The 57671-nt window shown below is 28.9% G+C and carries 51 protein-coding genes, 1 tRNA gene and 1 riboswitch; of the genes, 10 read left to right on the top strand and 42 right to left on the bottom strand.

The features are described 5' to 3' along the window. Positions 1 to 274 precede the first annotated feature (274 nt). Entirely contained in the window at positions 275 to 1570 is a 1296-nt protein-coding gene (locus FAY47_RS14230) for an Nramp family divalent metal transporter (RefSeq protein WP_143317572.1), read from the bottom strand. A gap of 191 nt (positions 1571 to 1761) precedes the next feature. On the opposite strand from FAY47_RS14230, the gene mntR reads away from it, so the two are divergent. Continuing rightward, positions 1762 to 2232 carry a transcriptional regulator MntR gene (gene mntR, locus FAY47_RS14235; RefSeq protein WP_143317573.1) on the top strand — a complete coding sequence of 157 codons (471 nt, stop codon included), beginning with the start codon at positions 1762 to 1764 and terminating at the stop codon, positions 2230 to 2232. Between the two features lie 238 nt (positions 2233 to 2470). Here mntR and FAY47_RS14240 read toward each other — a convergent pair whose 3' ends face one another. Next, positions 2471 to 3019, bottom strand: coding sequence for a GNAT family protein (locus tag FAY47_RS14240; protein ID WP_143317574.1), 549 nt, complete (start codon positions 3017 to 3019; stop codon positions 2471 to 2473). 423 nt (positions 3020 to 3442) lie between these two features. Here FAY47_RS14240 and FAY47_RS14245 point away from each other — a divergent pair, with 423 nt between their 5' ends. Further along, on the top strand, positions 3443 to 4348 hold the full coding sequence (locus FAY47_RS14245; protein ID WP_143317575.1) for a DUF2225 domain-containing protein: 906 nt from the start codon (positions 3443 to 3445) through the stop codon (positions 4346 to 4348). Between the two features lie 138 nt (positions 4349 to 4486). Here FAY47_RS14245 and thiM read toward each other — a convergent pair whose 3' ends face one another. The 3 genes from thiM to FAY47_RS14260 all read right to left on the bottom strand — a co-directional run bounded on the left by thiM (position 4487) and on the right by FAY47_RS14260 (position 7554). After that, positions 4487 to 5326 carry a hydroxyethylthiazole kinase gene (gene thiM, locus FAY47_RS14250; protein WP_143317576.1) on the bottom strand — a complete coding sequence of 280 codons (840 nt, stop codon included), beginning with the start codon at positions 5324 to 5326 and terminating at the stop codon, positions 4487 to 4489. 132 nt (positions 5327 to 5458) lie between these two features. Further along, positions 5459 to 5568: riboswitch (TPP riboswitch) on the bottom strand. A 53-nt stretch (positions 5569 to 5621) separates the two neighbouring features. Next, on the bottom strand, positions 5622 to 7073 hold the full coding sequence (locus FAY47_RS14255) for a PH domain-containing protein (protein ID WP_143317577.1): 1452 nt from the start codon (positions 7071 to 7073) through the stop codon (positions 5622 to 5624). Next, on the bottom strand, positions 7063 to 7554 hold the full coding sequence (locus tag FAY47_RS14260) for a PH domain-containing protein (RefSeq protein WP_143317578.1): 492 nt from the start codon (positions 7552 to 7554) through the stop codon (positions 7063 to 7065). Before FAY47_RS14260 ends, FAY47_RS14255 begins: the two co-directional genes overlap by 11 nt. Before the next feature lie 182 nt (positions 7555 to 7736). Here FAY47_RS14260 and FAY47_RS14265 point away from each other — a divergent pair, with 182 nt between their 5' ends. Continuing rightward, on the top strand, positions 7737 to 9026 hold the full coding sequence (locus FAY47_RS14265; protein WP_143317579.1) for a lipase: 1290 nt from the start codon (positions 7737 to 7739) through the stop codon (positions 9024 to 9026). A gap of 36 nt (positions 9027 to 9062) precedes the next feature. On the opposite strand, the gene FAY47_RS14270 is transcribed toward FAY47_RS14265, so the two are convergent. The 7 genes from FAY47_RS14270 to hydG all read right to left on the bottom strand — a co-directional run bounded on the left by FAY47_RS14270 (position 9063) and on the right by hydG (position 17759). Then, positions 9063 to 9893 (bottom strand): pentapeptide repeat-containing protein, encoded by an 831-nt coding sequence (locus FAY47_RS14270; RefSeq protein ID WP_143317580.1) that lies wholly within the window; start codon positions 9891 to 9893, stop codon positions 9063 to 9065. Positions 9894 to 10073: 180 nt separating this feature from the next. Further along, a complete protein-coding gene (cloSI, locus tag FAY47_RS14275; RefSeq protein WP_143317581.1) occupies positions 10074 to 11633 on the bottom strand; it encodes a clostripain in 1560 nt (519 codons plus the stop codon). 290 nt (positions 11634 to 11923) lie between these two features. Beyond that, positions 11924 to 12616, bottom strand: a complete 693-nt coding sequence (locus FAY47_RS14280; RefSeq protein ID WP_143317582.1) for a thioesterase domain-containing protein — start codon at positions 12614 to 12616, stop codon at positions 11924 to 11926. A 289-nt stretch (positions 12617 to 12905) separates the two neighbouring features. Beyond that, positions 12906 to 13961 carry a galactose ABC transporter substrate-binding protein gene (locus FAY47_RS14285; RefSeq protein WP_143317583.1) on the bottom strand — a complete coding sequence of 352 codons (1056 nt, stop codon included), beginning with the start codon at positions 13959 to 13961 and terminating at the stop codon, positions 12906 to 12908. Between the two features lie 111 nt (positions 13962 to 14072). Further along, entirely contained in the window at positions 14073 to 14531 is a 459-nt protein-coding gene (locus FAY47_RS14290) for a hypothetical protein (RefSeq protein ID WP_185966841.1), read from the bottom strand. A 562-nt stretch (positions 14532 to 15093) separates the two neighbouring features. Beyond that, entirely contained in the window at positions 15094 to 16137 is a 1044-nt protein-coding gene (locus FAY47_RS14295) for a hypothetical protein (protein ID WP_143317584.1), read from the bottom strand. A gap of 203 nt (positions 16138 to 16340) precedes the next feature. Further along, positions 16341 to 17759 (bottom strand): [FeFe] hydrogenase H-cluster radical SAM maturase HydG, encoded by a 1419-nt coding sequence (gene hydG / locus FAY47_RS14300; RefSeq protein WP_143317585.1) that lies wholly within the window; start codon positions 17757 to 17759, stop codon positions 16341 to 16343. A 253-nt stretch (positions 17760 to 18012) separates the two neighbouring features. Here hydG and FAY47_RS14305 point away from each other — a divergent pair, with 253 nt between their 5' ends. The 5 genes from FAY47_RS14305 (at position 18013) to FAY47_RS14325 (ending at position 22107) form a co-directional block, all read left to right on the top strand. Beyond that, a complete protein-coding gene (locus FAY47_RS14305; protein WP_143317586.1) occupies positions 18013 to 19023 on the top strand; it encodes an ABC transporter substrate-binding protein in 1011 nt (336 codons plus the stop codon). A 106-nt stretch (positions 19024 to 19129) separates the two neighbouring features. After that, positions 19130 to 19891 (top strand): ABC transporter ATP-binding protein, encoded by a 762-nt coding sequence (locus tag FAY47_RS14310; protein ID WP_143317587.1) that lies wholly within the window; start codon positions 19130 to 19132, stop codon positions 19889 to 19891. Next, entirely contained in the window at positions 19888 to 20676 is a 789-nt protein-coding gene (locus FAY47_RS14315) for an ABC transporter permease (protein ID WP_143317588.1), read from the top strand. Before FAY47_RS14310 ends, FAY47_RS14315 begins: the two co-directional genes overlap by 4 nt. 349 nt (positions 20677 to 21025) lie before the next feature. Then, positions 21026 to 21391 carry a CidA/LrgA family protein gene (locus FAY47_RS14320; protein ID WP_143317589.1) on the top strand — a complete coding sequence of 122 codons (366 nt, stop codon included), beginning with the start codon at positions 21026 to 21028 and terminating at the stop codon, positions 21389 to 21391. Between the two features lie 2 nt (positions 21392 to 21393). Further along, entirely contained in the window at positions 21394 to 22107 is a 714-nt protein-coding gene (locus tag FAY47_RS14325; RefSeq protein WP_143317590.1) for an LrgB family protein, read from the top strand. A gap of 171 nt (positions 22108 to 22278) precedes the next feature. Here FAY47_RS14325 and FAY47_RS14330 read toward each other — a convergent pair whose 3' ends face one another. The 3 genes from FAY47_RS14330 to FAY47_RS14340 all read right to left on the bottom strand — a co-directional run bounded on the left by FAY47_RS14330 (position 22279) and on the right by FAY47_RS14340 (position 25475). Next, complete coding sequence (locus FAY47_RS14330; RefSeq protein WP_143317591.1) at positions 22279 to 23202, bottom strand: AraC family transcriptional regulator; 924 nt, start codon at positions 23200 to 23202, stop codon at positions 22279 to 22281. Positions 23203 to 23381: 179 nt separating this feature from the next. Further along, positions 23382 to 24140: a TerC family protein gene (locus FAY47_RS14335; RefSeq protein ID WP_143317592.1), complete on the bottom strand. Its 759-nt coding sequence runs from the start codon at positions 24138 to 24140 to the stop codon at positions 23382 to 23384. Positions 24141 to 24452: 312 nt separating this feature from the next. Further along, entirely contained in the window at positions 24453 to 25475 is a 1023-nt protein-coding gene (locus FAY47_RS14340) for a hypothetical protein (RefSeq protein WP_143317593.1), read from the bottom strand. Positions 25476 to 25674: 199 nt separating this feature from the next. Here FAY47_RS14340 and FAY47_RS14345 point away from each other — a divergent pair, with 199 nt between their 5' ends. Then, the gene (locus FAY47_RS14345) at positions 25675 to 26289 is read left to right on the top strand and encodes a hypothetical protein (protein ID WP_143317594.1); all 615 of its coding nucleotides are present in this window, start codon (positions 25675 to 25677) and stop codon (positions 26287 to 26289) included. A gap of 266 nt (positions 26290 to 26555) precedes the next feature. On the opposite strand, the gene FAY47_RS14350 is transcribed toward FAY47_RS14345, so the two are convergent. From FAY47_RS14350 to FAY47_RS14395, 11 genes are all read right to left on the bottom strand, one after another. Further along, a complete protein-coding gene (locus FAY47_RS14350) occupies positions 26556 to 27173 on the bottom strand; it encodes a hypothetical protein (RefSeq protein WP_143317595.1) in 618 nt (205 codons plus the stop codon). 182 nt (positions 27174 to 27355) lie between these two features. Further along, the gene (locus tag FAY47_RS14355; RefSeq protein WP_143317596.1) at positions 27356 to 27973 is read right to left on the bottom strand and encodes a hypothetical protein; all 618 of its coding nucleotides are present in this window, start codon (positions 27971 to 27973) and stop codon (positions 27356 to 27358) included. Positions 27974 to 28129: 156 nt separating this feature from the next. Then, positions 28130 to 30289, bottom strand: coding sequence for a type IA DNA topoisomerase (locus FAY47_RS14360; RefSeq protein WP_143317597.1), 2160 nt, complete (start codon positions 30287 to 30289; stop codon positions 28130 to 28132). A gap of 253 nt (positions 30290 to 30542) precedes the next feature. After that, complete coding sequence (locus FAY47_RS14365; RefSeq protein ID WP_143317598.1) at positions 30543 to 31319, bottom strand: endonuclease/exonuclease/phosphatase family protein; 777 nt, start codon at positions 31317 to 31319, stop codon at positions 30543 to 30545. Between the two features lie 2 nt (positions 31320 to 31321). Further along, complete coding sequence (locus tag FAY47_RS14370) at positions 31322 to 32965, bottom strand: PTS transporter subunit IIBC (protein WP_143317599.1); 1644 nt, start codon at positions 32963 to 32965, stop codon at positions 31322 to 31324. A gap of 28 nt (positions 32966 to 32993) precedes the next feature. Beyond that, on the bottom strand, positions 32994 to 34655 hold the full coding sequence (locus FAY47_RS14375) for an alpha-glucosidase (RefSeq protein ID WP_143317600.1): 1662 nt from the start codon (positions 34653 to 34655) through the stop codon (positions 32994 to 32996). Between the two features lie 360 nt (positions 34656 to 35015). Further along, positions 35016 to 35189: a hypothetical protein gene (locus tag FAY47_RS20340; RefSeq protein ID WP_185966842.1), complete on the bottom strand. Its 174-nt coding sequence runs from the start codon at positions 35187 to 35189 to the stop codon at positions 35016 to 35018. 159 nt (positions 35190 to 35348) lie between these two features. Further along, the gene (locus FAY47_RS14380) at positions 35349 to 36350 is read right to left on the bottom strand and encodes a LacI family DNA-binding transcriptional regulator (RefSeq protein ID WP_143317601.1); all 1002 of its coding nucleotides are present in this window, start codon (positions 36348 to 36350) and stop codon (positions 35349 to 35351) included. Positions 36351 to 36454: 104 nt separating this feature from the next. Further along, complete coding sequence (locus tag FAY47_RS14385) at positions 36455 to 36955, bottom strand: TspO/MBR family protein (protein ID WP_143317602.1); 501 nt, start codon at positions 36953 to 36955, stop codon at positions 36455 to 36457. A gap of 63 nt (positions 36956 to 37018) precedes the next feature. Beyond that, positions 37019 to 39079, bottom strand: a complete 2061-nt coding sequence (locus FAY47_RS14390) for an ATP-binding protein (RefSeq protein ID WP_143317603.1) — start codon at positions 39077 to 39079, stop codon at positions 37019 to 37021. After that, the gene (locus FAY47_RS14395) at positions 39072 to 41012 is read right to left on the bottom strand and encodes a HAMP domain-containing sensor histidine kinase (RefSeq protein ID WP_143317604.1); all 1941 of its coding nucleotides are present in this window, start codon (positions 41010 to 41012) and stop codon (positions 39072 to 39074) included. The genes FAY47_RS14390 and FAY47_RS14395 overlap by 8 nt, the downstream gene beginning before the upstream one ends. A 412-nt stretch (positions 41013 to 41424) precedes the next feature. On the opposite strand from FAY47_RS14395, the gene FAY47_RS14400 reads away from it, so the two are divergent. Next, positions 41425 to 41613 (top strand): hypothetical protein, encoded by a 189-nt coding sequence (locus FAY47_RS14400; RefSeq protein ID WP_143317605.1) that lies wholly within the window; start codon positions 41425 to 41427, stop codon positions 41611 to 41613. A gap of 274 nt (positions 41614 to 41887) precedes the next feature. Here FAY47_RS14400 and FAY47_RS14405 read toward each other — a convergent pair whose 3' ends face one another. The 16 genes from FAY47_RS14405 to FAY47_RS14480 all read right to left on the bottom strand — a co-directional run bounded on the left by FAY47_RS14405 (position 41888) and on the right by FAY47_RS14480 (position 57667). After that, positions 41888 to 42646: a potassium channel family protein gene (locus FAY47_RS14405; RefSeq protein WP_143317606.1), complete on the bottom strand. Its 759-nt coding sequence runs from the start codon at positions 42644 to 42646 to the stop codon at positions 41888 to 41890. 202 nt (positions 42647 to 42848) lie between these two features. Further along, positions 42849 to 42934: transfer RNA gene (locus FAY47_RS14410), tRNA-Leu, on the bottom strand. Positions 42935 to 42997: 63 nt separating this feature from the next. Then, a complete protein-coding gene (locus FAY47_RS14415; RefSeq protein WP_143317607.1) occupies positions 42998 to 44119 on the bottom strand; it encodes a glycosyl hydrolase family 8 in 1122 nt (373 codons plus the stop codon). A 23-nt stretch (positions 44120 to 44142) separates the two neighbouring features. After that, the gene (locus FAY47_RS14420; protein ID WP_143317608.1) at positions 44143 to 44685 is read right to left on the bottom strand and encodes a lytic transglycosylase domain-containing protein; all 543 of its coding nucleotides are present in this window, start codon (positions 44683 to 44685) and stop codon (positions 44143 to 44145) included. Between the two features lie 15 nt (positions 44686 to 44700). Next, positions 44701 to 45297: a dephospho-CoA kinase gene (gene coaE, locus FAY47_RS14425; RefSeq protein WP_143317609.1), complete on the bottom strand. Its 597-nt coding sequence runs from the start codon at positions 45295 to 45297 to the stop codon at positions 44701 to 44703. A gap of 15 nt (positions 45298 to 45312) precedes the next feature. After that, the gene (gene polA, locus FAY47_RS14430; protein WP_143317610.1) at positions 45313 to 47919 is read right to left on the bottom strand and encodes a DNA polymerase I; all 2607 of its coding nucleotides are present in this window, start codon (positions 47917 to 47919) and stop codon (positions 45313 to 45315) included. A gap of 243 nt (positions 47920 to 48162) precedes the next feature. Then, positions 48163 to 48813: a DUF3284 domain-containing protein gene (locus FAY47_RS14435; RefSeq protein ID WP_143317611.1), complete on the bottom strand. Its 651-nt coding sequence runs from the start codon at positions 48811 to 48813 to the stop codon at positions 48163 to 48165. A 100-nt stretch (positions 48814 to 48913) separates the two neighbouring features. Next, on the bottom strand, positions 48914 to 50299 hold the full coding sequence (locus FAY47_RS14440) for a PTS transporter subunit EIIC (protein ID WP_185966843.1): 1386 nt from the start codon (positions 50297 to 50299) through the stop codon (positions 48914 to 48916). Between the two features lie 198 nt (positions 50300 to 50497). Then, on the bottom strand, positions 50498 to 50806 hold the full coding sequence (locus FAY47_RS14445) for a hypothetical protein (RefSeq protein ID WP_143317613.1): 309 nt from the start codon (positions 50804 to 50806) through the stop codon (positions 50498 to 50500). 20 nt (positions 50807 to 50826) lie between these two features. Beyond that, the gene (locus FAY47_RS14450; RefSeq protein WP_143317614.1) at positions 50827 to 51141 is read right to left on the bottom strand and encodes a hypothetical protein; all 315 of its coding nucleotides are present in this window, start codon (positions 51139 to 51141) and stop codon (positions 50827 to 50829) included. A gap of 429 nt (positions 51142 to 51570) precedes the next feature. Further along, complete coding sequence (locus tag FAY47_RS14455) at positions 51571 to 51834, bottom strand: hypothetical protein (protein ID WP_143317615.1); 264 nt, start codon at positions 51832 to 51834, stop codon at positions 51571 to 51573. A 379-nt stretch (positions 51835 to 52213) separates the two neighbouring features. Next, positions 52214 to 53641, bottom strand: a complete 1428-nt coding sequence (locus FAY47_RS14460) for an amino acid permease (protein ID WP_143317616.1) — start codon at positions 53639 to 53641, stop codon at positions 52214 to 52216. A gap of 338 nt (positions 53642 to 53979) precedes the next feature. Further along, positions 53980 to 54225, bottom strand: coding sequence for a YhcH/YjgK/YiaL family protein (locus FAY47_RS14465; RefSeq protein ID WP_279232068.1), 246 nt, complete (start codon positions 54223 to 54225; stop codon positions 53980 to 53982). A gap of 85 nt (positions 54226 to 54310) precedes the next feature. Next, positions 54311 to 54985 (bottom strand): response regulator, encoded by a 675-nt coding sequence (locus FAY47_RS14470; RefSeq protein WP_243129628.1) that lies wholly within the window; start codon positions 54983 to 54985, stop codon positions 54311 to 54313. 4 nt (positions 54986 to 54989) lie between these two features. Further along, positions 54990 to 56540: an ATP-binding protein gene (locus FAY47_RS14475; RefSeq protein ID WP_143317619.1), complete on the bottom strand. Its 1551-nt coding sequence runs from the start codon at positions 56538 to 56540 to the stop codon at positions 54990 to 54992. A 128-nt stretch (positions 56541 to 56668) separates the two neighbouring features. Then, positions 56669 to 57667, bottom strand: coding sequence for a 2-hydroxyacid dehydrogenase (locus FAY47_RS14480; RefSeq protein ID WP_143317620.1), 999 nt, complete (start codon positions 57665 to 57667; stop codon positions 56669 to 56671). Between the last annotated feature and the right edge of the window lie 4 nt (positions 57668 to 57671).

The raw sequence follows: 57671 nt of genomic DNA on the forward strand, positions 1-57671 counted from the left end.
ATAAAAAGTTTAATCTACTCAAAAAACTTACTCTAAAAGAATTGCTGGTTTTTAACTTATTTTATATCTGTTCAATTTTCAAAGATCACCTTTGCTTGTCTACCCAAGCGACTTTATTATATTATCACCCCATTCAACATATGTCAACATCTTTTGAAATATTATTTTCATTTTCTACTAACTCTCTAAAATTCATATATAAAATATCAAAAAAACAATGAATATTTAAATTATTCATTGTTTTTCTATCATGTAATCATAAATCCTCAGTATTCTAGCTCTTACCTGTAAATGACAGATACAGAAGAACCCCATTTAACACTATTATAACCATAGCTATTGCAACACCTAAAATCCTTACAGATATTTTATTAACTAAGGCTCCCATTATATCTTTACGTTCAGCAATACATAACATTTGAATGATAGGAAATGGTAATATAAAACTAAGCGCAACCTGACTTAAAACTAAAACATTCATAGGATTTACTCCAAAAGCTATAACAACTAAAGCTGGCAGCATAGTTATTACTCTTCTTACATTGACAGGTATGCTTAAATTAACAAACCCTTTCATTATAGTTTGTCCAGCTAGTGTTCCAACTGCGGAAGATGATAACCCTGATGCAAGTAATGCTATTCCAAAAGCCCCACTTGATAATGATCCCAATAAAGGCTCAAGAGATTTATGTGCTTCTTCCACAGAATCAACAACTATCCCATTTCTATAAAATACAGAAGCTGCTACTATAACCATCGCTGCATTTACCACAAAAGCAATATTCATGGCTATGGATATATCTATCTTTTCAAGCTTTAAATGTTTTTCTTTCCCTTCATCTGAACAATCTACACATCTATGCTTAACAAGTTGAGAATGTAAATATATTACATGAGGCATGACTGTTGCACCAAGCATTCCTACGGCAATAAACACAGACTCACCGTTAGGCAAGGAAGGAACTATTGTATGAATGCCAACTTGTAATAAATCTGGTTTTGCGAGAAATATTTCTATTGTATATGCAACACATATTATTAAAACAAGAACTGTTATTATTATTTCAACGGTCTTTTGTCCATACTTTTCCATGTAACAAATTACAAATGTAATTACACCTATTATAATACCTGAATATATCATAGGGATTCCAAACAATAGGTTTAATCCTAATGTTCCACCAAGAAACTCTGCTAAATCTGTAGCCATAGCACCTATTTCAGCAACAATCCAAAACAACCAATTTAACTTCTTATCAAATATATTAGCACACATTTCTGGAATACTTTTGCCTGTAGCTATACCAATCTTCGCTGACATAGTTTGCAAAAATATGGCCATTAAGTTACTAAATAAAATAACCCAGATAAGTGTATAATTAAACTTTGATCCTCCACTAATATTAGTAGCAATATTACCTGGATCTATATATGCCACGCTAATGACAAAAGCTGGTCCCAAAAATTTAAACAATTCTTTAACCTTATTAAACCTGTTTGATTTTCCAATCACTTCTTTTCGGCATCTCAATATATCTCTAGTTTCTGCTATATTTCTTTTGTAATCCATAAAATTACTTACCTTTCCTAGTTTAATTTCTTATGTATAAAACTGTTATAACTAGTTAACTTTGTTAGTTTAGACTAAATTCAAATTATAATATAAAATATGAATTATTTTTATAAATGTTACAGTATGCAATTTTAAATTTTTCCGGCATATAATTAATTAAGAGCTTCTCTCAAAATGTTGGTGAAAATATGAATGAAAACGACTTTTACACTTTTACTGAATATATGAAAAAAGAAAACAATTCTCTAACTGCTTCTATGGAAGATTACCTTGAAATGATATATAGATTATCTTTTAAAACAGGATTTACAAGGATTCATGATCTTTCTGCTACACTTAATGTTCAACCTCCTTCTGCAACAAAAATGGTTCAAAAACTTGCACAGTTAAAGCTTTTAAAATATGAAAAATACGGAGTACTTGTCCTGGAAGAAAACGGTAAAAAACTCGGCAAATTGCTTCTTAACCGTCATAATGTTATTGAAGATTTTTTAAGAATCCTTGACATTCCAGAATCTGACATATTAAATCAAACTGAACAAATCGAGCATACAATAAGTAAACAGACAACTAAATGCTTTCAAGATTTTATAGAGTTTATAAAAACAAATCCCAATATAGCTGATGAATTTAAATCTTATAGAAAAAAATTAAAGTAGATTGAACATCTTCTTGATATACTCAATCTACTTTAATTATTAAAATATCACCATAAAGATAGTCATCCAAAAATTATGGCTAATTTTGAGGTTATTATCATTCCTATGTACCGTATCATTTATTTTTGTCATAATGTATCCTCTTTCTACATTCCCTTGTTACCATATTTATCATCTGCCTTTAATTACATCTACATTTTTATAGTTATTTTCAATTGTCCCTATACTTTCTTGTAATTCATTTTACTATAGAAAACATATTCAAGTCTTGATATTTATCTCTAAAAAACGCATACTTTCTTAAAAGTCCTTCATAAGCAAAGCACATCTTCTTGAGCATATTTTCTGATGCTATATTTTCAGGATATACAACTGCTTCTATTCTTACTAAATTCATTTCATTAAAACCGTATTTAATTGCCGCCAACACTGCTTCTTCCCCATATCCTTGTCTCCAAAATCCATCATTAAGTTCATATCCAATTTCCGCTCTATAATGCTTTTTATTCCAGTTATGAAATCCACAAGTTCCAATAATTTTATTGGTACCTTTTATCTCTATACCCCATCTAACTCCATTACTCATTTCAAAAGAAGTCTTAAACTTTTCAATTAATACTTCTGCTTGTGAAATATCTCTCATTGGATAAGCACCATAATATTCCATTACTTCTTCTGATGAAAGTATTGAAAACAAATCCCTCGAGTCTTTTTTTGTAATTAATCTTAGTTTCAATCTATCCGTTTCTATCACCGGAAATTCTACAAACTTAATTTTATTATCCATTTTTCCCATCCTCTCTATAAAACTTTATTTCCTTAACTTTTCCTATTTTCATATTACACTATATAATCCATCTTATGTAATAATTTATATAGAACATAGCAATCCATTAACTAAATGTTTGCTGTAGATTCTTTTTTGCGCTTTATTTCACCCACTAAGTTCCTGCGTATTGAAAATCGACATTAATTATTATCAAAAGCGATTTTATATTTAACATATTTTCCTATAATGTAGATACTTTATGATATTATTTTTCTTGTAAATTATGTTATAATTATTAGGCAAACGATAAAATACAAAACATTTGAATTAGATTAATACTTGCTAAATTTATTAGAGTGAAAACTGCATAAGCTCTACTTTTTAATATAAGTATATATAACCTTCAAATGTTTAACAGAGATAAAGGGGAATATAATTATTATGGATAAGGGTTCAGATATTTTTTCAGGATTGGAAGAACTGGGTTTTAAAAATATAAAAGATGTAAATATCTACGAAATCAAAGAAACAAAAAAAAATAATGATAATATACAAAAAAAAGAAATTGAAACCACAGATGAAAGTTCATACCTGTATGATAGGAAAGTAACTTGCCCAGTATGTAGTAATGAATTTACAGCTCGTACTGTTAAGACAAATGCTTATAGAATAAAAGAAAAGAAGAGTGATTTCTATATAGAATATAGTCTTATAAATCCATACTTCTATGACGTATGGCTATGTAATGTATGCGGATACGCATCTATGAAAGCTGATTTTCTTAAAATAAAAAGCTATGAAAAAGAAAGTATAGTAAAAAAAATCACACCAAATTGGAAAGGAAAAAAATATCCTGATATATACGATATAAATATAGCAATTGAAAGATACAAATTATCCTTACTTAATCTTTCAATAATAAATTCTAAATCTAGCAAAAAAGCTATAAATTGCTTAAAACTTGCATGGTTATATAGAGAACTTGGAGACGAAAATAATGAACTACTATTTAGAGAACAAGCTTTAATAGGCCTGAAAGATGCCTATTTAAACGAAGGTTTTCCTATATATGGTATGGATAAATTCAAAATTCTTTACTTGATAGGTGAATTAGATAGACAACTAGGTCATTATGAAGAATCTCTAAGATATTTAGGAGAAGTAATTACATCTCCAGGTATAGACAGAAAATTAAAAGATTTAGCTGTAGACCAAAAAAATTTAATTAAAGAAACTTTGGAAAATATGAAAAGTACTGATAAAAGTACCATTAAAAACACCTCAGCTGACAAAGTAAGTATTAATGAAAAGCAAGGTTTATTTTCAAAGTTCTTTATGCAAAAATAATTAACCATATTTATCACGAATTTTCTCAAATATAAAGCAATATCTAATAAGATGATATTGCTTTTCCTATGCTGAAGGTTTATTTAATATATAATTAGCTACATTCTTTCCGTCACCAAATAAAGTTTATAATCTCTACTATCCTTCATTCATTATTTTACCTCTATCTATTATTACTTTTTCATTCAAGTTAAAAATAGCATCTATTATTCTTACTTTTAATGTTCCTGTGCCTTCATTACTTTTATCTAAATTTTCATAAGCTATTTCACCAGCAATTCCCATAGACACAATTCCTGATAAAGCTGCAACAAGAACATTTTCTGTTGCCCCTAAGTATGAACCAATAAGTGATGTACACATACAACCTGTACCAGTGATTTTAGACATAATCTTTTGTCCATTATAAACACTATATAAGTTATTTCCATCAGTAATAATATCTACTGCTCCAGTAATTACAACTACTGTATTTAGCTTTTTTGCAAAATCCTTTGAAATCTTCTTTGCTTTTGTAAACTCATCAGCATTTTCATCTATTACATCACCTGAATCTACTCCCTTAGTTTTTGTTTTCACACCATAAAGAGTTTTTATTTCCGACAAATTACCTCTTATAACTGATATTCTTATTTCTTCCAATATTCTTTTAGCTACTTCTGTTCTATAAGGCGTTGCTCCTGCACCAACAGGATCTAAAATAACTGGAATATTTAATTCATTAGCCCTTTTCCCACCCTTAATCATAGCTTCTACAGTTCTACTATTTAAAGTTCCAATATTTATTACAAAAGATGAAGCAAGGGATACCATATCATAAACTTCATTAATATCATCTGCCATAACTGGTGACCCACCTATTGCTAAAGTAATATTTGCACAATCATTAACTGTTACATAGTTTGTTATATGATGTACTAAAGGATTCTTTTCCCTTACTGCACTTAATGATTCTGAAACTATTTTGTTAATTTCCATTTATTGATCCACCTCCAAGTTAATATATAAATAACACCTGTAAAATAGCTAATACTTTTTTTCATCTCTTGAACCTACTAAATGCAAAAAAACACAAACCTATAGGATTTGTGTTTAAACTACTGTGTTAATAAATTTAAATAAACAACTTCCTACGCTGGCATTATCCAGTTCAGGTTTTAGGGTCAAAGAATTAAGGTTCTCAATCTCAGCTAGCCAATCCAGCCCCCCCTGTGTTAATTACACATTTTTCTAATTTAGAATAACATAACCTTTTATTGTATTCAAGTAATTATTATATAATCAAGTTTTTATATAATATACCATCAAGCTCTTCGCTCATGTGTCTAACCTCAACAGCTTCAGCTAAATTATTTGAATATATATCTATCTTATAATCACAAACTTTATCTTTTCTCTGAAATGGATTTTCAGTTTTCTCTATAGATTGAATACTACTTTGCTTAATAAGAGTTGTTGTCTTTGTTAGACTACCACTACTAGCCAGTATTATTTTTTTCGTCACCCCTAAAGATGTATTCTTGTAATTAAAATATCCAAGTAATATATTAATTAAAGTTATAATAACTATAATCCCTAATTTTAATTCACTAGGTATAGCTTTAATAATAAAATATAGAAGTATTAATATTATTAAAGTAGTTATCACTCTTAGAAAAATAAATCTTTTTATACTACTTTTAGGTGGTTTATTTACCTTTCCTAAGAAAATCATTTCAGGTAATATCTTTCCTAAAAACTCTTTATTAAATTTATCATTTGCTATAGGATACAATATTGCTTTCTCATTCCTCTCATCTCCATAACCTATAGTAATAACCTCCAAGGTATATATTCCTAGTAATTGTTGCAGCATACCTTGTTTATATTTTAATGCATGTATCTTTTCTATAGGTATGGAATACTCTTTTTTGCTAAACATTCCATAACTTATACTAAAGTTTTTATTTTGTACCTTTATAGAAAATTGATATAACTTAACTATTTCATATATAATTGATAATAGAATTACAATGATATAAGCTATTACAATCATACATATTATTATAATTATGAGACTAGTCCTATTTTCTAAAAACGAATCACTAATATTAATAGATTGACTTAGATCTTTAACTACAGATGTTTTAACAAAACCTTTAACATTATCTGTAAAATTAAATAAAGCAAAACAACCTCCTATAGCCCAACCCAATTTACTTTTTGTAACTGCATATATTATAATTTCTTTTATAGTAATGATCCTTTCAATAGGTTCTCCTTTTTTATTTTCTTCAAACTTTTCAATATTTATATTATTTTTGCCCTTTAATATATTATCTCTTAGATTTTCAGCTAAGACATACTGTAACTTTATCTTAAACTCTGATTTTTTTTCAACTGCACTTCCACTGTCTATTTTAACTGTACAAATATCAAAAATCCTATCAAGCAAAGTTTTCCCTATATCTATAGTATTTATCTTGCTAAAAGGAATTTCTTGCTTTGATCTCTCAAATATGCCAGTTTTATAAACTAACATATTGTCATTAAGATAAAACTCAGTATTAAGCCATTTTTTTATAGCCACAGCTATTATACCAACTAAAACTACTGCTATTCCAATAAATAAATATTTCTCTCTATAAGATAGCATTAGTATAAGTAAAACCCAAAAATTTTTTATTGAATTAATTATATCGTAAACTATAATAATCCAGTGATTTCTAGTAGGATTATCTATCATTTTCTGTCACCTTTTCCTTAACTTTATCCTTTAAGAAATTACTTATTTCTTCTGCCTTAGCCATCTCAATATTAGGGATTTTATAGCTTCCTCCTGCAGTATATATTTGAAGATCTGCAAGTTTGAACTTTCTATTTATTGGTCCCTGATTAATCTTCATATGTTGAACTCTTACTATAGGAATTACAACAGTTCTAATCCAATATATTCCCTCTGAAAATTCTATCTTATCTTCACTTATTCTATAACGCCACTGCTTGTACTCCAACCTTGGATATAATATTGTATTTAATAACATTAGAAATATTATTATTGCTATTGCTACATTTGCATATACACTTGGATTCCCTTCAAGTATTTGTAATCTTGCTATAAGGAAATAATCTCCTCCTATTAGTATAACTGAAATTATAGCTGTTACTATTGCTCTAGATATAAACCAAGACTTTACCGCATTGGTATTTAACTTATTACCTTTCATAATGCCTCCTTAAGAAGTAAATATAACCACATTATATGATATAAATTGTTAATTTTCAAGTTTTTGAATAGTTCACCATAAAATCTCATAATCATTTTTTTGTATTTCCCCCCTGTTATTTACATTTTATTTCTTAAGTTGTATAATTCTGTATGTTAAAGTAAAAAGGAGGTTTTCAATACATGTTAAAGGCTAAAAATAAAATATTAATTACTTTACTGTTAAGTCTAGGTATATTTTTAGGCACTTCTCCTAATATCTATACCTTAGCAAATAAAGAAATGGATAAGCTATCTAATACTTCATCAAGCAATAAATATCCTATTGTCATGGTTCACGGGCTTATGGGCTGGGGAAATACAGAATTGTTTGGTCTTAATTATTGGGGTGGTTTTTCTAGTTTAAAAGATCACCTAACTAACGAGGGCTACACAGTTTTTACTCCAACCATTGGTTCCATCACAAGTAACTGGGATAGAGCTTGTGAACTATATGCTTATTTAAAAGGTGGTACTGTCGACTATGGTGAGGCTCATTCCAAAAAATACGGACATGCTCGTTATGGAAGGACTTATCCTGGTGTTTATCCAGAAATCGGTAGTAAATCTAATGATGGATCTATAAAAAAGATTCATTTAATTGGACACAGTATGGGGGGACAAACTGCTAGACTTATTACTCAATTATTAGAAAAAGGAAGCACAGATGAATTATCTACACCACAAAATAATCTTTCTGAACTATTTAGTGGTGGAAAGTCATGGATAAGCAGTGTAACAACTCTTTCCACACCACATGATGGAAGTCCAACTGCACGAGAAACATCTACATTTTTACCAAATGTTCAACAGTTTGTAGCACGCCTTGGCTCTCAAGTTGGTGTTATTAATTCTGATAATCCTTGCTTTGATTACAGATTAGATCAATGGGGCCTTCACAAAAAAACAAATGAATCCTTTAAAGACTATAAAGAAAGAGTATCAAACAGTAGCTTATGGAATAAAACAAAAGACTTCAGTCTATGGGAACTAACCCCTGAAGGATCCAAAGAATTAAATTCTTGGGTTTCTGCACAAGATGATGTTTATTACTTCTCATTATCTTGTCAAGATACTCATAAAGACTCATTAACAAATCATCAAGTTCCTGATATAAATATGAATCCATTATTTATCCCATCGTCACAATATATAGGATCTTGTATTTCTAATAATCCTGGGGAAGTTCAAATTACTAACAACTGGTGGGCAAATGATGGCTTAGTAAGTGTTTTATCTGCAGAAGGTCCTCATGAGGGGTCAAAGGATAAGATAACTCCATACAATGGAATTCCCGAGAAAGGTACATGGAATTATCTTGGCACAAGACAATCTACAGATCATATTGATATAGTTGGTCTATATAAATGTGATAATAAATTAAAAAGTGAATATTCTACTCTTGCAAAAATGTTAACAAGTCTACCTAAATAATAAAAATAGCTGAAGCTAATGCCTCAGCTATTTTTATTATTTATCCCAATGATCAGGATAAACAAGAGATATAGGTAGTTTAGTATTAGAGTCTCCCCTAGCTCCATTAATCTGAATTTGAGTAATATATATGCTATTCTTTAAATTTGCACCTCTTATATCTGCATCTCTAAGATCTGCTCCAATAAGATCCGTCCCACTTAAATCCACTCCTCTAAGATCAGCTGCTATAACTAATGCTCCGCTTAAATCTTCTCCTGCTAATTTGACTTTTCTAAGGTTTACACCAATAAGATCTAACCTTCCTGCTATTTTTTTTCTTCCTTTCAAATTGTTTTTTTGTCCTTTGGGGAATTTACTTCTTATGCTTTCACTAGTCTCTAAAAGTAACCTATTTATATTATTTCTATATACAACTAAATCAAGTTTTATGAGAGATTCAGCATCTAGATTCGTAAGGTTTCTTGTCTTATCTATTGCTATATTTATTTTTTCTTTCATTGTACTATCCGTTTGTATTCTAAATGCTTCTGTAAGATACCATATCATCTCATAAAGTTGCCTCATAATTAAAAATACATCAAACATTTCCTTTGACTTATCTGAATTTCTTCTCCAATCTTTTTTACTATATGTAACCTGAGCAACTTTTTGTCCTGCCCCAAAGCAGTCGTAAGCGGTACATCCCTTTAATCCATTTTGTGTCAACTTTTTATGAATGGAACATTTAAAATCATCTTCTAAATTTGTGCACGGATACCCAGCATCTTTGTTCTCAGGAAATCCTTCTGTCGACGAGAAATATAATGCTACGCAGCAAAAACCAAAACATTTTTTACAATCCGCCTTCAAATCTTCATATATCATATTTTTTCACTCCATATTATTTATCCATAATTAATTTAATATATAGATTATATCACAGATTTATCAAAAGCTTCCTGTTAAACTGTCATTATATATGAAACAAATTTTCTGTACATGGGTCAAAGCTTGACACAAAAAAACCTTGACTAACAAATTAGTCAAGGCTCATTTGTAATTAGTTTACCATTGATACCAGTTTACTCCACCATCGCTACCATTTGAGCTATCAAACCAAGAATCAAGAAGTTCAAACCAATTCCCTACATCATTAATCTTAGGAGTTTGTCCATCTTTGCACCAACTTAACTTCCCATAAAGGAAATCCGACTGATATTTAGATGTATCTACTGAATTATACCATCTTTGAGCTTGCCACCCTGTATAGCTTGTCCCTGAATAATTATCTCTATATATTTTGCCTCCATCTGGTAAAAAAATACTTAATCCACTTTTACCTTCAGTAAAACCTGAAAAATCTGATCCACCATATGAATAAACAATCAAATCATCTACATTTGTCATTACGCCTTTAGCTAAAGCTTTAACATTTGCACTAAAGCCACTGCTTGTACTTATTCTTTTGCATAAATCATATAAATCAAAGTAAGGATAATCTAACCATTCTTCACTACTTCTTGTATCAAAATAGTGTAGCAAGGATGTCTCGCTGCCAGTTCCTCTAAGTTTCTCTATAAAAGCTTTATCCTTTTCACTCCATAAAGCTCTAGATAACTTATCTACAGAACTTTTTACATTTTCTATCTTATTAAGATCGAAACAACTTAATACTTGACTAGTATCTCCAGCTGCATTAACTGAATCTCTTTGCGCTTCAACCATTATTTCTCCAAGCTCAGTATCTGTTACTTCGGAAGGATCATAGTATAATTCTTTTCCACCTACCGTTGAATCAACTTGTCCATTATTTCCTCCACCTGCTCTAAGTCTGCTAAATATCTCTTTATAATCATATCCATCTCCCCAAACTACTGGTGCTGATGCTACCATAATGTTAGCTTGGAATCCACCATTCCCTGGCCTATATTGATATGCAACTTCTGCTGTTCCCATTAAACAAGCATCATATGCTAATACATCTACAGATTCTCTGTTAGTCAATTTATCTGTCACTTCAGCTGTATATAAACAATCACCACCATTTGTATCATCCCAACATACCGCCTTCGGATTTTTAACTTTTTTTCCTTCATTCTTATCTCTTGCTCCACCACCATGATTAGAAATAACAAGTGCATATTTATCTGCTGGATAGTTTGCTTTACAAGAGTTTATGAATTTCTTTAATGTATTACCATCTCCCATATTTGCTTCATAACGACTAGTTTTAGTTATTTCAGGGAACTGATCTCCTCCACTAATTCTAATAGCCTTATTACTTTCTATCTTATACATTCTTGTATCGGTAAAATTTTGCCCAAGTACACTTTTGTCTGCAGAATAACCCGGTGTTCTATCTACTAAAACAATTAAATTCAAATTAGGATTGTTTACATATCCCTCTTTCATTTGCTGAATATCGCCCAACAAACTTCCTTCTAAATTATTATCACCGTCACTATAAACCATAACTGTTAGCTTTTTCCCTGTGCCATCTTTATCAACTACTGACTTAATAGTATTTTCATTAGCACTATTAATAGCCTTTGCAGGCATAACCCCTAATAACGATGTAGCTAAAAATACAATAGATATAAGTAAAGTAACTCTTTTATTAATCATAATCCCATCTCCTTAAATTTTTTACAAAAGCATTAAAACATTATCCCATTTATGGAATCTTATTGTATTGAATTTATTATATTACATATATTTTATATTTGCAAAGCATTTTCTAATAACTCATTAAACTTTTATTTTATTCCTTGAATATTTAATAATCAAATAGTGTTTTTATTCTTTTTTCAATAATTCTGCCTAAACTTTTATATAATAAAAAGGCAGAAAACTTTATAATGTTTACTACCTTCTATTATTCTTTAACTATCCCTAAAGCCTATTTATATTGAGCTTCACTTTCTTAACAATTTCTCCTCAATTATCCCTATTATTTTTTCATACTCATGATTTATAAAAAAGTGATCTCCTTCAAAAGGATAAAAATTTATTTCTTTATTAACAAATTTCCCCCACCCCTTTAATTCATCTAAAGTAATTTTATCCTGTTTTCCAAATAGAACTGCTACATTACATTCTATAAGTCTTTCTTTCTTTGCACATATGTATTCTTCTAGCATTCTAAAATCACTTTTAAGTATAGGTAAAACCAAATCCATCAATTCTTTATTTTCTACCACTTCATTAGGAGTCCCTCCAAACTCTACTACCTTATTCACAAACTGCTTATCTGGTAATTTATATATTTTATTTTCTTTTATAAAATCAGGTGCTCTATGTCCCGAAAAGAACATCCACTTTGGTCTAGGCATCCCCTCTCCAATTATTTTATGATATAGTTCAAAAGATAATATGCTTCCCATGCTATGTCCAAAAATACTATAATCATCATTAGTTATTTCTTCCTTGATAATTTTATATATATCTTCCACAGCTTCACTTAAATCATTATATAAATTTTCTCCATATCTTGATCCTCTTCCCTTTAATTCAATTGCTCTTATCTCAATTCTAGGATCAATAATTTTTTTCCACTTGTAATAAATGGTTGAAGCTCCGCCAGCATAAGGTAAACAAAATAACTTCATATTCTCATCTCCCAAATTCTTTATATTTAACTAACTCATTTGTTCTCTGTTGTTTTCTTGCTCTGTCCAATTTACTTATCCATCAAATTTAATATTTTCTGTATAAAAGTACTACATCATACAGGTTTCTTCTTCCAATTATTAGTATATAATTATATATCTGTCATTTCAACATCATTAATTATATTTTTTATTAAAACCTAGCAACATTCCCTAATTTAACTTATAGTTAATCTTATTTCTTCCCATAAAAAATATACAGATTAACTATTAACCTGTACATTCTAAATTAAGAAAATATATTTTTATACATATACTCTATTTGAGGAATTCGAACTGCTACTCCAGTTTCATCTAGCTGATATCTAGTTCCATATATGGGATTTCTTTTATTTACTAGGTTTAATCCGCAATTATATAAAGCTTCCGCATATTCTCTAGGATTCTGAGACACCGACCCTAACATATCTCCTTTTTCTATAAGCTCTTTAGCCATAGGCGTTATATCAACACCTACTACCAGTACTGTTTTTGTTTTGTCTCCTTTATTATATCCAAATTCTTGTAATGCTTTTATCGCTCCTATAGCCATGGTATCATCATTTGCAATTATTACTTCTATTTCATTACCATGTATTGAAAGTAACTTTTTTATAGCCTCATAAGCCAAATCCTCACGCCAGTTACAGACTTCAATTGCAAGTCTTTGTGTATTAATTCCTGCCCCCTCAATTGTAGAAACCGAATATCTAGTCCTTTCAATTGCTTCTATATTATCTCTTTCACCTTGCAACATGACATACTCCATTTTATTGTTTTTATTCTTATCGATAAACTCCTTACTAGAATTCCAAGCATCTATAAGCATCTTTCCTTGTAATGTACCAGCTTGTTTAGGGTCTGTTCCTATAAATAACGATCTATTATACGATTGCATAGGAACCGGCGTAGTAGGCTCTCTGTTAAATAAAAGCACAGGAATATTGGTATCTTTAATTTTATTTATAATAGCTTGTGCATTATTTCTATTAACTAAGTTTAACAATATAAGATCAGTTCCTTCATTTAAGACCTTATCGATATTTTGATTTTGTATAGATTCATCTGACTTACTGTCATAAAACACATATTCTACCTTGTTATTATTTTCTTTTTGAATGTCTTCTAAATTTTTACGTATAGCAGAAATAAGGTCATCATTAAAATCATATAAAAATGCGGCTACTTTGATCGGTCCTCTCTTCCCTGAAACGGCTGTAAAAACTTTTTCACCGCAATCTTGTAACATAGTACTAATGGTAAATACAAATATAAAAACTACTATTATTCCTTTTATCTTTTTCATTTCATCCTCCATATTTTTAATTATCTTCAATAACTTTATTATCCTTTCAAATAGAATAATTTATACAACACTAAAAAAGGACTTACTTAACTTTAGTAAGTCCTTTATATATTAATGATTTTCATATGCTCCCAAATCTGGTGCTGCTCCTAAATAAGGTAATCCTATACCTATCCCTTTATCTATAAGATCACTGCCATCAACTAACTTTGCAAATCCGTTGCTTGGTAAACTCCCGTCTGCATTTCTTGGAGCCTTAGCTAATTCTTCACTTAATCCAACAAAATCACCTGCATTTGCATTAACCTTTAAATTCCAACTATTGTTCTTTTCTATAGCACCAGAAGCAAATTCATGATCTAATGAACCACGTACACTAAAAGAAATATTATTTATAAATTGTGTGGTTCCAGATTTCTCAAACATATAGTTATAACCATTACCATTTCCTTGATATGAACTCATTTTCTTTTTCATTTTTTGTTGATATATTGCATCAAAATCTGTTTTATCTCCATTATGCCACGTCCAACAATTAGTTATTTCTATCCCCCAGTCTGTTTCATACAAATCCCAGCCATCATCACCATTTCTCTAAGAACGAGAACCTATAAACTTGTTACCTTTACCATTATGCATTTTATATGAAAACCTCTAGCTTATGCACCATAAGTTTGTGTTGAGAAATCAAAGCCTGGTTTTTCACCTGGATAAGCAGCTATGCTTATTTTAGCTGTTTCGGTTCCTGACTTCGAAAAATTTATTGTTGTTGAATATCTGTAAGTACCACCTCTTACATAAATAGTTTTACCTGATTCTACAACCTAGATTTATTCAAAATACCTTTTCTTTACCTAATCATAAAAAGGACTTTTATATAGCTTGTCATATTAATGACATAAAATAGCTGTATACTAACATCATAAAGTAGTAAATCATTATTTTCCCCTTCAAGATAATAATACACTTTATTAGAATGGCTTCTCTTAGTAAGTCATTCTTTTTTATACCCTCATCACGCACGCTCACAAGATTTCCATAACTATATTGCTGAAAATTTATATTGAATCCTTAGAGAAACTGATGGCTCCCTGATTAAAAGTCAACTACATTCCAACTATATGAAACAAATTTAATTTTTAATTGTTATTCTTAAGTCCTTTATAGTAGAAGTATGATTTTCATCCCCATATTGAGTTTCATACCAACTGCTAGGCCATGTATTATTATTTGAATAAAGAGTTTTTATTTCATTATATCCACAATCAAACATCTGCAAATTAACATTTTTACTTAAATCTAAAGTTTTTAAATTATTCTCATAACAATACAATTCAGTTAATAGTATGTTCTCACTTAAATCTAAAGTTTTTAATCCATTAGATTGGCAGGTTAGATTCGTTAACATCTTATTATTATTTAAATCTATGCTCTCAATCTTGTTACCTCCACAAGCAATATTAGTTAATAATTTATTTTTACTTACATCTAAACTTGTTAGGTTATTATCATATCCCAAAAAAACATTTAATCTTGTATTATTACTTAGATTTATTTTCATCAATTTATTGCGACTACAATTCAAATCACTTAGACATATATTCCTTGTAACATCTAAGTCTGTAATCATATTTTTTTCACAAGATAAAGATTTCAATCTTGTATTTTTACTTACATCTAAGCTTATTAACTGATTGCTCCCGCAAGCTAATTTAGTTAATAATCTATTTTTGCTTACCTCCAAACTTACTATCTGATTATCGTAACAATCTAACTCCATCAAAGATTTATTATGGCTTATATCTAAAGTAGTTAATCCATTTCCACCGCAATATAAACTAGTTAAAGAAGTAAAGTACTCAATCCCATCTAAACTTTTAATAAAACTATTGTTAACTCTTAAAGATTTAATATCTCTCACATCAGAATATAATATCTCTGACGATTTATCTTTACCTATTAAATCATATACTGCATTTTTAAAATTTTCATCAGTAAACTTATTAGTTATATTCATATTCTTAGAAAAATCGTTAGTTTCATAAGTATCTGCTATATCTCCTCCATCTGAATCACTTATAATTATTGTACCTGCTTGTACTTTTGTATTATTTACGCAAACTAAACTTAATGTTATTTGCAAAATTATAATCATTGATAAAATCTTTTTCTTCATCATCATATCTCCCTTTACACTTTTATCCATATATACATTATCACATTTTACATATTGTTACAATAACTACCAAATACTATTTATTCGTACTTTAAAACAAAAACAGAAAAGCTTAGGAATCAAAATTAATCCCTAAGCTCAATTTTTTCATTTCATTTAAGTAATCCTTAAAGCCATATAAGTTTATAAAATTTTAATCTTTCTTAAAATCTAAAGTCTCTCTTTCCTTCATGTAAATCTTCAAGATGCTCTAATACAATCTTCTTAACCTTCTCATTTGGTATTTTATGAATTTCATTTTTTATTACCTCTTCACCTTTTCTCTTTGTATCCTCTGAAGCATAATCCTCTAAATATTCCTTTAACGTCATAAGTGCATTAGGTTGGCAACAGTTTGCTATTTGCCCTGATTTCACAAGAGTCATAAACCTATCCCCTGTTCTTCCTTCCCTATAACATGCAGTACAAAAACTTGGAATATAGCCCATTTCAAGTAGCCAATTAACAATTTCATCTAATGTTCTATTATCATTCACATCAAATTGAGCGGAGTTTTCTTCTTCCTTTTCCTTTTCAAAATATCCCCCAACACTTGTAGATGATGCCCCACTTATTTGAGAAACACCTAAATGAAGCACTTTTTCTCTTGACTTTTGTGATTCCCTTGTCGAAACAATAAGTCCTGTATAAGGAACTGCAATTCTTAAAACTGCTACTATCTTAGAAAAAATTTCATCTGATATGGCATTAGTAAACTCTTCTGGATTTATGTCATCAGCTGGCCTAATTCTTGGTACACTAATAGTGTGTGGTCCAACTCCCATAGCTGCTTCTAAATGTTCTGCATGCATAAGTAAACCTACAAAATCATATCTATACATATTAAGTCCAAATAATACACCTAATCCAACATCATCTATTCCACCTTCCATAGCTCTATCCATAGCTTCTGTATGATAAGCATAATCATGCTTTGGCCCTGTTGGATGAAGCTCTTCATAAGCTTTCTTATTGTAGGTTTCTTGGAATAAGATATATGTTCCAATTCCTGCTTCTTTAAGTCTTCTATAATTTTCAACAGTTGTAGCTGCTATATTAACATTAACTCTTCTTATGGCTCCATTTTTGTGCTTTATACTATAAATAGTTTTAATACTCTCTAAGAGATATTCAATTGGATTATTTACAGGATCTTCTCCTGTTTCTAATGCAAGTCTTTTGTGCCCTAAATCTTGAAGAGCTATTACTTCTTTTTTTATGTCTTCTTGAGTAAGCTTTTTTCTTGCTATATGCTTATTCTTATAATGATATGGACAATAAACACATCCATTTACACAATAATTTGAAAGATATAATGGTGCAAACATAACTATTCTATTACCATAAAACTTTTGTTTAATTTCCTGAGCTAGCTTATACATCTTCTCATTTTCATCTTTTAAATCACACTCAAGCAAAACTGCCGCTTCTCTATGTGAAATTCCTTTATATTCTTTTGCCTTTTCAAGAATTTTATTGATAAGATCTCTGTTATTTTTATTTTCCTTTGCATATTCAAGAGTTTCCAATATCTCTTCTTCATCAATAAATTCAGTTGCTATTTTTGATTTAACATTATACATATTAATCTCTTCTTTCTTCTTAAACCTAAAATCTCTTTATATAATTATAAGTTATTCTTTATAATATTTTAATATCACTTCTATTCAATCTTAAAATTATACCTTTAGCTTGTCAACTTAACTATTGTTGAATAACGAATTACATATAACGATATATACAACCAATTATTAATATATTTTCCACATACCTTTAACAATATATCACCTTAATTCATACTATACATCATAAGTATTAAAGGAAGAGGACATACAGATGAAGAAAAAATCAAAACTATCACTGTTCTTAGCCTTTGTTTTTACCCTCAGTTCCCTCTTTGTTAGCTGCAGTAAGAAAAGTGATAGTAACTTAATAAAAGTTCGTCTATGCGAAGTAGTTCGTTCTGTATTCTATGCTCCAATGTATGTTGCTTTAAATGAAGGATTCTTTAAAGATGAAGGACTTGACATTGATCTAACCACCGGTCAAGGTGCAGATAAGGTAATGCAAAATGTTCTTAGTAATAATGCTGATATCGGTTTTTGTGGACCTGAGCAAGTAGTTTATATTAACAACCAAGGTAGAGAAAACTACCCTATCATCTTTGCGGAGCTTACTAAAAAAGATGGTTCTTTCCTAGTTTCCAAAAAAACAGAATCAAACTTTACTTGGGAATCTTTAAAAGGTAAGAAGATAATTGGTGGAAGACCAGGTGGTGTTCCCGAAATGGCTCTAGAATATGTAATGAAAAAACATGGAATAGATCCAAAGACAGATGTTCAAATGGTTACTAATATTGATTTCACTGCAACAGCCGGTGCCTTTAAATCTGGTTCCGCTGATTATGTAGCTCTATTTGAACCTACAGCTTCCATGCTTGAATCTGAAGGTGGTGGAAGTATAGTTTCATCAATAGGAGAATCAACTGGTAATGTTGCATACACTTGTTTTTTTTCTACAAAGTCATATATGAATAAAAATACTGAAACTTTAGATAAGTTTACTAGAGCAATATATAAAGGACAAAAATGGGTTCAAACACACTCAAGTGATCAAATAGCTTCATCAATTGAGTCCTACTTTCCTGGTACTGATAAAGACATCATAATAAAAGTAATCAATAATTATAAAAATATTGATGCTTTTTCAGCAGATCCTAAGCTAAAAGAAGAAGATTTAAGCAAATTGATGGAGGTTATTCAATCCTATGACTCATCACTAATCCCATCTAGACCAGCCTATGAAAAGATAGTTAATAGCTCCTTTGCTGAAAATGTCATAAATTAAAAAGTAGTAACAGAGCGAACAAAGTGGATGATGGAAGTTATACATAAAAACTTCCATCCATCTAACCTTTTCACCTTTCATACATATAAAATAAGGTGGTGAAAAAATGAATTTACTAAGTATTAATCATATATCTATGAGCTATCATTCATTAAAAGGGGAAACTAAAGCATTAAAAGACATAACCTTCCAAGTTGAAGATGGTGAATTTCTTAGTATCCTTGGACCATCTGGTTGTGGTAAATCCACCCTACTAAATATCTTATGTGGAATACTAGAGCCTTCTAAAGGTGAAATTCTTTTTAAAGGAAATGACATACACAAAAACCTAAATAAAATTGGCTATATGTTCCAAAAGGATCATCTATTTGAATGGGATACAGTTTGGGATAATGTTACCTTAGGTCTTAGAATAAAAAATTCAATGACTAATGAAAATAAGGATAGAGTTGAACATTTATTAAATGAGTATGGACTTATAAAATTCAAAACCCATTATCCAAAAGAACTTTCTGGTGGAATGAGACAAAGAGTAGCTTTAATTAGAACTCTTGCTTTAAACCCCGAAGTTTTATTTTTAGATGAACCTTTCTCGGCTTTGGATTTTCAAACAAGACTTAATGTTTGTGATGATGTTCATTCAATTATAAAAAAAGAAAAGAAAACCGCAATTATGGTTACTCATGACATAAGTGAGGCCATATCTCTATCTAATAGAATAATTGTTTTAACTAAAAGACCTGCTTCAATAAAATCTGATACTACAATAACATTTGCTAATAATGATAAAACCCCACTTGAAAGACGAAGTGAAAAAGAGTTTAAAATATACTTTGACACCTTATGGAAGGAGCTTGATAGCAGATGACAAAAGAACATGAACTTTATATAAAGAAAGTAAAGATAGGAAAATACAAAGTGACTTTTTTTAGAATTTTTATTCTTATATTCTTCATAGTCCTTTGGGAAGTTGCTGCTAACTATAAATGGATTGATCCATTCTTAACCTCAAGCCCAAGTAGGATGATTAATTCCTTAATTAGTATATATGAAAGTGGTCAACTCTTTAATCATATATGGGTTACTTGCTATGAAACTATATTAGGTTTTACCCTAGGTACTATCCTAGGGACATTAGTTGCAATAATTTTGTGGAGCTGTCCTTTTATAGCAAAGGTTTTAGACCCTTATTTAGTAGTCCTTAATGCATTACCTAAAGTTGCTCTTTCTCCTATTATTATATTTTGGGTAGGTAATGGTATTACTGCAATAATCGTCATAGCCCTGTTAATATCTATAGTAACCACGATAATAAGTGTATATACAGGCTTTAAAGAAGTAGATATAGAAAAGCTACTGCTTATGAAAACTTTCCAAGCTAATAAACTTCAAATATTAAGATATTTAATAATTCCCTACTCTATTCCTATTTTAATTTCAGCCTTAAAAATAAATGTAGGTTTATCATGGGTAGGCGTAATTATGGGTGAATTTTTAGTAGCTCGTGAAGGATTAGGATTCTTAATAGTTTATGGCGGTCAAGTTTCTCAGCTTGATATGGTAATGATGAGCATAATTATCTTATCTATTATAGCCTTCATAATGTACAAGCTGGTTTTTTTAATTGAAAAGAAATATGTAAAAAATTCTTAGATTCTGAAACTAAGATCAGAAAATCAATTTTCTGGTCTTAGTTTATAATATTCTATTTTGAATACAATAAAAATTATTGAAATTACTTTTATAACATTGGTATTTTCTAAAAAAACAAATGCCTCAATTAACGTTAATTATAATATTAAAATTAATCAAGTTTTTGACCTATTTCATCTTTATGCGTCAATAAATATAAAACACGTTTCAGAATTCTACAAGAACTTCCTCTTTAATTAGCAATTTTCAATTTTCTCTTCTCAATTTTACATAATTCTTAATTATGTAAGTTTACATAGATATTTCAAAGTGATAAATTATATATAGATATAGGATAAGGAGGATACAAATGAAAATTTTTAGAGAAGCAATTATTATACTAGGTATTTATCTAATAGGAGAAATAATTTCAAGAGTTCTCAGCCTACCTGTTCCAGGTAATATATTAGGAATGATAATTTTATTATTACTTTTATGCACTAAAGTTATAAAAACAGAACAAATTGAAACTACAACAAACTTTCTCCTAGATCACCTTGCTTTTTTCTTTATTCCTGCTGGTGTTGGCCTTATGACATCCTTTGGAATAATCAAAGATACATGGTTTAAGCTTATAATAGTTTGCGTCATAACAACGATAATAATTATAGCTAGCACAGGTTTAATGGTACAGTTTATCTCAAGAAGAATAAAAAAAGAGCAAGGAGAGAAATAATTTTGGAAACACTTACAAACAATTTACTTTTTGGTATTATACTTTCATTAGTCGCTTTTGAAATTGGATTATACATATACAAAAAGACAAAACTACCAGTATTTAACCCATTACTCATTGCAATAGGAATAGTAATAGCATTTTTAATAGCATTTAACATAGATTTTGATACATATAATTCAGGAGCAAAATTTATAAATATGTTTCTTGGACCATCAACTGTTATATTAGCAGTTCCCTTGTATAAACAAATTGAACTATTAAAAAAACATGCAGCTTCTATTCTTGTAGGAATTTTATTTGGTTCCATTGTTGGAATGTTTTCAATTGTGGTTTTATCTCACTATATAGGTCTTGATGGAACACTTATTAAATCTTTATTACCTAAATCTGTTACTACTCCAATTGGTATAGAGCTATCAAATCAACTTGAAGGAGTAATTCCAGTAACAGTTTTAGCAATAATCATTTCCGGTATAATAGGTGCTGTTGTAGGACCAACTATCTGCAAACTATTTAGGATTACTGATAGTGTTGCTGTAGGAATCTCTATAGGGACCGCCTCTCATGCTGTTGGAACCACTAAAGCTTTAGAACTTGGTGAAACAGAAGGCGCCATGAGCGGATTATCTATTGGTATAGCTGGAATAATGACTGTATTTCTTGCGCCACTTGTTTATAGTCTTTCTTATTATATTTATACAATCATAAAATAGGTTAAATTATTTATAATTGTACAAGTCATAATTTAAAATTAATTTATTCTGGTTTATAAATTAGAAACAGGTAATCTAATTTCTACTTTTGAATTTAGATTACCTGTTGTTTTTTAACAACACAAATTTATATGATAAATCATTGTAACTATCTACTTCTAACTTTCACGATTATTCTCTGTAAGGGTAAAAACTTATATCCTCAAATATATCACTAACATAAGATTCCTTAATAGACTCAATAGCATTATAATACTGCTTTGGCGATAAACCGAAATTTTTCTTAAAAGCTCTCACAAAGCTCGAATAATCATTAAATCCACACTGTGTTGATACACTAGTAGCCTTTTGCCCTTTTTTAATAAGAGTTGCGGCTTTAGCTAGTCTTTTTTCTAATATGTAACTATGAATGGTATAGCCTGTTTCATTTTTAAAATTATGCATTAAATAATATCTATTTATATAAAACTTCGAAGCAATACTATCTATAGACAAATTACCATTTAGATTTTCATTAATATATGTAAGTATTTTTACTACTCTTTTATCATATTTGATGTCTTTTTCATCTTTTTCCTTTTTAGGCTCCAACATTAATCGATTCAAATAAACTATAAGTTGCATAAAAAAAGAATTACGAAGTATTTTCCATCCAAATTCTCGATCTATTATTGTTTTTTCCAATAGAAATAAGTTATCTTTAATTATATTTAAATTATTAGGCCTTAAGCGAAACAAATTAAGTTTTTCTCTTTCTCCTACCAGAAAACAAGAAAGCAAATTGCCTTCATCAATACTATGCTCCTCTAGGAAATTAGAGTTTACCCAAATTATAATTCGTTCATAATACTCATCTGGATCAATAATTGGTTTATGAACTTCGTTACTACTTACAAAAAGAATATCCCAAGGTTTAAGCTTATAGTACTTTCCTTCAATTGCATAGGTTACATTACCCGAAATGAAAATTACTATTTTATTGAAATCATGATAGTGAAAGATATGTTCTTCAGCCTTCTTATCTTTTAAATGAAAAAATTTGAAATCTTCGTTCAAATAACCTCTTTTTATTTTCAATATAACACTATCTTCCAAGGGTGAACCTCCTATCTCTACTTAAAATATATAAGTATCATTATAACATCTTTTCTAATTTTAAAATTTGTATTATGATGCAATATAAAAAGATGCCTTATAAAATAATCAATTATTTCATAAGGCACCTCTTTACATTTAAATATTGTTTATTCTGTGAACTTCAATATGAAATTAATTTATTTCTCGGAATCAACAGCATTTTCAGAATCAGTATTAGTAACCTTAGGTTTCATATAATGCAAAACTACAGTACCACCCAAAATAAATATTAAAACTGTAAAGAAAATAACGTTAGATATCTCAATGTTAATTATGCCTAATAGCATTCTAACCCCTATAAATCCAATAAGAACATATGCTGAGCCTTCGAGTTCTGGAATTTTTTCTATTAAAGATATGAATATCTTAGCAACTCCCCTCATTGCCAGTATTCCAAAAACTGCTCCTAAGTATAAAACCCAAACCTCATCAGACACTCCAAAAGCAGCCGAAACACTATCTATACTAAATGCTATATCCATCATTTCCACACTTGCTACAGTAGCCCAAAAACCTTTATTTATAACCTTTGACTCATCAACTTCCTCATTATCTTCTCTTTTGACAAAATGAGCATATGTCATCTTTAGTAAATAGAAAGCTGCTAATAGTTTTACCCACCATATTTTAATTAGATATGTTCCAACACCTATTGCAATAAACCTAAAAATATATGCTCCCCATATTCCATAAAATAATGCTTTCTTTTGTTGTTTCTTCGGTAAATGCCTAACCATTATTGCTAGTACTATTGCATTATCTGAAGATAACAGCCCTTCTAAAATAGCTAAACTAAATATCATCATCAAGTTTGAAGGATTAGACAATGTTGATAATAACACATCTAAAGAAAAAAACTGACTATAATTATTTACTAATCCATTCAAAAAATCCATTTAAATTTCCCCTTATTCAAATAACTTTCCTTTAAAAAGTTATCTTTTATATTTCTTATAGATCTCTACAAAAGATCTATATATATGAATGACTAATCAATCAACCAATAAAAATTATAACACTATTCTCACCATATTAAAATATAGTTTACTTGTTATAATTTATTTTCAGTATCACGAACCATCACCCTTAGAATTTATATGCGTCTTATAATACACGGAAATTTAATATGTCCTTTTACTTTTTCATTCTTTTACAGATTCAATGTGTACCATTTTATATTCAATTCATAAAAACTAAAATTCCATATACTACACTGTATGTGATAAACGAACTTCACCACCGCTGTCAACAAAGCATTTCATCTGATTTATTATATCAAAACAATAACATCTATTAATATAACCATTGTCATTTACAGAAAGCAACCCAATAACATTATTATTTTCTTTTAGCACTACTACTGAACCACTATCTCCTTCGTCAATAATTTTATGCCCTGCACTTCCTTCAATAAGTATTCCTAAATCAGTCTTCCCACTTGGAAGTGGAACTGTTACATTTAAAGTTTTTATTCTTCCTACAGTATAACCAGTTTTAGCACCATATTTATATACTTCTTTTCCCAAATCATTAACTGTAACTTTATATACTCCATTTAATTTACTTTTTATATATCCTGGACCAGCTGGATTTGGAGTTTGAACTTCATTTTTGTACTTCCTATTAACCTTTACTATTGCACAATCATACCCTAGTCTAAGGTTTAAAAAACCATAAGTATAATATCCACAAAGATTATTATAATCTGGCTCATAACACTCATTATATGCTGGTTTTTCACCTTCTATCATCTTAGAAAGAAATGTATGATTGCATGTCAACATATAATCACCAGCTTCTATTTTATCATTTCCATCACTTGCAGCTTTACCACTGGTATAAATAAAACAGCCTAAAGTACCAATTCCTAATTTTACTATACCATCAAGCTTTCCTAATAAGCTTTGAATTTGTAATCCACTAAAAAGCGGATCACTATTTACTGTAATATTTTTCACTTCATCTTTAGTGGTTTTTGGTACATTAAACTGTATATCAAATAATTGTTCCACCACATCTGTAGGAACATTTTCTAACTTTTCAGGAATCACTTCCTCTTTTGGTAAGCTACATAGCTTTTTTTTCACAAAAACAACTATTGAAGGAATATTAGTTGTCTTGCCATTCTTTATTTTTAATGCAATACCTACACCTGTACATCCCTTCACTGCTAACAATTTATCCTTATTTTTTTGAAAGACATTTTCAATTTTCTTTGCATCACATTTCAAAAATAAGCACTCCTTATATAAATATTTATACTTAAAAGAAAGTTTATTAATATATATGTTTTACTTCAGAAAGTAATACTATATTAGTAACACCAAAACTTGCAACTTTATTCATGTAAAACTCTCCATAATAATTCACAAAACAAATTTAATTTACATATTTATATAATATGAAACTATTAATTGGAGGTTTAATTTCATGCCCAACTATAGATTAAATTTAAGCATTAATTCAGTAGATATAAAAACAATTTATGATGCCCAAGAAAAAATTGTTATATTAAAGAAAACATCTTCAGGATTTCCTATCGCATGGGTAACATTTTTACCATTTGAAGGCAATTATGTTTCTTGGGAAGAAAATTATTCTCTTTATGCTTCAAATACAGAAATACAAGCTGGAGCTACAATAGTAAAACTATCTGAAGTAGCTGCAACACCTAAACAACTATATAAGTTTAACAAAGGAACTTTTGATTTACCTGAAACCTTCCCTGGTGCAGAAGAAGGTCAGTATATCGCTTCTAATAAAATGAATTCATTTAATAGCTTAGTCTTCGGGTTAGCACAAAAAGTTGAGTTTAATGGTAATTCAATACCTGGAAGTCCAATTAATGCATCAATTGTACCTTTAAATCAAATTGTTAAATTTACACCTTATGAACAAATAGTTGTATTCTTACAATCAAGAGTTACTACTGGTTCCGTAATTACTGAAATCGATAGTCAACCATTGGAAATAACTTTTGGTGGAAGTATTACTACTATAGATGTAGTGTATGATAGTAGCATTGGTGGATTTAAACAAGCATAAATTTATCACTACTTTATTATCATATAAGCAATTTTAAAATAGTTGTCACCCTCATAAGTCAATAAACAATAAACAAGAAAATGGAAAGTGTTCTTGAGAAGGTAGAGTTCAAAAAAGGCTGTACCTTCTTTTCTTATGTAAACTATCGCAATATTAACCACTTACAGTAGAAACTAAAAAGATGACTTCTGAAAAGTACAAAAATCATCTTTTATGCGCTACGTAAACCATTTTTTTTGAACTCTACTTAAAGTGGTACATTTCCCCTAATTTTGCTTAACAAAGCCACCAATACTTTTATCATATTTTATAGTTACGTTTGCATCATCAGTAAAATCTAAATTAAGTACATTACTTCTGATATGAGTAATAATTGTACCATCATTAAAACTGCTTTCTATAAATACACAAATTTTTTCATTAGGAATAAAAGAAACTGTTTGATTATATAAAACCGATTCTGCATTAATAGGATTTCCCTCATAATTTGTACCATTTGCAGTTACGTCTTGAGCTAATCCAAAAGTTAAATATTCATACTCATCTGATTTATTGTGTATTGCATATTCATTATCTTTAAGCTCTGAGTCAGATATAGGCGAATCAAATACTCCATTTTGAAATGGATACATATTCTTAACTGAAGCTTCCGAGTAAGATGAGGCATCAATTGTTGCTCCATTTTGAATTTGCACATTTGAAGCATAAATACCATACTCCGTATTCCAGGTAACATTATTAACCTGAAATGGCTTAAATGTTACCCAAGCTACATTAGTTTTAGATTTTTCATTTTTTTTAACTATTACTATCCTCTGATCATTTCTATTTAGGAACGAAACAATCTCAGGCGAAATAATAGCTTTAAGTGAATATGTGGGCATAAAAAATATACTTCCTTTCTTTTTATTAAATTCTATTTATATATATTTAAAGGAATATATTTTTATGCTGTAATGTTAGTATAGTTTTATGAATACATTTTAAAAATGAACTATAATAAAACAAGAGAGGATACCTTAAGATAATTTTAAACTTTATCTTATGAGACATCCTCTTTATATTTCTAATTTAATTTAACGAATTCACCAATAACTTTATCATATTTTATAATTATATTTGGTTGGACAGAAAAATCTAAGCAAAGAGAATTACTTCGAATATGAGTAATAACTGCTCCATTATCAAATTTACTTTCTATAAATATGCAAATTTTTTCATGAGGAATAAATGAAGAAATTTGATTATATAAAACTGATTTTGCATTAATAGGATTTCCCTCATAAACTACACTATTTGCAATTACATTTTGTGCTAAACCAAAAGTTAGATGCTCATAATCTCTTGCTTTATTGATTATTCCATATTCATTATCATTAAGACTTGAGTCAACTACAGGTGATCCAAATACTCCGTTTGAAAATGGATATATATTTTTAACCGAAGCTATTTTATAGGAAGCAGTATTAATAATTGCCCCACTTTGCATTTGAGTATTTGAAGCATAAAGTCCATATTCTGACTCCCAAGTGACATTATTAATTTCAAAAGGATTGAAAGTTACCCAAGCTATATTAGCTTCAGGACCATCATTTTTTTTAACGATTACTATTTTTTGACCACTCTCATATATTGAAGAAACAGTTTCTGTGTCAATATATGCTTTAAGTGAATATTTCGACATAATAAAATATACTTCCTTTCTTAACTCTCCTTTGACAGTTAATTCTATTACTTCATTATATGAAATTAACAATAATAAAGTTATATTATATAACAAATAAAAACAACAAATTTCAAAGATTATTATGTCAAAAACTATGCATAAAAATAATACAGATTAATTTATAAATTCCACATTCCAATTAAAATATCCAGTCTCTTTATTTATTTCATATCTAAAATATGCTGAATAAGTTGTTCCCTTCTTACTCTTCAAATTTCTAAATCCAACCTTTCCATTTCTAAGGAGAAGCTGAACCATTTCCCGGGAAACTTTCTTTCCTCTAGCTGTAATATACTTATCATCTTTCCATATAGTATACTTACATCCATTTTTCCAGTTTACACAACCAAAGTTTTTCTCATTTTCAATAACATCATTACCACAGATAGGACATTTACCAAGGCTTTCAGAACCTTCTGGCAAATCTACTTTAAAGCTACTAAGCATTGATGTATCTTTTTTAATATCTTCTACTGCAGCAACAGTAAATTCTTTTATCATATTTAAAAAGTCATCCTTTTGGAATCTTCCCTTTTCTATATCTGATAGTGTCTTTTCAAGTCTACCTGTATACTGCAAATCTAGCAATTCTTTTACAGGAAATATTTCAACCAAAGTCCTTCCAAGTTCAGTACAAGTAAGACTTTTCCCCTTAGATTTAATGTATCCAGTATCCTTAAGCTTCTTTATAGTTTCTGCTCTTGTAGCTGGTGTACCTATACTAAACCCACTTAATATTGAAGCCATCATTTCTTCTGAATCCTCTTCGTCCTTAAAGCTTTTTCCGCAAGTCTCCATAACCCTTAACAATGTTTTTTCAGTATGATGCTTTGGAGGTTTCTTAGTAACTGCATTTATCTTGCTATCCACCACATCTACCATGTCCTTTTCATTAACTAAAGGCAATATTGTATCCTTAGTTTCTATCTTTTCAACAACACGCCATCCTTCTACTATTTGAACTCTTCCTTTAGAAATAAATTCACCCTTTAATCCTTCATCATTAACCTTTGAAACAAGTTTTGTTTCTTCAAACTGTGCTATAGGCATAAATTGCATTATAAATCTATTTTTAATAGCCATATATACTATTTCTTCATCTTTAGAAAGTCCTGTTGGTTTTATATATGTTGGAGTAATTGCACTATGACTTTCTACCTTTGAATTATCAAATACTCTTTTACTCTCAGTAAATTTGATTTCCCTTTCATAAGACAATCCTTGTTTTACTACATCTAAAACTTTCTTTGTTTTTTCCTTTAGACTTTCATCCAAAGCTACACTTCCTGTTCTTGGGTAAGTTGTAAACTTCTTTTCATAAAGAGATTGAGCTACCTTTAACACCTTATCAGATGTCCATCCTTTGTATTTACTAGTTATATATCCTTGCAAATTGGATAAATTAAATAACAAGGGTGCATACTCTCTTTTCTTTTCTACTTGCTTTTCTACTATTTCTGCTTGTTTATCTTTTAAAAGTTTTTTTAACTCTTCTACAGTTTTCTTATCTTCAAATTTTTCACTATTATCTATATAATAAGTTCCTTCAAATTCCTCATTATTCTTAGTTTTAAAAGTGCTTACTAATTTATAATAAGTTGAAGCTTCAAAGTTTTCTATTTCTTTATCTCTATCATAAATTATCTTTAAAGTTGGAAGTAAAACTCTCCCTATATTTAATATTTTTTTATCATTTGGATTATATCTAAGTGTTGCGACGGAAGTTAAATTAATTCCAATTATCCAATCTGCCCATTGCCTGCTTATCCCTGCATCTTGAAGTGGCTTCATCTCTATATTTTCCTTTAAGTTTGCCATTCCTTTTTTTACTTCATCTGGTGTCCACTCATTTAACAGCAATCTATATATTGGCTTTCCTTGATTTAAATACATAAATACTTCAAGTGAAATAAGTTCTCCTTCACGGTCTTGGTCAGTGGCAGATATAACGCCATCAACATCTTCTTTTTCTATTAAACTCTTTATAATATTTATTTGCTTTTGAACTCCTTTATCTACAGATGACCTATCTACGTTATCACACTTAATCTTATACCTAAACTCTTCAGGTATGAATGGGAACTTATCCATTCTCCATCCTTTCATGTTTTCATCATAATCCTTTGCATCATATAATTGAAAAAGATGACCAAATGCCCAAGTAATATAGTATCCTTCACCTTCAAAGTATCCATCTTTTCTAGTTTTTACTTTTAATGCTTCTGCTATATTCTTTGCTACAGAAGGTTTTTCTGCGATAATTACCTTACTCATAAATACTCCCTTTCTTTTAAATGTGCAGTAAATAATGTCATTGAGATTTACATTAGAAGTATATAAAAAATCTCAAACCTTAAAGCTTCCATAATCTTTAATTACATTGATTTTTTGTTTTAAAGTCCTGTACGCTAAAAAATAGGCATTAGACATGCCTATTTTTCTACATTTATATATAACAAACTATCTGCATCATAGTTATAATTATATTTTTTTATATACTAAATTTCAATACTTTTTATATTTTTATTTATTCTAAAACCACTTGAACCCCGTAATGATCTGATATTTCCTCTTTATTTTTCCCATTAAAAATTATCTTTGAATTTTTAACCTCTAGTTCTTTATTTGTTAGTATTAAATCTAATCTTTTTTCTTTAAAATGTTCTTCCCAGCCATCTATTTCCCCTTTAACCGTTACCCCGCTATCCTTTTCTTTAGCTAAATTGTAAGTATCATAAAGCCCTTTACTTAATAGATAATCATATCCTTCACCTTTTATAAAGGCATCATTATTAAAATCTCCCATAATAAAAGTTTTGCTATAATTAACATTACTAAGTAAATTATCTACCTGATTCTTGAAAGATTCATCTTTATCTTGCCACCAACCTAGATGGCAAGATAAAAATTCAAAATATTCATTATCTATAGCTATTTTAGCCTTAATTATTTTCCTGCTTTTATAATTTTTAATATCCCTACTTTTTGATACATAAAAACTTCTATAATCTACTATGTTATGTTTTGTAATTAAAGCCAAGCCTTCTTGATATATATCATATCCTATATGGCTCATATCCCAGATAAATTTATATTCCTTCATCCCTAAAATAAACAGTTCTTTAATCAACATATAAGCATAATTATCTTTAGCTATTTCTCCTTTTTTATCTATTCTTTGGCTAACCTCCTGCAATGCTATTACATCATACTTTTCCTCTGCAATTGTTTTAGCTAAATATTTTATCTTTTCTAATTGCTTCTCTTCTTTCCATGAATGACAATTTAAAGTTAATAGTTTCATAATTACATACCAAGAATATCTTGAATATTAGATTTTAACACATCTGCTTTAGGTCCATAAATGGCTTGAACACCTTTATCCTTTAATATAAGTCCAAGAGCTCCATCTTTTTTCCATTCAATTTCCTCTGCAACCTTACTTATATCTTTAACAGTTACCCTAAGCCTTGTCATACATGCATCTATATCCTCAATATTTTCTTTCTCACCAAGTAATTTTATTATATTTACAGCTTGCAAATCATTTGAAGTTGTTGTATCTAAATTAGTTTCTTCATCTTCTATATAATTTCCTAAACGTCCTGGTGTAGCAATCTTAAACTTTTTAATTAAGAAGTTAAATGCAGTAAAGTTTACTCCAAACATAACAACACATGTAATAATAAAGTTAATTATATCCTTAGTAATTCCTGCATTAATCATCATAGGAGTACGTGTCAATAACTCTATGAAGCCAAAGGCATGTACTCTAAGATTAATAATATCTGAAAGTGCAAAACCTATACCAGTTAATACTGCATATACCACATAAAGTATTGGAGATACAAATAAGAACATAAATTCAATTGGTTCTGTAACACCAGTTAAAAACACTGCAAGTCCAGCTGAAAAAAACATACTCTTATATTTGCTTTTCTTTTCTTTATCAACATTCTTATACATAGCAAATGCTATTGCAAGTAATGATGAACAAGAAAGAATAACTTGTCCTACTTTAAATCTTGCTGGAGTAACTGTTGTAAGTAGATTATTATATGCACTAGTATCTCCTGCCCCCTTTAAATTAACTAAATCTGTAATCCAAGCTAACCATAAAGGATCTTGCCCTGCCACTGTAGATCCTGCACCAGAACCTGTTAACACTTGATATACTCCACCAAGCTCAGTATAGTTTACTGGAACAGTTAACATATGGTGTAATCCCAAAGGTAATAATAAACGTTCTAATGTACCATAAACAAATGGAGCAAGTATTGGAGCTGTATCCTTTGATTTTGCAAGCCAAATTCCAAAACTATTTAATGCACCTTGAGCAAATGGCCATAATATAGAAAGCACTACAGCCGAAACTACAGACCCAGCTATTACTACAAAGGGAACAAAACGTTTACCATTAAAAAAGTCTAATGCCTTAGGTAGTTTATTAAAGTTATAGAACTTATTATAAATAGTTCCTCCTAAAAATCCTGAAATTATTCCAACAAAAACTCCCATATTTAAAGCTGGAGAGCCAAGTATATTAGTAAAGTAATCTGCAACAATTAATTGTGATCCAAAAAGCGAATTTACTGTAGCTGTATTATCTGAAAGCATGGCAGTAGTTACACCAAATATAGATCCAGTTATCTTATTAATTAAAATAAATGAAATAACACCTGCAAAAGCACCACCTGCTTTATCTTTAGCCCAAGATCCAGAAATAGCTGCTGCAAATAGGATGTGTAAATTGTTAATAATAGCCCACCCTATGTCTTCCATAACTCTTCCTATTGCATCAATAGCAGTTATATCCGTAGTCATTGCAACCACTTTACCTAAGGATATCATAATACCTGCGGCAGGCATTACAGCAACAACTACAAGTAATGCCTTACCAAACTTTTGCCAAAAATCAAAGGACAATAATTTCTTTTTACTTTTTCCCATTTTAATAATTCCCCCTACTATATAATACCTAAATTTTATAAAGTCTAGCTTCATAAGGTTTTAACATAAATTCTGTCATTTCTTCATGAGGGTCTACATTATAATTGTTTAAACACAAGTTTTCGTAACTAAGTTTTGCTTCAATATATTTATACTTAACAAACTTATTTGACAAATTTGTAATAACAATATACCTTTCATTATCTAAGGTTCTTGTATAAGCATATATATCTTCATCATTTTCTAGTATTAAACTATATTCTCCATAAACTAATGCTAAGTTTTCCTTTCTGCATTTAATCATTTTTTTATAAAAATTTAATATTGAATCTTCACTTTTACTTTCTTTTTCTACATTAATTTTTTTATAATTATCATTAATTTTTATCCAAGGTGTACCTTTTGTAAAGCCAGCATTGCTTGTATCATCCCAATGCATTGGAGTACGTGTGTTATCCCTAGAAGTTGCCTTTATTGTTTTTAAAACTTCTCCTTTATCTTTTCCACACCCAACCATTTTGTTATAGATGTTGATACTCATTATATCGTTAAATTCTTCAATAGACTCAAAAGGTACATTAGTCATTCCAAGCTCTTGTCCCTGATAAATAAATGGTGTTCCTTTTTGCATAAAATACATTAAAGCTAAAGCTGTAGCACTTTCTCTCCAGTACTTCTTGTCATCACCCCAACTTGAAACAACTCTTGGAATATCATGATTTTCAATAAATAGAGCATTCCAACCATCTTTATCTAAAGCATTTTGCCACCTTGTAAGGGTTTCTTTAAGTTCCCTTGGCTTGAATTCTTGATCATTATCATTATTCCAAAGATAAAGATGTTCAAATTGAAATACCATTGAGAACTTACCTCTTTCTTCTCCAACCCACTCTATTGCTTCTTCAGAACTTACTCCGTTAGCTTCACCAACTGTCATAATATCGTAATTTGAAAAAGTCCTTTCTTTTAGTTCCGCTAACATTTCTTGAATTCCTTCTACATTCATATACTTTTCAATAGAATTAACATACTGTAAATTATCTGGGTTTGGCATGTCCAAAAGGCCTTTTTCTTTTTTAAGATGACTTATAGCATCAACTCTAAACCCATCTATTCCTTTATCTAGCCACCAGTTTATCATTTTGTAGATTTCTTCTCTTACCTCTTGATTTTCCCAATTTAGATCAGGTTGCTTTTTTGAAAATATGTGTAAGTAATATTCTTTAGTTTCTTCATCATATTCCCAAGCTGAACCATTAAATATACTTTCCCAGTTATTAGGTTCCTTTCCCTCCTTCCCTTCTCTCCATATATACCAATCTCTTTTAGGATTATTTTTAGAAGATTTTGATTCTATGAACCACTTATGTTCATCACTAGTATGATTAACTACTAAATCTAAAATAAGCTTCATATCCCTTCTATGAACTTCCCTTAATAGCTCATTGAAATCTTCCATACTTCCAAAGTCATCCATAATGTCTTTATAGTCACTTATATCGTAACCGTTGTCATCATTAGGTGACTTATACATAGGAGAAATCCATATTACATTTATTCCTAGATCTTTTAAATAGTCTAATTTAGATATAATACCTTGAATGTCTCCTATTCCATCTCCATTAGAATCCATAAAGCTTCTCGGATAAACTTGATATCCTACAGCTTCTTTCCACCATTTTCTTTTCACATATACCTCCCGTGCAACCGTTTGCTCAAATGCGCAAAATACTGCTTTGTTTTTTTATTTAATTGGACTAACTTTCTATATTTAGAATATCACCTTAAGAAAAAGTTTACAAAGTTTATTTATCATTGTTTTTCTTTAAATTTTTTGATTATTTCAATCTATCTTCAATTATCTCATTTTTATGCAAACGCTTGCACGAATAAAATTAATTTCCTCTTAATGAAAAATGGCTATGAAGATTCTTATGTAATACCTTCATAGCCATATATATTATTTATCCTAAAACTCATCTATTAAAAACTCAATTTAAACAGCCCCAGTTTACACTTCCCGTATTTGAAGCTTAGTTTCACTATTAGCTTACTCTTTATTAGATAGTACTTGCGAAATATAAATTGTTTTTAACAAATCCATATTAATTAAACTAACCTTATTTACTCCTACAATTGAAGAAGACCATTCCCACTTTACTATTGTAATCTTCCCAACAATAATTAATGAAACTATTCCACAATGAATCATGTGTATTTCCATACTTCTCTATAGGGCATTTCTTTTACATAACTTTTTTTAAAAGTTTTGTGCAATACTCGTTAAATCTATTTATATCCAAAAGAATATCATTCTTTATTTTTTCACTAGTCTCTAATGCACAATTATACATTAGATTTTGTGAATTTTTTTGATAACCATTTACTTAAGCGATTCTCTTTCAACCAATTTAGTATCAATAATATAATAATTTTTACTTATATCTTCCTTGATAATCTTATTAATTAAAAGTTTTGTAGCATAATATCCAAGTTTTTCTGAATTTATATCTACTGATGCTAGCGAAGGATTTCTATGTACTGATAAAGGAACATTATTAAAACCAACTACTGAAATATCCTCTAAATTGCATTTCTTCAACTGATTTTGTACCCCAAATGCTATCATATCATCTGTTGCTACAATAGCTGTAGGCAATTCCTTTTTCATAAAAGTTTCTATTGCTAACTCTCCACACTTTTCATTAAATTCTTTACCTACATAAATAAGATTATTATTTATCTTTAACCCTCTACTTGATAGAGCTTCCTCATAACCTCTTAACCTATCTATAGATACATTTAAGCTCTTTTGTGCTCCTATAAAAGCAATATCTTTATGTCCTCTATCCAAAAGCAAATTTACTAGGTCATACATAGCTTTGAAGTTATCATTATCAACCCAAAGAACCTCATCTGCTTCCTCTGGTCTTCCTATTATCACAAAAGGAAAGTCTATTTCTTTTAAATAGTCAACATATTTATCATGTTCGCTAACCCTTAGTAAACATATTCCATCAACTAACTTACTATCTGTAAATCTTCTTATCCAATTTTCATCAGTACTGTTATCTTCCTGAAAGGCATACATTATATAATAATTTCTTTGCTCAGCATATATACTTATACCTTTCATTGCTTGTATAAAAAATTGATTTTCAAATAAATTTTCAGCCCCTTGAGGTACTACTACAGCTAAAATATTAGTCCTATTATTCGCTAATCCTCTAGCCATAGCATTAGGTATGTAATTTAGTTTTTTAATCGCCTCATTCACTCTTTCTTTGGTATCATCACTTATTCTATCACTATTTGATAATACTCTCGAAACAGTAGAAGTTGCTACCCCTGCTTCTTTCGCCACATCTTTTATAGTAACCTTCATATCTATTTCCATCTACTTTCAATTAATCTCTTTAACCTATTATAATAAATTGCAATCTAAAATAAAAGAGATTACTGATATAACAAGTAATCTCTTACAATTAATCACATCTCATTTTTTGCCCAAATAAAATAACTTAGTATTCCAGCAAAGCTTACCCATATTATATAAGGAATTAGTAATATCCCTGCTATTTTATCAATCTTAATAAACTTTATAAACGTAATAATTATAAATATTAATAAAATGATAAGTTCTATAAATGCTAATCCGTAAAGTCTAAATGAAAAGAATAAAAAACTCCAAAAATAATTAAGTAGCAACTGAATTAAATAATAAAAAAGAGCAGTTCCTATATTTTCACCTTGATCCCTAATCATATAGATCCTATAAGAAGCTATTCCCATAAGTATATAAAGTATAGGCCATACTATTACAAATACCATTGAAGGTGGTGCAAAAAATGGTCTCTCCAGCTGCTCATAGATAGTAGCACTATTCCTTGTAACTAGGTTTACTAAATACCCTCCTACTAAAGGTAAAAAAACAAAAATTATAAGTGGTATTACCTTAACATGTCCATTCACTTTAAATATATTCTTCATAAACACCTCGTAAACATATTAATACTTATAATTATGTTTAAAGAAGTTCATTATTCCATATTTTTATATGTATATATCTGAAAATTCTATATCTACCTTTTCATTAATAGGATTCATCATTTCAAAATCTTCTTCTGGTTCACATTTATCCTCATCATATGATCTAGGCATACAGATAATAAATTCTGTTCCTATTTCATCACTAGATTCTAAACTTATGTCTCCCCCCTGAAGTTCTAATAGAGCTTTTGTTAGATATAATCCTAATCCACTACCTTCCGTTGTCCTATTTAAAGACTTATTTATTTTTGTAAATTTATCAAATAGAAATGGCCTTATTTCCTCATCAACTATATATCCATTATTTTTAATCCTTATTGTTACTGTTTCCTTATTAGCTGAGATATCAACAGTAGTAGTTCCTCCATCACGACCAAACTTAACACTATTAGATAATAAATTTAAAATAACTCTTTCCATCATATCCTTATCACATTCTACATAGAATTCTTCTTCTTCAGGATCAAATATTAAGTTATTATTTATCTTTTCTATATATTTACTACAAGCTAATGATATATTCTCAACCACTGAAACTATATTATGTATTTTCATATTAGTCGTTAAATATCCTTCTGATATTTTATTAGTGTCAATAAAGTTATTAATTGTTCTAATTAACCTTAAACAATTATGTTTTATAGTCAAATTTTGCTTTCTTATACTTTCAAGCTTGTCATCATTCAAATTAATCTCACTTAATTGAAGTGCTGAATAAATTAAATTAATTGGAGTCCTAAGTTCATGGGAAATGTTTGAGTAAAATTCATTTTTCAACTCTTCTCCCTTCATATACTCAGCGTATTTTCTTTTAAATTCATAATTTCTGTTAGCCTCCGTAACATTTTTCATATAAACCAACCTATTTATACTATCGATATTTAGAAAATACATTTCGTATTGGAGACCAGAATAACTAGTAACATCAAATTTAAAGCTTTCTCTATCCATTCGTTCAATTTGGTTAATTCCTTCCTTTATAGCTGTATAATTTTCTATAATTAATTTTTTAGTGAGTATATACTCAGTAAATTCCTTAAATTTTATTTTACTAAACTCATTTCCTCCTAAATTTCCTATTATATTAGTAGCCTCCGCATTGATGTAATATACTTTATCGAAATAAAACATTATTATTCCGTCAGAAATACCTTCTATCAGTTCCCCATACCTTTTACCACTTTTCTCTATTAAATGTTCCAATTCAACCAAAGTTTTATTTCTCTTCTTTAATAAATTGTTCAATTCTTTTTCAGTTTTTTGAGCTTCAATTAGGTTATTCTTCATTAATATATAAGATTTCTTTAATACGTATGTTGAAATAAAATCAAACATTTCATAATAAGCTAGATATTTAAATATCCCTGCAATAAAAATCAAATTATAATTTACATGATTATATAATATAAATGTTATTTGATGAAGTGCAACAAAAACTATAAATTTATATATTCGATTCTTCTCTTTTGAACTAAGACATTTCTCATCTAAATAAATCTTTATCCATAATATAATTAATATTGGAATAGTAAAAATCACGCTGGAATACAAAATTTCAGAAAAGATATTAATTAAATTATTCATATATATTACTGCTATAAAAACTAATATAACAGAGAAAAGCATACCAAATACTGTTACATTAAATGTTACATTTTCCTTTATTATTGCAAATTCATATGCAAATACTATTACTAAGTATTCCAAATAATATGTAGTAATCTTTAAATTCATAAATATCTTTCCATTAAGTCCATCTTCAAAATTACAACAGATAATTATTGTAACAAATGTAACCAATCCTATGAATAAAAATCCAATCCCTATATTTTTATAAAAAAATCCTTCCTGTAGATCTTTATTTAGTACAGCAATTATCCCAACACTAACTCCTAGAGTAGCACAAAATATCTCCACTAATAGAAGCAATATATGTTCACTATTTTTCATTAGCAAAGAAGAAATTACTATAACTATAATAGGAACTATTATTGAAGCATATGTAATAATCTTTTTTTCTTTTCTTTTATATGTATCCGTAATAATATTATTCTTATCAACCATTATATAACTCCTTGTTGAATTGCATTTCTATTTCAGTCCCTTCATTTATTTTACTCTTTATAAAAATCTCTCCATTTTGCTTTTCAACTAATTTCTTCACAACAAAAAGCCCTATGCCTGTACCTTTTTCGCTTCTATTTTCATTATTTTTCCCCATAGCATATCTTGAAAAAGCTCTTTCTATAAATTCTTCTTCCATACCTATTCCATTATCTATTATTAGTAACTTAACTTTTTCTTCAAGAGTTTGGATAATTACTTCTATCTTTCCACCTTCTCTTGAAAATTTAATTGCATTTGATACAAGATTTATCACTATTCTTTGCATAAATTCATCATCAAAGTTTACGTAAATCTCTTCTTCATCTGTATCAAACAATAAGTTAATATCTTTATTTTTAGCATAGTCTATTAATGAAGTTACTGTTTCTTCAACTATCTCTACAATATTTTTAACCTGCAAATTTGCAGATAAATAATCTGAATAAATTCTACTACTATCAATAAGATTGTTTGTAAGTCTAATCAAAGCGATGCAGTTAAGCTTAGAAATTAAGTTGTACTTTTTCAATGCTTCTCTATTGCCAGAATCAATATAAACGCTTATAAGCTGAGCTGCTGAATATATTACGTTAATTGGTGTTTTTAGATCATGTGAAATATTTGATAGAAAATCTCTCTTTATCCTCTCCTGAAAAATATTATTCTCCATCTCTGCTCTAAGCTGCCCTATTTTTATTTTTGAAGTCACATCATTAAATATAATTAAACATTCTTCTTTGTTATTTGATATATCAACCAATTCCATATCTACATACTTTTGTTCTTTTTTGCCTTCAAAAACACCGCTTATAATACTGTGTTCTTTCATAAATGAATATTCTCCATCATCTTCATTTTTACTTTTTATTATGGAATTTATTTTTCTATTAATTATATTCTTTATATTGTCTTCATCAACAAGTTCCTTAAAACTTGAATTTATAAATGTGACTCTTCCTTTTTCAGAAATAATAGCTAATGGCACTGGAACACTGCTAAAAAAAGTTTTAAACATCTTTTCTTTCTTTTTTATTATTGCTTGTGAAAATTCTAATTCTCTATTCTTTCTAACAACTTCGTTATTAAGCTCATTCATTTCTGTATTCTGTTTATATAAATCACTAAACAATACCTTATAAGGTCTATTTAATAACTTATCTATTGTTATTACTAAATTGCTTATATAGCACGCAAATACTAAAACCCTAATTATTAAGTCAATTAATTCAATTTTACCTTTTAGTGCAACATTAATTATATTTAATGTAATAATAATCCTGCTACTATAAAGAATATATAATATTGTGTTAATTCTGCTTCCATTACTAAATTCAAATTCCTTTAATTCTTTATTGATTAGATGTCCATAAAATAAAACAATTATATTTGTAGCTTCAATTACAAAATATCCATAATTATATTTAGAACTATAGTAAGTTACTGCAATACATATGGCACCAAATAAATATTTTCCTACCTTTCTGTTTTTAACCTCATCTACACATTCTGTCATTTTTAAACATATCAATGTAAGAATAAATATGAATAACGTATGTCCAGCTAATCTAGTACCTTGACTACTAGACCATATATAGTTAAATTCTTCTTTAAATATTAAATTACCTATATTGGCAAGAGCAGCGAAAATATAGAAGGAACACATTATCCTATAATATGCTGCTTCATATATCTTTAACACTGCTGCTGTCAACATAATAACTGAACAAGCACCAATTATAACAATAATACTTATAATTGATTTTGTTAGTTCCTTGTACTCATTAAATACTATTGTAAATGTAACGAATATAATTGCTGCTAAACATGAACTGTATATGCACTTGTCTCTTTCAATATATAAAGCTTCCGTAAATCTATCATTCTTTTTCATCAATTTCCCCCCATGATTATCTGATTTTATTTTACACTATTTTGCATGGAAAAACCAAAAAAAGATAGTTTTTGTTAAACTATCCTTTTCTAAAAAATAAAAACCTTACATTTTTATGTTTAGTTTTGTATTCTATCCTTTATTCTATATCCTACATTTCGAAATATAATTAAATTTAAACTCTATAATGTATCTATATAAATCTTTATTCTAACCTCGTCCTCTATTTGATTACTTTTCTATAGAGGCTAATAAAACTTATTATTCTTAATATCTTTACAATATAGTAATTATTCTTCATCTAGTCGCCGCTCTACTTAAATAATTTCTAAATCAAGTCTATTGTGAAATATTTGAGTTTTATACAGAATATACTATAATGTTCACATCATTGAAATAAGGAGGTGTTTGTATGATAATTAACGGAAAAGTAGGTGAGGGTAGTGCAATGCATACTTTACAACTAATAACAGATTCTGGAGAAACTTTATCTATTGCTATAGACGATGATACAAGAATTGATTGTAAAAATGGTCTTGTTATTGGAGAACATATTTCTGTAAATGTAACCCTTTCTGCAATTTCTATTACAGAAATATAGCAAATCACAAAATATACAGCTTGCTATGATAAAATAAATATATCATAGAAGGCTGTTGTTTTGTGAAATGTACATACAAAGAATGGCTTCCCCTTTAGCCATTTTTTTATTTGTTGTAATTACAAAAAATAAAAGAATCTAGCAAAAACTAGATTCTGAACAACTTTATTTTTAACAAATTTTATTTAACACATTTATTACAAGAATCTTTTTTAGGACATTGTGAAGCCGAACCTTGTCATCCTTTTATAATAAGTAAATTATCACTATTTACTTAATCTCTATCCTTAAGACTAACTAAAATTTTATGCATATCATTTAAATCATCCTTACTTAATGATTCAAAATCATTTAATCTTTCTTTAATATCTTCGATAATTTCATATTTATATGTTTTTTCTTTCTTCTTACTATTTAAAAAGTATGTTGCTATAGTTCCTGTTAACATCCCAACAAACCCTATTCCAACTAACATTAATATTGATGCTATTATTCTACCAGTATTAGTTGATGGACTTATATCTCCATATCCAACCGTAGTTGTAGTTACAAAACTCCACCAAATAGAATCAGCAAAATTTTTATCTTCTGCAACAGAAATACCAAATGCCCCAAGAAAAACCGTTAAGACAGTAACTATCAATATATACTCAAAGTTGTTAGTTCTCAAAAATTTATCTGCCCTACTTTTAAATTTATATAAAAAGATTACAAGCCTAAACAACTTAAATAATTTTGCAAATCTTAACACTTTCCCAGCTTTTAAAATTCTTAATGACTGAAACATTGAATTAAAAGGTATTATTGAAATAAGGTCTATTTTATTATTTTTGATAAATCTCATTTTATTCTCACTGTAAATAAGTCTTACTACATAATCAATTATAAAAATAATCCATATGATATCATCTAAAATATTTAATATTGTAGCAATGTTATTTGTTAAGTCAAATGCCAATTCTACAAAAATTATTATACAAACTATTAGTGATAGCAAAGTTATAAATACCTCATAACATAATTTACGATTCATTTATATTACCTCTTTTAATTCTGATATTTAATAAGTTTGTTGATTCTAAAAATAATTTAAATAATCACATTAAATTATCAGTAATTTATTTACATTTATACTTATATCATACAACAATTGCGCTCAACAGACAAGATTTGTCTAAAAACAAAAAGCCCATTGCCTTTTAACGAAGCAATAGACTCACTTTAAATATATAACTTGGTGCAGGTGACGGGACTTGAACCCGTACGTAACTAGTACACACGCCCCTCAAACGTGCCTGTCTGCCGATTCCAGCACACCTGCTTGAAATAAAATATACCTTATGTATATAATACCCTAAATTTCATTCCATTTCAATGTGAAAAATTAATGAACCTTTCTCCATGCAAGTAAAGCATTTAGATTATTAAATGAATGTACCTCGTAAGTATTTGAATCTCCATATGCTCCGTAAATTTCATTTTCTTCATTAATTACTTGATAACCTTCAAGTTTATATTTACATATATTGTATAAATCATTATCATCAATTAAATCTGCAACTTGAAGCAAATTTGAATATATAGAAGTCGCTTCTATATTACTTTTAGGTATTCCTGTGTTTTTATCATAACTAGCAAATATTCCTCCGTCAGATTTGTAATGCCCTTTAATCCAGTTAACACTTTTTATAACATCTTCGCCTACTTGAGCTCTGTTTAATAATATTATGGAATTTAACTCCATATCTATATCCCCATCATCATAAACTTTGTTCTGTCTATCATATTCCTTCTTATATAATGGCAAATTGTCACTTATAAAACCATTATTCATAATTATCAAAGAAGATTCATATATAGGTTTAAATTCATTATCTAGATTTGCTAATAATTTAAGTGATTCAAGATCTAAATAACACAATGTAGTTTTACTACTCTTTCCATATCCATCATTAAAATCAGCTAGTAAATTATCATCCCTTAATTCTTTCTTAAATCCCTTGGAGATTTTAAATGCTAAGCTCCTATAGCTTCTATCATTCCATCTCTCTGATGCAAGTAACAATGACTTTACCACTCTTAAATCATCTATCGTTGAATTTACTCCAGCAGCTTCTTCCCCTTCAACTCTCCAACTTAACAGTCCGTTTTTTAAAATCATATTATCTTTTATATAAGATAATATTTGATCAAATTCCCCTTTTCTATCTCTATCTATATAGTATAGAAGCATCAACCCTTGAGACTCAGATAGTACGGAATCTCCTTTAGTTATTTCCCCTTTAGAACTAGCTTCTTTATAGTTAGTTTTTATACCATATTCCTCATTCATTAGCTTTGAATTAACAAAGTTTAGTAATATTTGTTCCTTTTCACTTACAGGATTGTTTTTCCACACAATTTTACTATTTATAGGTTTAATATATGGCAAGCTAAAATAAAATGCCACTATACAAATTAAAATTATAGTTGAAATCACAAGGACAACTCTATTCTTCTTTATCATTTTTCCACCTTTACTTTATCTATCTATTCATACATCATCTTATATATCCTATAGTAGGTTTTAACTTTATCAACATATTTCTTAGTTTCTTTATACGGTATGTAATTTAATGTTTTGCCATCACTAGAATAGTTTTTATTTAATAACCACTCATTAACACGACCTCTTCCTGCATTATAAGCAGCTATATATAAGTCCATCTCACCAAATTCTTCTCGTAAATTATTTAAATACCAACATCCCATTTTGATATTATACTCTTCATTATACAGTTTATCAGGAGAATAATCTGTCAGTTCCATTTCTTCAGCAATCCACTTACCAGTACCTTCTGTTATCTGCATTAATCCTAAAGCGTTTTTATGAGATTTTGCATCCTTTTCGAATCTGCTTTCTGCCATTATGACGGCAACCACAAAATAAGGATCCAAATCATTTTCCTTAGAATATTTTATAATTGCTTCCTTATGTCTAAAAGGAAAAATACACTCTTTTAGTAGATATTGTCCACTAAAGAAAGCAATGATTATTAAGATTACAAATGCAATCAGTTTTCTAAACTTCATGGATTCTCCTTTTTATTAAATTATTTTTAAAAAATCTATTATATCTTCCACTTGCTTTTGTGTCTTTGCAAGCTCCCCATTATTTTCTATTAATATATTAGCATACTCTTTCTTTTCTTCTAGAGACATCTGAGCGTTAACCCTACTTATTGCATCGCCATTAGACACCTTATCACGCAATTTTACTCTTTGAATTTGAGTGTTATTATCCGCCCAAACCAATATTACATAATCCATATCTTTATGAAGATTATTTTCTATCAAGGTAGGTGCATCAAGCACAACAAGCTTTTCACCATTTTTTTCATATCTTTCAAATGCTAAATTAATTTCCTTTATTATATAAGGTATTATTATAGCTTCATATTTTATTCTTTGTTTTGGGAATCTGAATATATGATTCCCAAATTCTTTTCTTCTAAATTGACCTCTCCAGTCAAAAAAACCTTCACCAAATTCACGCCTAACAGTATCAAGGATTTGTGGATAGTTATTCAATACCTGTTTTGCTACCAAATCTGCATCTATAACCTTAAATCCAGCTGCAATTAACATGCTAGACACCGTACTCTTACCTGTTCCAATGCCACCTGTTAATCCTACCTTAATCATTTTTATTCCTCCTTACTACTTAGCCTCATACCAAGTATACCCTTCATTATCATCTACCTCCATAGAAACATGAAGTTTTACCGCATTCTCCATTTCATCTTTAACTAAAGCTTTAACTAAAACTTCTTCATCCTTCTTAACATTTAATATAAGTTCATCATGAACCTGTAAAATTAAACTACTTCTTAGTTTTTCACTTTTTAGCCTATTATATACATTAACCATAGCTATTTTTATTATATCTGCTGCACTTCCTTGAATAGGTGCATTCATAGCTAATCTTTCTCCCAAGGCTTTTACAATTTTATTTGATGATTTAATTTCAGGTATAAATCTTCTTCTATTAAATATTGTTAGTACATAACCATCTTCCTTAGCCTTTTCAACAACTTCTTCTAAATAGGTCTTTATCTTTGGATATCTATCAAAGTAAATTTTCATATATTCTGAAGCTTCTTTTTTAGTTATCTTTAAATCTTGAGCTAATGAAAAGTCACTTATTCCATACACTATTCCAAAGTTAACCGCCTTGGCTCTACTTCTCATAAGTGAAGTCACTTCATCAATTGGTACATTAAACACCTCAGAAGCAGTCTTCGTATGAATATCACTATGCTCTTTAAAAGCTTTAATCATATTCTCATCCCCAGCCATATGTGCTAAAACTCTAAGTTCTATTTGAGAATAGTCACAAGATAAAAGTATATCCCCCTCTTTCTTTGGAGTAAATACTTTTCTTATCTCCCTACCCATTTCATATTTTATAGGTATATTTTGAAGATTTGGCTCAGTACTCGATAGTCTTCCTGTTGTAGTTACAGTTTGATTAAAACTAGAGTGAATAAATCCATCTTCATCAATAACATTTTTAAGTCCTTCAACATAAGTAGAATTAAGTTTTGTAATTTGCCTAAAGAAAGTTATCTTTGGTATTATAGGATGTTTATCCTGAAGCTTTTCCAATACATCTGCATTTGTTGAATATCCAGTTTTAGTTTTCTTAATAACTGGCAAGTCAAGTTTTTCAAAAAGTATCTTACCTAGCTGCTTTGGAGAATTTATATTAAACTCTTCTTCTGCAAGTTCAAATATTTCCTTTTGAGTCCTTTCTATTTCATCCTTAAACTTAGCTGCTAATTTATCCAACATATCTTTATCTATGTTGAAACCTTGACTTTCCATATATGATAATACAGTTACTAACGGAAGTTCTATTTTATAATAAAGTTCTTCCATTTCATCTTCTGTTATTCTCTTACTAAGAACACTATATATTTCTCTCATATAGGAAGAAAGTTTTACTAGAATTTCATGTTCTTCTCCCTTTGGATCTTCTCCTAAATATTGATTCACTAAGGCACCTAACTTATACTCTCCCTTTGAAGAGTCAACTAGATAAGCTGCAATGGCTGTATCAAATTCAAAGGATTTTAACTCTATATTTTCCTTAGTCAATATAGTGATTAATCCCTTTGCATCATGAATTACCTTTTTAATAGATTCATTTTCCATAAAGTCTTTAATTACTTTAAGTCCTTCTTCTCTAGTTTCATCTAAAATATCCTTAACAGCAATTTCTATTCCCTTATTTTTTGAACCTAAAATAAGCTTATCTATTTCTATTTTAGAATAAACTGAAGAGTTTAAAGTTGAATAAACTATATATGAAATTTCCTTTTCTTTAGAAAAAACCTCTTTCATTCCTTGTAAAGTATTAATAGTTTCAACTTCTATATTATCTTCTTCAACTTCTTCTAAACCATCGCTAAGTTTAGCTAATATACTCTTAAGTCCTAATCTAAATAACAACTTTTTAAGTTTTTCTCTATCGTAATTTTCTTTACTCTTAATCTCATCCAAATCTATATCTATTGGTACTTCTGTCATAATTGTAGCTAACTTCTTTGAAAAAATTGCCTGTTCACTATAAGTCTCTAAGTTTTCCTTTAACTTTTTACCTGCAACTTTATCTATATTGTTTAGTACTTCTTCAACTGACCCATAAGTTTGAATTAACTTAAATGCAGTTTTTTCACCAACACCAGGAACGCCTGGAATATTATCTGATTTATCTCCCATAAGCCCTTTTACATCTATAAATTGAGTTGGAGTTACATTAAATTCATCTATAAAAGTTTTTTCATCATAAATTGCAGTTTCAGTCACTCCTTTTTTAGTAATAACGACTTTAACATTTTTACTAGCAAGCTGAAGTGCATCTTTATCTCCAGTTACTACATAAACTTCGATATTGTTTTTTTCTGCTATTCTAGCTACAGTTCCTATTATATCATCTGCTTCAAATCCATCTATTTCATAAATATTAATTGATAATAATTCTAATATCTCTTTAATTAACGGAAATTGCTCTCTTAGTTCATCTGGCATCTTCTTTCTGCCTGCTTTATACTCATCGTATTCTACATGCCTAAAAGTAGGAGCTTTTCTATCAAATGCAGAAACTATGTAGTCTGGCTTAAATTCTTCCTTCATCTTTAATAACATATTGGTAAAACCATAAATAGCATTAGTATGAATACCCTCACTATTTGTTAATGGTGGTAATGCATAAAATGCTCTATTCATAAGTGAGTTAGAATCTAATATCAATAATCTTTCCATGTTTTCCTCCTATATTTATAACAGTTTTCCAAAATAGGGCAAACCATTATATATCCTTAGGTTTTATTATACTATTTTTCCTAACTAAAATCATTATTCATTTAAATTATAAAAAAAGATAATATTTTTAGCAGGACTATATCATTATATATTATGCAAATTCCAACACCTCTATCTAGTACAGAAAATAGAGAATTAAAAAAAGCATAGGTGATATTGGTCCCATGCTTTTTATTAACAACATTATTCAACTTCTTCTACAGCCTTTTCTTCAGCCTCTTTCATAGCTATCTCTGCTTGCTTCTCTAATAATTTTGCTTCTTCAATAGCCTTTTCGGCTGCAAGTTTAGCTTCCTCAGCTTCCTTTGCAGCTTTTAATGCAGCTTCCTTAGCTCTTCTAGCCTCAGCCTTTTCCTCAATTTTTTTTGCTTCTTCAGCTCTCGACCTAGAATTCTTTGCTAACTTCTCATCATATATTTCAACTTCTCTTTGAAGACCTTCTAGAAAAAACTTAAATCTCCTCTTCACTCTATTTTTGAAAAGAACATTTTGCATTATCACATTAAACCAAGAAAAGAATCCTTTAGTTTTATCTTCTTCTGTTAATGTAATCCTTGTAAAATTTTCATCTACTACTTCAAATTCATAAGTGGAATAATATACTCTATCATGACTTGTACTTGTGATTTGATATAATTCATTCTTTTTATAATCCGTAATTTCAACCTTCAATGTGGAATTTTGAGCAGAATACGCTCCAACCTTCTTTGTTACAGAAACCCCTATTGGGTTATTTTCATTAAATTTAGGAAAATCTCTTTTTGCAGATCTTACAAATACATTAAAAACCTTTTCAACTGAATATTTAATTATCGCTGAGTTTGAGAATGCCATATATAAACCTCCATTTTTTTATTCTTTTGCTATTATTATACTAATAAAGAATGCATAAGCAAAGCTTATGCATTCCTATATTATATAATTTTACACTAAATTAAGCATTTGTACTGTTTCCAGCATCATACTCTTCCTCAACACTTGCCATTCTATTTGAAACTATTACAAATGGAGCATATATAACTACAGCTAAAGCTAATAACGCAGCTGCAAGTATTGCTGCTTTAAAGTCTCCATTAGTAGCAAAGAAAGCTGAGAAAATTGGAGGACAAGTCCAACCTGGATCCTGAGAAATATAATCTACAACACCTATGGATGTAAAGAAATATGCAATACCTAGTAATATTGGTGAAGTAAGTATAAATGGTATAAAGTAAACTACATTCAAAACTATTGGTAAACCAAATATAACTGGTTCATTAATTTGGAATATAGCAGGAGCTGTAGCTAATTTTGCAAGTTCCTTAGATTCTTGTTTCTTAGAGAATATAAATATTGCAATTACTAATGCACCTGTTGCACCTGATCCACCTAATGAACCATAAACATCAACAAAGTTTCTAGTTAAAATATATTTTGGTTCTAATCCCCTTGATACCAAATCAGTATTCTCAAGTAGTGCTGGCTTATACATTGGTGTAAGAACACCTTCTGCTATATTCATACCATGTAAACCAAAGAACCATAAGAACTGTGCAATAAATATTAATAATATATACGTAAATGGTGATTGACCTAAACTCATCAATGGTGATTGAATAGTATCAAAAATCCAAGTTGGAAGATCTTTGCTGAAAACATTATTAAAGAAAACATTTATAAATCCAAAAAATACCAAAGTTATAGATCCTGGAATTATTGCTGCAAATGACTTAGACACTGCTGGTGGCACTGTTTCAGGCATTTTAACAACCCAACCCTTTTTAGTGATTCTAACAAAAATTTCTGTTGCTATAAAAGCAGTTATAATAGCAGCAAACATAGAATTTGCACCCATAAAATTAAGTGAAAATACATCTTTAACTCCTTCAACATAACTACCATCTTTCATTGTAAATACATCCTTAGTAAGGCTTGATGGTAATAGAGCAAAATATGATGCAACTGAAATTACAGCAGCCGATAAAGCATCTGATTCATATGATTTTGCTAAAGAATATGCAATTGTTACTAGTAATAATACGCATATAATCTTAAGTGTTCCTTGCTGAACAGCCCAACCAATATTTATAATCCATTTATCAAGAAATGGTTGTACAGTATCCTTCCAAAAACCTAAATTGTTTAACTGTTTACCTATTAACGAATCATTTGTCAAGAAAACGCAATTGATCATTACGGCAATAGCTCCAGCCATATTAGCAGTTAAAATAGCAATAAATCCATCTTTTAAAGCAACCAAATGCCTTTGACTACCAATTTTTTGTGCAATTGGTAATAAGAATTTTTCAAGTGATGCAGAAAGTTTGTCCATAAAATTCATTTTTTTCCCCCCTAATAATAATTTTGATATATATGAATGTTCTCTACTTAAATCTTTTACTCTTAGTAAAAAATCTAAACAAAAAATCATACATAGCAAATTTAATCATTTACATTTTTCTTCCCTAAAAATGTTAACCCTTTAAATCTCTACATAGTAAATAATTATTACTATGTTATTAATTTTAGAACATAATGTTTAAATCGTTTCTTTCAAATAAAGACTTTTTTTACCAAACATAAATAACCAACTAAAGGCTACCTTAAGTCCAGTAACATTTGATCCACAACTTAATCTTAATGTTTCATTGTTATTTATTCTCACCTGTTTAATCGGACTTTGTGCTCCCATACATTTCACATAAATCTCGTACTCTCCAGGTTTTAAGCTTATTACCTTTCTAGATCCATTGGATATAGAATTTACTTCTTTCTCATTTATAATTATTTTATAATCTGAAAGACTTTGTACATTTTGATATTCTCTAGTAAAAATGACATCTCCCATTTTTATCACCCTAATAAACTTTATTCTTCAATGTATTTTAAAACATCTGGCATGAACTTTTCAGTTTGTTTCAATCCAAAAGCCGATGGCTTAATTGAAATATATTTTATTCCTTTTGAATTTAATTCAGACTTTATGGTTTCTTCAACCAACATTACTTCTGGTGAAATTATAACTACTTTTATTTCTTTTGATGATATTTCATCAAGATAATTTTTATCCGTTGAATAAATCCATTCAATTGGCAAGTTATTTTTCACAGTATAATCATCCATGAATTTTTGAAACGATTTAGCTTGTCCAGTTCCTTTACTTATAACTAATACGTTACTCATTACTTTAAATCCCTCCTATTTAATATTCTACTTATATTAGTATATTGAATTACATTTACTATATTCTTGTTTTTATAATTATACCATTATATTTATATATATACTTTTTATGAATATATATGATATACTGATTATTTCTTCCATGAAAATCTTTACATACATATTCTATTACATTTTTTTAGCAAAGTAAATAGTTTTTAGGAAATTTTCGCGTTTTTTTACCTACCTTTTTTATTTATACCTACAAATTATATGCTCTGCATAATTAAATTTCATAACATTTATCATATAAGTTATATCTTTTTTCTATCAATAGAATGCAATTTAGAAAAAAACTGCCTCTTACTACAAGAGACAGTCTTTGAGAATACTTTTTATTAAATTATACTAAAATAATAAAAAAAGACCTCTTACGGTCTTTCTTCTTAATTAAACATCCTTATAGTCAACATCAATTGCCTCACTAGTATCAACATCGTCTTCAGCATAGCTTTGGGTATTAGTATCATACGTATAGCTTGCTGATTTATTACTATTTTTAATAGATTTGCTCTTAAAGAATCCATAAACTTTTAAAACTACATAAATTACAAACCCTCCAATAAGCAAGTATGGTAGTACCTTAAAAAATAGCCCTATAGCTAAAACTCCAATTAAAATATATAGAATAGGTTTAAAATCAATCTTATTCATATGCCTTACCTCTGCTCGTATTAATTATTTTATCTTATTATACAATTATAATTTGACGATATAAAGACAAAAATACATTAATATTTTCTTAAAATATCAACTTAAATACAATTCTATAAAGTCCAATTTCTTCTCTACTAACTCCAATCAAATTATATTTTCTTGAAAAATTCATCAAAATACTGCATTAGCTGCCATAGCCTGAGAACTCAACATCATCTTATACCCTTTTACAGTGAAAGGAGCTTAATATAATCTCATTTATCACCTTTTCCTTATAAATCTGTCTACTTAAAGTTCTTCTTTTTTTAAATGAAATCTAACGCAACATTTTTTAAAAAAGGGCACTCTTTCGAGCACCCTAAAAATTAAAATATATTTAATAAGCTTTATTTCTTCTTGCAATTTTAGGTAAAATAAGCCCTAAACCTAAAAGTACAAATGGTGTTGCTACATTTAATCCTAGTCTAAACCACCAATCTCCAGAAAATGTCTCCATACCTGTTGGGAACATCCCCATTATACAAGCAAAAGCAGTAAATACAAAACACCATACTCCAATTCCTAAAGCTAAGTTGTTGTTTTTAACAAATTTGTATTCTGATTTATATTTATCAGCAGCTTTCTTCAACGCTATAAACGCCAAGAATACCCAAAGATATCTAAGTGGCATTACAACTGAATTAAGTTTTAATAACCAATTAAACAACTCATTCATATCACCAATACCTAATGCTGGAACAATTATTAATATTCCTACCAATGTAGTAGTCATATAATATCCATTTATAGGTGCCCCATGCTCATTCACTTTTGTTAATGCTTTAGGTACAAAATTATCATCTGTATCTGCAAGCAATACTTTAAGTGGTGCATCTATTGAGAATACTAAAGCTGATATTTGAGCTGTCATATTTGCTATAGCATAAACTATTAAGAATACATTTCCTACTCCATAATATTCACCTAGCATCTTAAATGCATAGTATTGCCCATTCATCATAAGATCTTTTGGAATTGCGTTTGCATTAAACATCATTCCCATAGCTATTGATCCTAATATTGCTGATATAGTAACCATTATAGCCAGGACTATCATCCCTCTTGGAAATTCCTTAGTAGGATTTTTTGTATTATTTACATATGGTGATATCTTTTCTGCTCCACCAACTGCAAATACCAACATTGATAGAGTTGTAAGATAAGTAAAATCAAACTTTGGTACTATTGTGTCAAAACCTATTTTTGTAGTGGCTATTGACATTCCTGTAAGTGCAGGTGCTGTAATAACTAATAAAATATAAAGCATGGACATTACAAACGTTGCAGTTCCAGCTATTGTTCCTATTCTTTTTAATGAAGTAATACCTCTCGATGCTACCCATACAAAGAATAAAAATACAGCTAATATTATTGTTTGTGCTACCATTGTATTCATTCCACTAACTAAGTTTCCATCACCTTCAATAGCCCACCCTAATGCTATTAAAATAGCTTGAGGTTTTTGTGCTAAATATGGTATATGAACTACCCAGTATGTCCACCCTGCAAAATAAGCCAGTTGAGCTCCCATAGTTTCTCTTATCCATGAGCTTACTCCAGCTTTTCCATCTTTAAATACTGATCCAAGTTCACCAACCATTAAGGCATATGGAACAAAATATAATCCTATGATTAATACCCAAGATATTATAACTGTAAGTCCTTGATTTGCAAAATTGTTAACAACGTTACCAAATCCCCAAACTGCAACAAAGGCCATTAATGCAAGGTTATACCATCTTAATTTTTTTTCTTCTTGTATCATGTAATTCCTCCTATTATTATCTAATTCAAAAATAAAAGAACTGCATTTTACATTTTACCAAAAGTTCAACATCTTTTAAATGAAACGCTATTATTTTTAAATTTTTCACAAGTAATAAGTCATAGAGTTGAAAATTTAGCTACTATTATACAAAATATTTGCTGATTTAAATATTGTCTTTGACATGATTATTAATCTTTTTATCAATTTATTCTTCATTTAACTACTAAAAACAAATTCAAGATGCCTTAGCTGATTTTTTAATATAAAAAAAGAACTGGCTATATGACATAATCGACCAATTCTTTATTGATAAATATTTAATTTACCTTATAAAACTATTCACAAGCAACCTTTACTACAATCTTCTTAACCTTAGAAGGAGCATCTAAAGCACAGCATGGCTTATGCCCATCTTCTGGAAAGAAAATTGCATATTCACCACTATTTATTTCTAATTTAGAACTATGCTCTATATCCTTGAAAAATGCTACGTCCTTTTCCTCTAAGTTATTTTCATACATTTCTAAAGTTTCCACAGGAGCATAATACATAACTTCAGTACCTTCAATTACACATTGTATATCATAATATACATAATACTCCTATTATTTACAATATTCAACATCAATCTGCGAAGATCCAAGTATACTTTTTAAGATACAACTTTTAATTTCTTACAATATATTTCAATTCAGGCCTTCCTACATTTCCACAAGTGGGCTTAACCTCAACTTTATTAATCTCCTCAAGGTAATCCATATATTTCTTAACAGTTACATTGCTAATATTAATTTTGCTTGCTATCTCTCTTAATGTCCAAATCTCATTTGAATTTTCATTTAAGAACATGATAATTCTATCCAAAGTCCTTTGATTTAACCCTTTGGGAAGAACTAATTCCTTTTCTCTATTCTTTAGATTTTGAATACTATCTATATCTTCCTGATTAACTATTTTATCATTAACTAAAATCTCATACTTATTTTTATATTTTTTAAATGCTTCCTCAAATCTCGGAAATTCAAAAGGCTTAACTAGATAATCTGTAGCTCCATATGCAAAAGCTCTCTTTAACTCTTCAACACTATTAGCTGCAGTAATCATAATAACATCAACCAAATACTTCTTATCTCTCAGTGACTTTAAAATATCCAGTCCACTCTTTTTAGGCAAAAAGATATCTAGCAAAACCAAATCTATTTCTTCATTTATTAAGTTTGTAATTATTTCCTCCTCAGTAGTAACTGGGCCATATATTTTTATATTACCTAACTTTTCTAAATATCTCCTATTTATTAGTGATACCATAGGATCATCTTCCACTATCAATACTTTTATCATCAGTTTATTCTCCCTTTAAAATAGTTATAATAAAAATTTTTCCATCTTTATCTTCATCTATCTTTATATCCCCATTATAAAGTTCAACTCTACTCTTCACTAAATAGAGTCCCGTTCCTCTTCCTTGCCCCTTTGTTGATTCTCCCTCAACAAATATTTTCTCCTTTATTTCTTTGTCGATAGCTTTTCCATTATCCTTAACAATAATTTTAATTATATCATCATCTTCCCATAACGAAACTTCTACTTTATTCCGATCTTTTTCTCCAATAGTGCAAGCTTCAAAGGCATTTTCTATTAAGTTACCTAAAATAGTTACTAAATCATAAGAATCTATAAAATTATGTTTTCCATATAAAAAAGAATCTTTTGTAATAACAAACTCGATATTTCTTTCCTTAGCTACAAGTTCTCTGCTAAGCATTAAAGCTCTTACATAGTAATCTTCAATATTCAAGAATTTTACTGTATTATTTTCTTGAACTTGTTGTATTTTTCGTATATATTTGATAGTTTCATCGTACTCTTTAAGTTGAAGTAACCCTACAATAACATGTAAGTTATTTTTAAATTCATGAACATTAGCTCTTAAATTTTTTACTACTTCATCTATCCCTGTTATCTCTTTTGCCACCTTATTAATATCTTCTCTATCTATTAGTGTAATAACAGTTCCATAATAGTTTTTCTCTTCAATAATAGGATTAAGTGTTACAAATATTCTTTTTCCTTGAATTATCATTTCTTTCATCGTAAAAGGTTTTTTTGCCTCAATATAACTCCACAATTTATCTATAGTCTTTACAGGAGAAAAATCTTCAAAAAGTCTATAACAATTATTATTTATATCAGTTATCTTATTTTCTTTATCTAGAGCAATTATTCCATCCTTTACACTATTTATAATAATATTCTTTTGATTATATAGCATAGTTATTTCTTCTGGCTCCATGCCAAGCATTGCCTTTTTAACTTTTCTAGCTAGACTTTTATGTATAACAATTGCAATAGATAATGATAATATAAGCAAAAATGTATAAGTTAAAGTAATCTTTCGAGTAGTTAGACTTATATCATCAGAATACTTTCCTACCATAACAAACCCAACTTGTTTACCATCGTACATAATAGGTTCAAAGCGTCTTAAAGTATATCCCATTGATCCTTCCATGGTTGAATAATAGCTAGTCCCTTTTTCAATAACTTCTTTATTATCATTGTTTACATATTTTTTCCCAACCTGTGTTTCATCTAAATGCGAATACTTTTCTCCGGTCATATCTCCAATAACTATTAAATCTATATCTCCAAGATCATTTATAAACTTTTTAGTGTATTCTTGTATTGACCCATCATTTTCTCTCTTATAAAGTTTTTCCTGTATTAAATTACTTTGACTCATATTAACAGCTGTAGTTTTTAAATTCATTTTTATTCTGTTCTCATTAGAGGACAGCTTATCTTGTAGAAACACTATATAAGATAAGACAAGTGGAATAAAGGTTATCAAAACGGCTGTTAAAATTATTTTTTTCTCAAAATTTATCTTTTTCATAAAACACCACCTTATAAAAATATAATGTGTATTTACAAACTTGACAACAAACATTTTTTTACTATTTAAATTACCCTCACAAGATCAAGGTCTTATGAGGGTAATTTATGAGTTTTTCAACTAAAACATTAAGCTATTTTATTTTTGCAAGTTCCTTCTTTTAAGTATTCTCTTAAATTTTCATATGATATACTTATCATATTTTCTAAAGCTTCATCTGTGTATGAACCCATATGTGGAGTTATTAAAACTCTTGGATATAGATTCGCTAACTTTTCAAATGTTTCATTCTCTAAAGTTTTCCCACTTAAGTCTTTAAAGAATACAGCTCCTTCTCCTTCAAGTACATCTGCACCGAACCCACCAATTTTTCCTGATTCTATTCCTCTAATTATAGCTTCTATATCTTGAAGTTCTCCTCTTGCCGTATTTACTAATATAGCTCCATCCTTCATCTTTGATATAAATTCATCATTTATTATATGATAATTGCTTCCCTTAATATATGGCATATGTATGGAAATAACATCAGATTGTGCTATTACATCATCCATGCTCATAAATTCAATAACTTCTTTTGCAGCATCACTTTGGAATATATCATAACCAACCACTTTAGCTCCTAGTCCTTTAAATAACTTTGCTGTAGTTAAACCTATTCTACCTGTTCCTAAAATCCCTACTGTGCAGTTTCTTATTTCCTTACTAAACATAAATTTATCTATAGTAAAGTTTTTATTACTTGTTCTATCCACTGCATAAGCTGTATGTCTTAATAACATCATGGAAAGTGAAACTGCAAGTTCACTTATAGCATTAGGTGAGTAACCTGGAACTCTTGCACATTCTAATCCTAAATCATTTACTGCTTCTAAATCTACATGGTCAAACCCTACTGTTCTTGTCAAAACATATTTAAGGCCATTATTCTTCAATAACTCTAAGTTTCTTCTATCTGCTTTACAGTTACCTCTAACCATTATAGCTTCAGCTCCCATAGCAACCTCTACGTTTTCATGTGTAAGCCCTGAAGTAACTAATTCTAATTCATAACCAAAGTCCTTATTTAACTTATGGAAATAAGGAACCTCTATTTCTCTAACACCAAAACAAACTATCTTTGTCATAATA

This window comes from Clostridium sp. HBUAS56017 (assembly GCF_007115085.1).
Classification (GTDB): Bacteria; Bacillota; Clostridia; order Clostridiales; family Clostridiaceae; genus Clostridium; species Clostridium cibarium.

What these genes read in the sequence shown, in the direction of transcription:
- FAY47_RS14405 (WP_143317606.1), bottom strand. Translation starts at nt 42,646, where the DNA reads ATGAATCGTAAATTATGTTATGAGGTATTTATAACTTTGCTATCACTA.
- polA (WP_143317610.1), bottom strand. Translation starts at nt 47,919, where the DNA reads ATGGAAAGATTATTGATATTAGATTCTAACTCACTTATGAATAGAGCA.
- FAY47_RS14280 (WP_143317582.1), bottom strand. Translation starts at nt 12,616, where the DNA reads ATGAAGTTATTTTGTTTACCTTATGCTGGCGGAGCTTCAACCATTTAT.
- FAY47_RS14265 (WP_143317579.1), top strand. Translation starts at nt 7,737, where the DNA reads ATGTTAAAGGCTAAAAATAAAATATTAATTACTTTACTGTTAAGTCTA.
- FAY47_RS14245 (WP_143317575.1), top strand. Translation starts at nt 3,443, where the DNA reads ATGGATAAGGGTTCAGATATTTTTTCAGGATTGGAAGAACTGGGTTTT.
- FAY47_RS14315 (WP_143317588.1), top strand. Translation starts at nt 19,888, where the DNA reads ATGACAAAAGAACATGAACTTTATATAAAGAAAGTAAAGATAGGAAAA.
- FAY47_RS14255 (WP_143317577.1), bottom strand. Translation starts at nt 7,073, where the DNA reads ATGATAGATAATCCTACTAGAAATCACTGGATTATTATAGTTTACGAT.
- FAY47_RS14440 (WP_185966843.1), bottom strand. Translation starts at nt 50,299, where the DNA reads ATGAATTTTATGGACAAACTTTCTGCATCACTTGAAAAATTCTTATTA.
- FAY47_RS14335 (WP_143317592.1), bottom strand. Translation starts at nt 24,140, where the DNA reads ATGGATTTTTTGAATGGATTAGTAAATAATTATAGTCAGTTTTTTTCT.
- hydG (WP_143317585.1), bottom strand. Translation starts at nt 17,759, where the DNA reads ATGTATAATGTTAAATCAAAAATAGCAACTGAATTTATTGATGAAGAA.
- FAY47_RS14370 (WP_143317599.1), bottom strand. Translation starts at nt 32,965, where the DNA reads ATGGGAAAAAGTAAAAAGAAATTATTGTCCTTTGATTTTTGGCAAAAG.
- FAY47_RS14480 (WP_143317620.1), bottom strand. Translation starts at nt 57,667, where the DNA reads ATGACAAAGATAGTTTGTTTTGGTGTTAGAGAAATAGAGGTTCCTTAT.
- FAY47_RS14360 (WP_143317597.1), bottom strand. Translation starts at nt 30,289, where the DNA reads ATGAGTAAGGTAATTATCGCAGAAAAACCTTCTGTAGCAAAGAATATA.
- FAY47_RS14395 (WP_143317604.1), bottom strand. Translation starts at nt 41,012, where the DNA reads ATGAAAAAGAATGATAGATTTACGGAAGCTTTATATATTGAAAGAGAC.
- FAY47_RS14390 (WP_143317603.1), bottom strand. Translation starts at nt 39,079, where the DNA reads ATGGTTGATAAGAATAATATTATTACGGATACATATAAAAGAAAAGAA.
- FAY47_RS14240 (WP_143317574.1), bottom strand. Translation starts at nt 3,019, where the DNA reads ATGGATAATAAAATTAAGTTTGTAGAATTTCCGGTGATAGAAACGGAT.
- FAY47_RS14460 (WP_143317616.1), bottom strand. Translation starts at nt 53,641, where the DNA reads ATGATACAAGAAGAAAAAAAATTAAGATGGTATAACCTTGCATTAATG.
- FAY47_RS14310 (WP_143317587.1), top strand. Translation starts at nt 19,130, where the DNA reads ATGAATTTACTAAGTATTAATCATATATCTATGAGCTATCATTCATTA.
- FAY47_RS14400 (WP_143317605.1), top strand. Translation starts at nt 41,425, where the DNA reads ATGATAATTAACGGAAAAGTAGGTGAGGGTAGTGCAATGCATACTTTA.
- FAY47_RS14445 (WP_143317613.1), bottom strand. Translation starts at nt 50,806, where the DNA reads ATGGGAGATGTCATTTTTACTAGAGAATATCAAAATGTACAAAGTCTT.
- FAY47_RS14355 (WP_143317596.1), bottom strand. Translation starts at nt 27,973, where the DNA reads ATGTCGAAATATTCACTTAAAGCATATATTGACACAGAAACTGTTTCT.
- coaE (WP_143317609.1), bottom strand. Translation starts at nt 45,297, where the DNA reads ATGATTAAGGTAGGATTAACAGGTGGCATTGGAACAGGTAAGAGTACG.
- FAY47_RS14435 (WP_143317611.1), bottom strand. Translation starts at nt 48,813, where the DNA reads ATGGCATTCTCAAACTCAGCGATAATTAAATATTCAGTTGAAAAGGTT.
- FAY47_RS14420 (WP_143317608.1), bottom strand. Translation starts at nt 44,685, where the DNA reads ATGAAGTTTAGAAAACTGATTGCATTTGTAATCTTAATAATCATTGCT.
- FAY47_RS14230 (WP_143317572.1), bottom strand. Translation starts at nt 1,570, where the DNA reads ATGGATTACAAAAGAAATATAGCAGAAACTAGAGATATATTGAGATGC.
- FAY47_RS14470 (WP_243129628.1), bottom strand. Translation starts at nt 54,985, where the DNA reads ATGATAAAAGTATTGATAGTGGAAGATGATCCTATGGTATCACTAATA.
- FAY47_RS14295 (WP_143317584.1), bottom strand. Translation starts at nt 16,137, where the DNA reads ATGAAGAAAAAGATTTTATCAATGATTATAATTTTGCAAATAACATTA.
- FAY47_RS14305 (WP_143317586.1), top strand. Translation starts at nt 18,013, where the DNA reads ATGAAGAAAAAATCAAAACTATCACTGTTCTTAGCCTTTGTTTTTACC.
- FAY47_RS14475 (WP_143317619.1), bottom strand. Translation starts at nt 56,540, where the DNA reads ATGAAAAAGATAAATTTTGAGAAAAAAATAATTTTAACAGCCGTTTTG.
- thiM (WP_143317576.1), bottom strand. Translation starts at nt 5,326, where the DNA reads ATGGAAATTAACAAAATAGTTTCAGAATCATTAAGTGCAGTAAGGGAA.
- FAY47_RS14450 (WP_143317614.1), bottom strand. Translation starts at nt 51,141, where the DNA reads ATGAGTAACGTATTAGTTATAAGTAAAGGAACTGGACAAGCTAAATCG.
- FAY47_RS14380 (WP_143317601.1), bottom strand. Translation starts at nt 36,350, where the DNA reads ATGAAGGTTACTATAAAAGATGTGGCGAAAGAAGCAGGGGTAGCAACT.
- FAY47_RS20340 (WP_185966842.1), bottom strand. Translation starts at nt 35,189, where the DNA reads ATGGAAATACACATGATTCATTGTGGAATAGTTTCATTAATTATTGTT.
- FAY47_RS14285 (WP_143317583.1), bottom strand. Translation starts at nt 13,961, where the DNA reads ATGAAAAAGATAAAAGGAATAATAGTAGTTTTTATATTTGTATTTACC.
- FAY47_RS14455 (WP_143317615.1), bottom strand. Translation starts at nt 51,834, where the DNA reads ATGAATAAGATTGATTTTAAACCTATTCTATATATTTTAATTGGAGTT.
- FAY47_RS14320 (WP_143317589.1), top strand. Translation starts at nt 21,026, where the DNA reads ATGAAAATTTTTAGAGAAGCAATTATTATACTAGGTATTTATCTAATA.
- FAY47_RS14260 (WP_143317578.1), bottom strand. Translation starts at nt 7,554, where the DNA reads ATGAAAGGTAATAAGTTAAATACCAATGCGGTAAAGTCTTGGTTTATA.
- cloSI (WP_143317581.1), bottom strand. Translation starts at nt 11,633, where the DNA reads ATGATTAATAAAAGAGTTACTTTACTTATATCTATTGTATTTTTAGCT.
- mntR (WP_143317573.1), top strand. Translation starts at nt 1,762, where the DNA reads ATGAATGAAAACGACTTTTACACTTTTACTGAATATATGAAAAAAGAA.
- FAY47_RS14365 (WP_143317598.1), bottom strand. Translation starts at nt 31,319, where the DNA reads ATGAAACTATTAACTTTAAATTGTCATTCATGGAAAGAAGAGAAGCAA.
- FAY47_RS14385 (WP_143317602.1), bottom strand. Translation starts at nt 36,955, where the DNA reads ATGAAGAATATATTTAAAGTGAATGGACATGTTAAGGTAATACCACTT.
- FAY47_RS14345 (WP_143317594.1), top strand. Translation starts at nt 25,675, where the DNA reads ATGCCCAACTATAGATTAAATTTAAGCATTAATTCAGTAGATATAAAA.
- FAY47_RS14415 (WP_143317607.1), bottom strand. Translation starts at nt 44,119, where the DNA reads ATGATAAAGAAGAATAGAGTTGTCCTTGTGATTTCAACTATAATTTTA.
- FAY47_RS14350 (WP_143317595.1), bottom strand. Translation starts at nt 27,173, where the DNA reads ATGCCCACATATTCACTTAAAGCTATTATTTCGCCTGAGATTGTTTCG.
- FAY47_RS14270 (WP_143317580.1), bottom strand. Translation starts at nt 9,893, where the DNA reads ATGATATATGAAGATTTGAAGGCGGATTGTAAAAAATGTTTTGGTTTT.